This is a genomic window from Saccharothrix sp. NRRL B-16314, assembly GCF_000716595.1.
GTDB lineage: Bacteria > Actinomycetota > Actinomycetes > Mycobacteriales > Pseudonocardiaceae > Actinosynnema.
The window spans coordinates 57,105-112,500 of record NZ_JNXC01000015.1; the positions used below are offsets into that span (position 1 = coordinate 57,105).

Consider the following 55,396-nt stretch of genomic DNA (forward strand, 5'->3'; position numbering starts at 1 on the left):
CAGCGGAGGTTCAACCGGATGTGGGACGGTGACCTGACCGGCGAGGTGGTCGACGGCAGGTACGAGCTGGGCACCCTGTACGGATCGGGCGGCATGGCCGAGGTGTACCGCGCGCTCGACACCCGATTGGACCGGACGGTCGCGATCAAGTTCTTCCAGGGCGAGGCCTCCGGCGAGGACCGCATCCGGCTCGACCGCGAGGCGCAGGTCCTGGGCGCGATGCACTGCCCCGGCCTGGTCGAGGTGTACGGCACCGGCGTGTTCCGCGGTCGGCCCTACTTCGTGATGCAGGCGGTCGAGGGCGGCACGCTGCGGCGCCGGATGCGCGGTGCGATGGCCCCCGAGATCGTGGCCACGGTCGGTGCGCAGATCGCGGGCGTGCTGGCCCACGTGCACGCGCAGGACGTCGTGCACCGGGACGTGAAGCCGTCGAACATCCTGCTCGACACCGAGGGGCGACGCGCCTACCTGGCCGATTTCGGGCTGGCGCTGCAGGGCCAGGTCACCCGGGTCACCCGATCGGGGGTGCTGGTAGGCACCGCCGGCTACCTCGCGCCGGAGCAGGTGCGCGGCGGGGACGTGCTGCCGGCCGCCGACGTCTACGCCTTGGGCCTCGTGCTGCTGGAGTGCCTGACGGGGCGTCCCGAGTACCCGGGCGGTGACACGGAGGCGGCGCTGTCCAGGCTGCACCGCGAGCCGCGCATCCCGGCGAACCTGCCCGAGCAGTGGACCGCCGTGCTGACCGGGATGACCGCGTCGGACCCGGCCAAGCGGCCGGCCGCGGCGGAGTGCGAGCGGCTCCTCGAAGAGGCGGCGCGGGCGAGCGTGGGGCTGCCGCCGTTGGTCGAGGTGGACGTGGTCGACCGAGCCGAGGTCGGCGTGGCCGCGGTGGGTGGGCCGGCGGTCGGCGGCGCAGCGGTGGTGGACGAGCCCAGGAAGGGCAGGAACCGGGCGGTGCTGGTCGGCACCGCGGCGGCTGCCGGCGTCTTGGCCCTGTTGAGCCTGGTGACGCTCGGGGACGCGTTCGCGCCGGGCTCCGGCGAGCAGGCCGGCCGGACCACCACCGCGCCCGCCCCGGTGGCGGAGCAGGCGGCGGAGAGCGGCGTGGCCGACCCGAACTCCCCGCCCGCGCTGACGAACGCGCGGGATGGTGCCCGGGTGGAACCGTCGGGGAGCACCGCGGACGACACCGGCGGCGGCGTCGCCCCCACCAGCGGCACTGGAACCACGACCACGACCACGACCGCGCCGGCGGACGGCGGCGAGGACGACGGGTCCGACCACGCCACCAGCAAGCCGCGCAAGGAGCCGGTCGACCCGCCGACGAACGTGCCGGTCGTCATCACCCCCGTGCCGGTCACACCGACGCAGGTCGGGCCGCCGGCGAGGGAAGGCGCGGTGTCCGGGCGAGGCTGACCAGGACGGCAACGGCCCGCACGACTGATCGTGCGGGCCGTGCCGAATCGCGTGTCAGCGGAGGGCGGGGAGGAGTTCCGCCTTGGCGAAGTCCAGGAACTCGGGCTGGTGGTCGCCGCCGATCTGCACCAGGGCGAGATCGGTGAACCCCGCCTCGCGGAACGCGGCCACCGCGTCCACCACCGGCCCGGCGTCCGGCCCGCACGGGATCTTCGCGGCCACGTCCTCCGGTCGCACGAACTGCGTCGCACCGGCGAACCCTGCCGTGCCCGGCAGTTCCGCGTTGACCTTCCAGCCGCCCGCGAACCACCGGAACTGCTCGTGCGCCCGTTCGACCGCCTTGTCCCGGTCCGGGTCCCAGCAGATCGGCAGCTGACCGATCTTCCGCGACCGACCGCCCTGGAAGACGTCCCACTCCTGGCTCAGCGCCGGGTCCGGCTCGACGGCCACCATCGCGTCGGCCAACGGCGCGAACGTCCGCACCGACTGCCCGCCGGACACCGCGACGGCGATCGGCACCCGCTTCTCGGGCAGGTCCCACAGCTTCGCCGAATCGACCCGGAAGTGCTGACCCGAGTAGTTGACGTACCCGCCGTCGAACAGCTGGGAGATGATCTCCACGGCCTCCCGCAACAGCTCGTGCCGCACGTTCACCGGCGGCCAACCGCGGCCGACCACGTGCTCGTTCAGGTTCTCCCCGGCGCCGATGCCCAACGTGAACCGGTTGCCGGACAGCAGTTGCACGGTCGCCGCCTTCTGCGCCACGACCGCCGGGTGGTAGCGCACCGTCGGGCACGTCACGTAGGTCATCAGCTCGACCCTCTCGGTCGCCTGCGTGACGGCGCCGAGCACGCTCCACGCGTACGGGGCGTGACCCTGCTCGTCCAGCCACGGCGAGTAGTGGTCGCTCATCACCTCGAAGTCGAAACCGGCCTGCTCGGCCCGCGTGGCGTGCTCGACCAACTCGCGTGGGCCGGCCTGCTCGGTCATCAGGGTGTAGCCGATCCGCACGCTTCCTCCTAGGCCATGGGCAGGTCGGTGAGGTCCGCCCGCAACTCGTCGAGTTCCTCGTAGACTGCCGACGCGCCGGCGTCCCGCAACTCGGCTTCGCCGAAACCACCCGTGCGAAGGCACACCGAGGGCAGACCGGCGCGGCGCGCGGCTTCGCAGTCCCAGACGGAGTCGCCGACGACCACCGCGCGACCGCTGCGGTCGGCCCGCCGCAGCGCCACCTCGATCAGGTCCGGCGCGGGTTTGCTCTGCTCGACGTCGTCCGCCGACGTCGACGGGACGCCGGACGCGTCGAGCAGCTTGACGTAGTGGTCCACGTGGTGGCGCTTGCCCGAGCTGGCCAGCACGACGGCGCAGTTCTGCTCCATGGCGGCGGCGATCAGGCGGTGCGCGCCCTCCAACGGCCGGATCTCGGCGAGCATCGGCTCGAACGCGGCTTCCCACGCGGTGCGGATGTCGTCGCCGTGCTCCCGTTCCACGTGGTCGCCCGCGACGGCGGCGACGAGCTTGTCACCGCCCATCCCGATGGAGCGGTGCAGGCGCCAGGTCGGCACGGTGATGTCGAAACGCCGGAACGCGCGGAACCAGGCCACCGCGTGGTGGTAGTTCGTGTCCACCAGCGTGCCGTCCACGTCGAGGACGAGCGTGTTGGTCATGGGGCCTGGTTAACCAGGCCGGACCACCCGCAAACCGGCCGCGGCGAGCGCTCGGCGCGGGGACGCCCGGAGCCGTCCGGTCAGGCGCCGCGAACTTCTCCGCGAACCGTCCGAACCTTCTGCGAACCCGTCCGCAAACCGCTCGGCGAACCCACTGCGAACCCGTCCGCGAACCCACTGCGAACCCGCCCGTGAACCCTCTGCGGACGATCCACCTGGACACCGCGAACTGCGCGTTCCCGGCGGCCCTGCCGACGCGACCGGGCGTGGTCCGGGGTGTCCGGGTGGATCGTCCGGCCGGGCTCACTGGGCCTGGGAGTCCAGGAACTGCTCGATCAGGCGGACCCACTCGGCGGGTGCCTCGATGGCGGGCGCGTGGCCGCTGTCCAACTCGGCCCACTGTGCCCCGGGGATCAGGTCGGCCAGCGCGCGGGTGGTGGACGGGGTGATCAGGCGGTCGTGCTTGGTGCCGATCACGAGGGTGGGGACGGTCAGCGACGGCGCCTCGGCGCGCAGGTCGGCCCGCTGCACGAGGTCGACCTGCTCGGGGGTGCCGGGAGGCACGGTGAGGGCGATGAGCTCCAGGAAGCCCTCGGCCTGCTCGGACGTCATCCGCCGGTGGAACGGCTCGCCCAGCACGATCGACATCAGGTAGCGGGCCAACACCGCGGGGTTGCCGTCCAGCAGCCGACCCCACTTCTGCATCCGCGCCCGGGTCTCGTCGTCGATCCGGGCGAACCCGGCGGTCAGCACCAGCGCCGTCACCCGCTCCGGGTGGCGCTGGGCCGCGCGCATCGCCACCGCGCACCCCATCGAGAAGCCGATGATCGCGAACCGCTCCTCGCCGTCGGCGGCGGCGACCAGCCGGTCGGCCAGGTCGTCCAGCTCCAACGGCGCGGTCGCGCGCGGTGTCGTCCCGGAGCCGGGGAAGTCCACCGCGTGCACTTTGCGCTTGCGCGACAGCTGCGGGATGAGCGGGCTGAAGTTCGCGCGGACGGTGCCACCGGCCCCGTGGGCGAGCAGAAGTGCGGGAGTCACGCGAGCGATTCTGCCGGGACGGGGAGGTGCGGCGCGGCCGATTCGGCACGAAGGCGGGCCACGAGCACCGAGAACGCGCGGTTGAGGGCGGATTGGTGTGCAAGCACACATGGCCGTGGCTTCGGTGCGCCGACGGGGAGCGGGCGGAGCGGGGTCAGCCGACGTACACGCGGATCGTCGTGCCGTTCTCGCGGGTGTGCACGCGGACCAAGTCGCACAGCAGGTTCACGAGCATGACGCCGTAGCCGCCGCGCGCGTTCGCGCCGGGGTTGCGCCTGCCCACCATGGGGTTGGGGATTCGGCCCCGGTCGCGCACCTCGCACACCACCACGCCGCCCTCGCGCCACAGGAACAGCGTCCCGGAGCCGCCCGCGTGCACCACGCTGTTGGTGGTCAGCTCGTTCACCGCGAGCACCAGGTCCTCGACCTGGTCGGCGGACAGCCCCGCCTCGGCGGCGAACCCGGCCACGAGACGTCGGGTGAGGCCCAGCGCGTCGAGGTCGAACCCGCGGGTGAGCGCGTCCGGCGGCGGCGCGGGCAGCGGCCGGTTGAACTCCTCGGCGATCAGGTACGGCTCGCGGTAGTTGCGACTTGGCCGGCGGTGCTCGCCCTCGACCACGACCGGGTGCGTCGCCTCCGCGTCGCGCACCACCTCCGGCGTCAGGTTCGCCGTGTCGTAGGGGCACAGGATCCAGGCCGGGCGGTCCTCGAACGCAGTGTTGATCAGCGCCTCGTGCTGGACGCACGCCGGGTACTCCAGCTCGGTGCGGTCCGGCCACGTCGGCTCGTCGACGATCCGCACCCGCCCGTTCGCCGCCGCCTCGGCCGCGTGGTTCGTGAACGTGGACAGCACGCCGGGGATGATCCGGCCGGGGTTGCGCCCGGCGCGTCTCATGTCCAGGAACTCCACGTGGTCGGCCTGCGCGCCCAGCGCGCCGCGCAGCAGGTCGATACCCCGTTGCGGCACCGCGACCAGCACCGGCTCGCCCGCGGCCAACCCGTCGCGCACGAACGGCACGGTTCCCGCGAGGTACTGCTCGTCGTCGCGGTAGAGGAGTGCCTCGTGCACGAAGTCGACCACCGGGGGAACCTCCGAACGGTTTGCTGGCGGCGAGGTCTGCTGGTTCAGTATTGCGCCCGAACGCCACCGTCGAGTGGTCTGCGCAGGCAAAGGCGCGTCGCCGGGTCGAGTCCGCGCGCGGTTTCGGCCTCGACGACGGCCCGCAGACCCGGCGGAAGGTCCGTCACCTCTTCGAAGCCGAGCCGCCGGTAGTACGGGCCGTTCCACGGGATGTCGCGGAACGTGGTCAAGGTCAGCGCGTCGAGGCGCTGCTCGGCGGCCCACCGCCCGACGTGGTCCAGCAGCGCCGCGCCGATGCCGCGCCGGGCGTGGTCCGGGTGCACGCTGATCTGCTCGACGTGCGCCGCGCCGTCCACCACCTCGGCCGCGACCCAGGCCACCGGGTGCGGGTCGGCGGCCACCCAGACGTGCAGGTGTCGCAGGGTTTCCAGCGGCATCGGGTCGTCGTCGGCGATCTCCGGCATGCCGAAATCGCGGAACGGCTCACCGGATGCCCGTTCGATCCCGGGCAGCAGCGGCAGCTCGTCGGGCCTGGCGGTTCGGATGTCCACACCGCATGATCAGCCGGCGGTGAGGTTCTGCTCAACCTCGTTCCCGAGCGCTTCGAGGAGGCGGGCCGGGAGCTGGTCGTCCGGGCAGCCGTCCATCCGGAGTTCGGCGACACTGCCGGCCGCGCCGGCCAGGGACACGCGGAGAGCGCCGCTGCAGCCGTGGTCGGCCAGCGGTTCCCAGGTGAGCAGGAGCCGGTCGTAGTCCGCGGCCAGCTGCAACTGGCGCGGCTCGTCGTGCCTGCGGATGATCAGCACGTCCTCCGTCCGTCCGACGACCTCGTACGGGGCCGGTAGCCACGCGGCCAGGCGGGCCGGGTCGGCGGCGGCGTTGAAGACGAGGTCGGGCAGGGCAGGCACATCGCGTCTGGCGTGGATGGTCACGGCGTGCGGTTACCCAGTTCGGGCAGGCGCACACCGGGGTAACCAGCGGCCATGACCACAGTCGAGGAACCACCAGAGGAGCCGGTCGACGACCCGGTCGACCCGGACGAGGTCGCCGAGGAGGCGCCCGTCGACCCCACCCCGCAGGAAGTGGACGAGTACCGCCAGTTGATCGGCGACGGAGAGCCGGAGCGTTCCTAGCGCCGTTCCCACAGACGCGTCCACCAGGTCCACCCGCACGCGAATGACGGCCGACGGCCTCTCCGCAGCACCCGTGACCGCGAACTACCCGGAGTCGGATCACCCAATCCGGTTTCACCCGATGTGTTCGCGGGCACCCCGCAGTACCTCACGTGCAGCGGTTGGTGGTGACGTATGTCCGGACGGCCTGGTCAGGTCGGTGTCTTCGGCGTGCGCTCCTCGTCGCTCGACCCGACCGTGCACGGAACCAACCGACTCCGCCCGTCAGGCGTGGAACAGGGTGTGACCGCTGTCCGCACCGCGAGCTTCCACACCGCCCGTGCCTGCATCGCACGTGTCCGCACCGCACGCCGGATCGCCACGTCCGCCGCCCGCCGCACCGGCGCGTTCGGCATCGGCGGCGGTACCGTCGAACTGGCGGACTACCCGGTCTTGGCCCATGCGCAGGTTCTGGCCTGCACCGATCACCGGGCTGGGGGTCACTCGAAGGTGTACCGGCAGTCGGCCTGGCCGGCGGGTCTGCGGCGTCCGCTACCCGAACCGGCCCGGACACCCGCGCCCGGGCGTGCGCGGTCGCCAGGGATCTCCTGGTGGCGTGCGGAGGTGCTGGTGGCGACCGGTCACGACGAGGTGGAGACGTGCCACGGGTCCGCCCGCGAAGGCCTGCCGCCCACCCTGATCAGGGCGGGCGATGACGAGTACTGCCGGGTGGCGTGAAGGGATCGGGATGCTGGCGCTGTCGGTCGAGGCCCACCGGACGGGGTGTGCGGTGGTCGTGGCGACCGGGGAGTTGGACCTGGCGGGCGCGCGCCGGGTGTTGGACCGGATGGACCGGTTGGTGACGGAGGGCCGGGACCGGATCGTGCTCGACATGTCGGGGGTGTCGTTCTGCGGCGCCCAGGCGATGAGCGCGCTGGTGCGGACCAGGGCACGGGCGCAGCGGGCGGGGGGCTGGCTGCGGCTGGCCGCGGTGCCCCCGCACGTGCGGCGGGTGTTCGAGCGGACCGACCTGGACCGCCTGTTCCCGCGTTATCCGGACGTGGCGTCGGCGGCGACGGGCCGTGCCGTGCCGAGCGGTGGCGGGGCCGCGGATGCCGCCGGTGCGACCCGGGAGGGCGCCGGCGGTCGGGTGGCTTCGGCTGGTGACGGGCAGGTGGCGTCGGCCGGTGGTCGGCGGGCGGTGTCGAGGGGCGGTCGGCGTGCGGTGGCCGGTGACGGGATCGCCGGCGCGGCGGGTCACCCCGGTGCGGACGGACGGGCTGTTTCGAGTGGTGAACAGGGGGTAGTCGAGCGGAAACCACCTTCCCAGGCGAGGTGATCCGCATGGCTTCCACGACAAGTCTGCCCCATCCGTTGCGCGGGGCGGCGATGGCGGTTGCGCTCGTGTTCCTGCTGGTGGGCGTGCTCGGGTTCGTGCCGGGCGTGACCACCGACCTCGACCGGATCGCGTTCGCCGGTCCGGAATCGGGAGCGCACCTGCTCGGCGTGTTCCACGTGTCGGTGCTGCACAACCTGGTGCACCTGCTGTTCGGCGTCGTCGGCTTGGCCATGGCGCGCAGCGCGTCGGGCGCCAGGGCCTACCTCCTCGGTGGAGGACTGATCTACCTGGTGCTGTGGCTCTACGGGTTGATCGTGGACAAGGACAGCGCGGCGAACTTCGTGCCCGTCAACGACGCCGACGACTGGCTGCACCTCGGCCTCGGCCTAGGCATGGTCGCGCTGGCCCTGGCGATCAAGCGCAGCCCGACCGCTCGCAGCGCCTGACCTGGGTTGATCCCCCGATCCAGTGACAGGTCCCGGCGCTTCAACGCCGGGGTGCCGGGTAGCCGGAGGTCGTGACGAGCCCGTCGAGGTCCGGAGGCGACCGCCGATGCGAAACGATCCCTCTGCCCGGCGACGGGCGACCGTCTGCCTGGCCACCACAGCCCTGGTGCTGAGCGGTGTCATCCCGGCGACCGCGGTCCCGGCCGGAGGGCCGGTCCTCGGCGCGCACCGCCTGGGCGCGGTGCCGGACAGCTACATCGTCGTGCTGCGCGACATCAGCCCGCAGCAGACCGCGACCACCGCCGCGGCCCTGGTCGGGAAGTACGGCGGCCGGGTCAAGCTCACCTACACCTCGGTCCTGAGCGGCTTCTCGGCCGCGATGACCGAGGCGCAGGCGAGCGCCCTGGCCGCCGACCCGACCGTCGAGTACGTGGAGCAGGACGGGGTCGCGCAAGCCACCGACATCCAGGACGACCCGACCTGGGGCTTGGACCGGATCGACCAGAAGGCCCTGCCGCTCGACGCGAAGTACACCTACGCCACGACGGCGTCCGACGTCACCGCGTACGTCGTCGACACCGGCATCCACAAGGCGCACCCCGACTTCGGCGGTCGGGCCGTCGACGGCTACGACTTCATCGACGACGACGCGGAGGCGCAGGACTGCAACGGCCACGGCACGCACGTCGCCGGCACGATCGGCTCCACCACGTACGGCGTGGCCAAGGGCGTGAAGCTGGTCGGCGTCCGGGTGCTCGACTGCCAGGGAGCAGGCCAGTGGTCGCAGGTCATCGCCGGCGTGGACTGGGTCGTCGGCAACGCGGTCAAGCCGGCCGTGGCCAACATGAGCCTCGGCGGCCGGGCGCAGGTCTCCGTGGACGACGCCGTCCGGAAGGCCATCGCGGCGGGCGTCACCTTCGCCGTCGCCTCGGGCAACGACAACCGCGACGCGTGCAGCACCTCACCCGCCCGCGTCCCGGAGGCGATCACGGTCAACGCGACCGACGCCTCGGACACCCGGTCCACGTTCTCGAACCACGGCCCTTGCACCGACATCTTCGCGCCGGGCACGGACATCACCTCGACGTGGTTCGACGGCGGCACCAAGACGATCAGCGGCACCTCGATGGCCACGCCGCACGTCGCCGGCGCGGCGGCCCTGTACCTGTCCGGCTCCACCGCCGCGAACCGGGCCGACCCCGCCGACGTGGCAGCGGCGCTGACCGGGAACGCCACCGCCGACGTGGTGGGCAACCCGGGCCCCGGTTCGCCGAACCTGTTGCTGTACACGGGGTTCATCGGCGGCGGCGACGACCCGGACCCGTGCGTCGGTGGCTCGAACACGGACGACGTGCCGATCCCGGACGCCGGCGACGCGGTCACGTCGAGCATCGAGGTGACCGGGTGTGAAGGTCCCGGCAGTGCTTCCACCGAGGTGGAGGTGGACATCGTGCACCCGTACACCGCGGACCTGGCGGTCGACCTTGTGGCGCCCAGCGGCGAGGTGTTCGTGCTGCGCGAGCCCGGCGGTGTCGGTGCGCCGGACGACATCCACGAGACGTTCACCGTCGACACGTCGTCGGAGACCAGGAACGGCACGTGGCAGCTGCGGGTGCAGGACGTCTACGACTACGACGTCGGCCACATCGACGGTTGGAGCATCACGTTCTAGGGCGTGAGCCCGAAGGTACTTCAGCCGGGGCTTTCAGCGGAGGGGACGTCGGCCGGCGAAGCCGAGGTCGGCGCGGTGGTACCAGTCGAGGCCGTCGTCCCCTTCCAACCAGCACAACAGCACCGGGACACCGTCCAGATCGGACGGGAAGTCCACCAGGAGGGGAGCGAAGCCCTTCAGCTCCGCGCCGGTCTGCTGCACCGCGGTCATGAGGTCGTCCAGCCTGGCCTGCGCGGCTTTCAGCTCGGGCAGTCCACCGAGGTCGGTCGGCCGGCCGCCCTCCTGCAACGAGGCAGCGAGTTCGGCGGCGTCGGCGCGGATCGCGACGATCTCGGTCAGCACCGGCAGCAGCCTGGCCAACTCTTCTCGTGCCTCGGGCACGCTGAACACCGTCACTCCAAGCCGCCGCGGAACTGTCGGACCCGCACAGGCTACCCAAGGGCGGGGCCGCCCGGACGATCAGGCGGCCCCACCCCGGAGCTCACTTCAGCGGCGGGGAGGCCAGTTTCGCCAGCTCCAGGGCCTGCTCGGGCCACCAACGACCCGCGGCGGGCCCGCCCTGGCACTCGCCGTCCGACTCACCGGGGCGCTTCGTCCACACGAACGCGTCCACCAGCGGGATGCCGGTGTCGGCGGTGGGACGCGCGCCGAGGCCGCGGCCCGGCGGGTTGCACCAGTCGGTCTCATCGGCGCCGGGCGTGTAGTGGCCCTGGCCGTTGCGGCTGGTGTCCAGCACGAAGTGGGTCATCTTCGGCTTGTGCACGTCGATCGCGTCCAGCTCGGCGTCGGCCGGGCAGGTCGCCGCGCCCCGCTCGGTGCGCAGGTAGATGCACTTCGACACGCGCGTGCCGTAGCGGACCAGGTCCTCGGTGAAGCGGTAGTTCGACGTGTTCAGCGCGAACCCGTCCGCCCGCGTGACACCGCCCTGCAACAGGCGGTTGACGATGCCCAACTGCTGGCGCGGCTCGCCGTAGCCCGCGTCGTAGTCGTTGAGCGCCTGCCACGCGGAGTGCCCGGCGTCGAGGTAGACGCGGGTGTGCTTGCCGCGCTTGAGCGCGTCAACGGCGTGGTTGATCTCGCGGAACCGTTGCGGCACCAGCTCTTCGTCCGGGCCGATCGTGCACCACGGCTCGCTGGTCAGCAGCGCCAGGCCGTCCGGCTCGACCACCACGACGGCCTTCTCGTCACCGATGCCGGCGGCGAAGGCGTCGATCCACTCCTTGTACTCCTGCTCGCTGCGCGCGCCGCCCGCGGACCACTGCGAGCAGTCCCGGTAGGGCACGAAGTACGCGACCAGCACGGGAACCTGGTCCTTGGCGCGCGCGGCACGCACCACGTCCGCCACGTCCTCGCGGACCTGCTCGGCGCCCGCGTTGGTGAACCAGATCGCGGTCGGCTGGGCGGCCATCGCCTCCATCAGCGCGGCGTCGGCGACCCGGCCCTCCTGCCGCCACTGCGCGGCCTGGCGCCCGGCGTTGGAGTCCGGCTCGACGTAGAACGACGTGCCCTTGGGCAGGTGCGGCGGTCCGGCCGGTGCCGAAGGCTGCGCCATCGCGCCGACAGCGCCCGCCATCGCGCACGCGACGGTCGCGGCCAGGGCCAGCCCGACGCGTCGTCGTCTCGCTCCGATTTCCACTCGACTGCTCCTCACGTAGTACATCTGGGAGCGCTCCCATAACGAGGGGTCAGCATGCGTCCTCATGAGCTGGATCACAACCCCCTGCCCTGCCTGCGGACACCGATTCGCAATCCGGTCGTTACCCGCACCCCGCGCTCGGCCGCGCGGGACGCGACAATCCGGGCTGGGATGTCCGGAACCGGGTCGCGGCTCCGACCTGGAGGTGAGCGCCCGACGCGGGCGTCGGACGGAGGACCGCGATGAAGTACATGATCATGATGTTCGGTGGTTTCGGCGCCACCCTGGCCGACCGGACCCCCGAGTGGATCACCGGGATGCAGGAGTTCATGGTCGGGCTGGACCACGAGCTGCGCGAGTCCGGCGAGGTGGTCGGCGGCGGCGGGCTGGTCGACCCGGCCAAGGCGAAGACGGTCCGCTTCCGCAACGGCGCACCGGTCGTCACCGACGGGCCGTTCGCCGAGGTCAAGGAGTCGCTGGCGGGCTACTGGGTGATCGAGGCGAGCGAGGAGCGGGTGCTGGAGATCGCGTCCCGGGTGGTCGCGTTCATCGAGTACCCGATCGAGGTGCGGCAGGTCATGCACGAGTCGGCCGACGTGTGACCGGGCGTCCGGTCGGTGACCTGCTGCGCGAACTCGCGCCGCAGGTCACCGCTGTGCTCGTGCGGCGGCACGGCCGGTTCGACGAGTGCGAGGACGCGGTGCAGGAGGCGCTGCTCGCGGCGGCCCTGACCTGGCCCGAGCGCGGGTTCCCGGACCGGCCCCGGTCGTGGCTGCTGACCGTCGCCGAGCGGTCGCTGGTCGACCGGTGGCGCGGCGACAGCGCCCGCCGCCGTCGTGAGCTGGCCGTGGCGGCGCTCGCGCCCGTCGACGCGGAGCCGGTCGACCAGGACGACACCCTGGCGCTGCTGTTCCTGTGCTGCCACCCCGCGTTGTCGCCGCCGTCGCAGCTCGCGCTGACCCTGCGCGCCGTGGGCGGCCTCACGACCGCCGAGGTCGCCGCCGCGTTCCTGGTGCCGGAGTCCGCGATGAAGCGCCGCATCAGCCGGGCCAAGCAGCGCGTGCGCCAGGCGGGCGCCCGCTTCGAGCTGCCCCCGGAGTCGGAACGCGCGCCACGGCTGGGCGTGGTGCTGCACGTGCTCTACCTGATCTTCAACGAGGGCTACACGACCAGCTCGGGGCCGGCGCTGCACCGGGCGGACCTGACCGCCGAGGCGATCCGGCTCACCCGTCTGCTGCACCGCCTGCTGCCCGGCGAGGGCGAGGTGGCCGGGCTGCTCGCGTTGATGCTGCTCACCGACGCGCGCCGGGCGGCGAGGACCGACGCCGACGGGTCGATCGTGCCGCTGGCCGACCAGCGGCGGGACCTCTGGGACGCCGCCGCGATCACCGAGGGCCTGGCGCTGGTCGCCCGCACCCTCGGCACCGGCCCGATCGGCCCCTACCAGGTGCAGGCCGCGATCGCCGCCGTGCACGACGAGGCGCCGACCGCCGCGGACACCGACTGGCCGCAGGTCCTGGCGCTCTACGAGGTGCTGGACCAGGTCGCACCGGGGCCGCTGGTCACGTTGAGCCGGGCGGTCGCGGTGGCCGCCGTGCACGGCCCGAGAGCCGGGCTCGCCGTGCTGGGCACGCTCCACGAGGACGACCGGCTGACCCACACCCACCGCTTGGACGCCGTGCGCGCCCACCTGCTGGAACAGGCCGGTGACACGGCCGCGGCCCGCGAGGCGTACCTGCGCGCGGTGACGATGACCGCGAGCAGGCCCGAACAGCGCTATCTCGCACTGCGGGCAGCACGCCTGCCCCCACCCGACGGCTAGGCGGTGTCCGGCTGGGAAGCCCGGTCGCGCCGCCTGGCGGGATCAGGCGCTGCCGCCCCGCACGACCTCCGTCGGCACGAGCAGGCCGGGCTCGTCGTTCGGGCCGCCCTCGACCTGGCGGAGGCAGCGGGTGACCAGTTCCCGGGCGATGCGCTCCACCGGGATGCGGGCGCACGTGAGGGTCGGCTCGGTCAGCAGGCCCACCGCGCCGCCGTCGAAACCGGTCACCGCGACGTCCGAGCCGACCTTCAACCCCAGCGCGTGCGCCACGTTCACCACCACCGCGGCGACGGAGTCACTGCCGGTGACGATGGCGCTCGGCGGGTTCTTGCCGGTGAGCAGCTGCCGCGCCCGCCGCCGGATCGCGGTGTCCGTGCCCCGGTACACCGACGCCTTGGGCAGCCGCAGGCCGTGCCGGGCGAGGCCCGTCGTGAAGCCGGCCAGGCGCTCGGTCTTCCAGTACTCCTCGCCCTCCGCGCCGAGGTACGCGAACCGCTGGTGGCCCTCTGCCACCAGCAGGTCCACCAGCGGCTGCATGCCGGCCACGTTGTCGACGTCCACCCACTGCTGCGGCAGGTCCGGTGCGAGGCGGCCGAAGCAGGCGAACGGCAGGCCGCTGTCGGCCAGGAACCGGGCGCGCGGGTCGTCGATCCGGGACTCCGACAGGATCACCGCGTCCACCGTGCGCCGGGCGACCAGGTCCTTGAACACGCCGAGCGGGTCGTCCCCGTGGTGGGTGAACACCAGCACCTGGTTGTCGATGTCGGACGCCGCCTTCACCAGCGCCTGGAGGAAGTGCAGGGTGAAGCCCTGCATGCTCTCCAGCTGCTCGCCGAAGATGTGGTAGCCGATCTGCATGGTCCGCCGCGAGCGCAACGTCTGCGCGGCGCGGTTCGGCTGGTAGCCCAGTGCCCGCATCGCGGCCGTGACCCGCTCGAACGTGGACTCCGAGTAGTACGAGTCGCGCCCGTTGATGACGTTGGAGACCGTCTGCCGGGACACGCCCGCCGCCGCGGCCACGTCCACGATGCTGATCCGCCGCGCCTCACCCTTGAACGCCTGTTCTTCTCCTCGCACTTGCACATGATTGACCCACCGTGACGACCTGGACACGTTGAACGGTCAATGTTGCCGACTCGTTACCCGTGCTCCCGTTGACGACGCGGCACCGCGCTGACATTTTGCATGGAACGTTCAATGACATTGAACGGTCAATGTCGCCGCCGGCCGTCAAGCGAGGGAGCCGCCCGTGTCCGCCGACCCACCGGCCGTCGAACCAGCCGATCGGCTCGTCCACCTCAGGGCGGCCGGGGTCGGCCTGGTGCTCCACTGCGCGGGCCACCGCCTGCCACAAGTCCTGCACTGGGGCGCCGACCTCGGTGCCGGCGGCGAGCGGGGCCTGGTCGACACCGCGGCCCCGGCGGTGGTGCCGAACTCGCTGGACGTCCCGACGGCCGTCGCGGTCGTGCCCGAGCACGCGACCGGCTGGGCCGGGCTGCCCGGTGTGCGCGGACATCGTGACGGCGCGGCCTGGTCACCGCTGTTCACGGTGACCGCCGTGACGGAGATCGACGGCGCCTGCCTGGTGCGGGCCGCGGACGCCGAAGCCGGGCTGGCGCTCGACCTGGAGATCGCCCTGACGCCGGCCGGTCTGGTGCGGATGAAGGCAGAGTTGCGCAACACCGCCGAGTCGCCCTACACGCTCGACGGCCTGGTGCTAGCCCTCCCGATCCCGGGCCACGCCACCGAAATCCTCGACCTCACCGGGCGGTGGGGGCGCGAACGCACACCGCAGCGCCGACCGTTCGGAGTGGACGCCCACGTCCGGGACAGCAGGCGGGGCCGGACCGGGTCCGACGCGACGCTGGTGCTGGCGGCGGGCGAAGCCGGGTTCGGTTTCCGGCGCGGCCGGGTGTGGGGCGTGCACGTGGCGTGGAGCGGCAACCACCGCACGTACGCCGAGCGCCTGCCCACCGGTGAAGCCGTGATCGGCGGCGGCGAACTGCTGCTGGCCGGTGAGATCCGGCTGGCGCCGGGGGAGAGCTACACGACCCCGGACGTGTTCGCGGCCTACGGCGACGGGTTGGACGAGCTGTCCGCCCGCTTCCACGACCACCTGCGCGCCCGACCGCACCACCCGACCGGCCCGCGCCGGGTCGTGCTGAACACGTGGGAGGCCGTGTACTTCGACCACGACCTCGACCGCCTCAAGGCACTGGCCGACGCGGGCGCCGAGGCCGGTGCGGAGCTGTTCGTGCTGGACGACGGCTGGTTCCGCGGCCGGCGCGACGACACCGCCGGCCTGGGCGACTGGCACGTGGACGAGGACGTCTGGCCGGCCGGCCTGCACCCGCTGGTCGACCACGTCCGCGGCCTTGGCCTGGAGTTCGGCCTGTGGGTGGAGCCGGAGATGGTCAGCGCCGACTCGGACCTGCTGCGCGCGCACCCCGACTGGATCCTGTCCGCCGGTGGCCGGCGCCCGCCGCTGATCCGCGGCCAGCACGTGCTCGACCTGACTCGCGACGACGTCCACGCGCACCTGCTGGAACGCCTCGACGCGCTGGTCCGCGAATACCGGCTGGCGTTCCTGAAGTGGGACCACAACAGGGATCTGATCGACGCGGGTGACTCCCGCACCGGCACACCGGCCGTGCACGCGCAGACCCACGCCGCCTACCGCCTGTTCGACGACCTGCGCCGCAAGCACCCCGGCCTGGAGATCGAGTCGTGCTCCTCCGGCGGCGCGCGGGTCGACCTCGGCATCCTGGAGCGCACCGACCGGGTGTGGGCGAGCGACTGCATCGACGCGCTGGACCGGCAGGGCATCCAGCGCTGGACCGGCCTGCTGCTGCCGCCGGAGCTGATCGGCACGCACATCGGCGCGGAACGGTCGCACACCACCGGACGGCGGCACGACCTGACGTTCCGCGGCGCGACCGCCGTGTTCGGCCACCTCGGCATCGAGTGGGACCTCATCGCCGCCACCCCCGCAGAACGCGCCGGACTCGCCCGCTGGGTGGCGTTCTACAAGGAGGTCCGCGGCTGGCTGCACACCGGCCGCGTGGTCCGCGCCGACCCGGCCGACCCGGCGATCCTGGTGCACGGCGTCGTGTCGGCGGACGGCGCGCAGGCGCTGTTCTCCGTGGCACGCCTCGCTTCCGGCACCACCACCGCGCCCGGCCGGGTGACGCTGCCGGGCCTGCCGCCGGACACCCGCTTCACCGTCCGCCCGGTCGCGCCCGACGGCCTGCCGCCGTCCACCGCGCTGGTCCAGGTGCCGTGGCTCGCCGGCGGCGCGTGCCTGTCGGGACGGGCGCTCGGCGAGGTCGGCGTGCAGATCCCGCCGCTGCACCCCGAGCAGGCGCTGGTGCTGCACCTGAAGGAGGACTTCGGATGATCGCCCGCCGCGGCGAAGGCCGGGTCGCGCTGCTGTTCCTGCTGCCCGCGGGCTTCGGCTTCGTGCTGTTCTACGCCTGGCCCGCGCTCCAGACGTTCTACCTGAGCTTCACCGACTACAGCCTGCTGGCCACGCCGAACTGGGTGGGCGCGCGGAACTACGCGGAGGCGATGTCGGACCGGAAGTTCTGGAACGCGCTGCTGGTCACCGGCGAGTACGTGCTGATCAACATCAGCGTGCAGACCGCGGTGGCGCTGCTGATCGCCGTGCTGATGCACCGGTTGACGAAGTCCTCGGTGGTGCGCGGCGCACTGCTGCTGCCGTACCTGATCGCGAACGTCGTCGTGGCACTGGTCTGGTACACGATGCTGGACGCGCAGCTCGGCATCGTGAACGCGGCGCTGACGTGGTTCGGGATCGACCCGGTCGCGTTCTTCGGCGAGACGTCCACCGCCATCCCGACCATCGCGCTCGTCAACGTGTGGCGGCACATGGGCTACACCGCTCTGCTGATCTTCGCCGGCCTCCAGGCCATCCCGAAGTCGGTGTACGAGGCGGCGGCGATCGACGGAGCGTCGGAGATCCGCGTGTTCCGCACCGTCACGATGCCGCTGCTGCGGCCGGTGCTCGCGATGGTGCTGGTGCTGACCGTGATCGGGTCGTTCCAGATCTTCGACACGGTCGCGGTGACCACGAAGGGCGGCCCGGTCGACGCCACCCGCGTCATCTACTTCTACATCTACGAGAAGGCGTTCCAGCAGTTCGACTTCGGGTACGCGGCGGCGCTGTGCGTGGTGCTGTTCCTGATCCTCGTCGGCGTCGCGCTGGCACAGCTGAGGTTGCTCCGCGCGGGCAGCTCGGACCTGGACTGAAGGAGCCGGTGATGACTCTCGCGCGCAGTGGAGAACCGCCGTGGTGGCAACGAGTCCGGTGGCAGCGGGCGGCGGGGTGGGTCGTGCTCGGCCTGCTCGTCCTGATCACGCTGTTCCCCTTCTACTGGATGCTGCGCATCTCGTTGTCCGACAACCGGGCGCTGGCCGCGAACGCCGGTTCGATGCTGCCCGCCGACCTCACCCTCGGCGCGTTCGAACGGGTGCTGGGCCTGTCCTCGTTGAGCGAGGCACGGGCGCAGGGAGGTTCGGGCGCGTCCATCGACTTCTGGCGCTACCTGGTGAACTCGGTGGTCACGTCGGCGGTCATCACCGCCGGGCAGGTGCTGTTCAGCGCGATGGCGGCCTACGCGTTCGCCCGGCTGCGGTGGCGTGGCCGGGAGGCGGTGTTCTTCGTCTTCCTCACCGCGCTGATGATCCCGCCGATCTTCACCGCGCTGCCGAACTTCGTGCTGATGCGGGACCTGAACCTGCTCAACACGTACGCCGCGATCATCCTGCCGTTCTTCTTCATGACCCCCTTCGCGGTGTTCTTCCTGCGCCAGTTCATGCTCGGCATCAGCCGCGAGGTCGAAGAAGCGGCCCGCATCGACGGCGCGGGGCACCTGCGGACCTTCTTCCGCATCATCCTCCCGATGAGCCGGGCGCCGCTGATGACGCTCACGCTGCTGGCGTACATCACCGCCTGGAACGAGTACTTCTGGCCGCTGCTGGTCGGCCAGGGTGAGAACGTCCGCGTCCTTACGGTGGCACTGGGCGTGTTCCGCTCCCAGACGCCGCAGGGCAGTCCCGACTGGGCGGGCCTGATGGCCGCCACCCTGCTCGCGGCACTGCCCGTCATCGCCCTGTTCGTCGCCTTCGGCCGGCGGATCGTCGACTCCATCCAGTTCTCCGGCATCAAGTGACGCGTCCGGACACGGGTGGGACAAAGGAGTTCACCGTGAAGTTCCCGAAGTTGGCGGCCATCGCCGCCCTGATCCCGTTGGCCCTGGCGGGCTGCGCGGGCGCGCCCGCGGGCGGCGGCGGTTCGAACGAGGTCACGTACTGGCTGTGGGACGCCAACCAGCTGCCCGCGTACCAGGCGTGCGCCGACGCGTTCCAGGCCGCCAACCCCGACACGAAGGTGAAGATCGAGCAGTTCGGCTGGGCCGACTACTGGAACAAGATCACCACCGGGCTGGTCGCGGGCACCGCGCCGGACGTGTTCACCAACCACCTCAACTACTACCCGACCTACGCCTCGAAGAACCAGCTCGTGCCGCTGGACGAGTTCGTGCAGCGCGACGCCGTGCCGACGGACGTCTACGCCGAGGGCCTGGCCGACCTGTGGGTCGCCCAGGACGGCAAGCGGTACGGCCTGCCCAAGGACTTCGACACGGTCGCGCTGTTCTACAACAAGAAGATGCTCGCCGACGCGGGTGTCGCCGAGGCCGACCTGGCGAAGCTCACGTGGAACCCCCAGGACGGCGGCAGCTACGAGAAGCTGATCGCCCACCTGACCGTGGACGCCAACGGCGTGCGCGGCGACCAGCCCGGTTTCGACAAGTCCAAGGTGGCCGTGCACGGGCTCGGCCTTGACGAGAACAACGGCGCGGGCGTCGGCCAGCAGATGTGGAGCATGTACGCGCTCGCCACCGGCTGGACCTACACGGACAAGAACCCGTGGGGCAGCAAGTTCAACTACGACGACCCCAGGTTCCAGCAGGCGCTGGGCTGGTTCCGCGGCCTGATCGAGAAGGGCTACCTGCCCAGCCTCGCCACCGCGCGCTCCGGCACCAGCGTCAACGACGGCTTCGGCGCGGGCAAGTACGCGTTGAGCACCAACGGTTCCTGGATGATCGGCAGCTACTTCGGCTACGACGGCGTCGAAGCCGGCGTCGCGCCCACGCCCGTCGGGCCGTCCGGCAAGCGCGCCACCATCTTCAACGGCCTGGCCGACTCCATCTACACCGGCACCGACAACCGCGACGGCGCGTGGAAGTGGGTCAAGTACCTGGCCTCCGCCGAGTGCCAGAAGAAGGTCGGCGAGCAGGCCGTCGTGTTCCCGGCGATCCCCGAGGCACTGGCCGTCGCCAAGGAGGAGTTCGCCGCCAAGGGCGTGGACATCACCGCGTTCACCGGCGCGGTCGAGGACGGCGCGACCCACCTGTACCCGATCACCGACCACGCGCCCGAGATCGCCGCGCTGGTCGGGCCGGCGGTGGACGCCGTGCTGTCGTTCCAGGCCGACCCCTCGTCGTTGACCGAGATCAACGAGCAGGTCAACGCGCTGTTCCGGTAACCGTTCAAGACGCTCGAAGAGGAGTTCCCTTGCGATACCGATCATTGGCGAGTGCGGTGGTGGCTGCCACACTCGTGCTCGTGCCACTGCAGTCGACCGGAGCGTCAGCCGCGCCGGTGGAGACCCTGCGCGTCGACCTGTCCGACTCCACCGGCGCCTTCTACGGCGGTGCCACCGGCATCCTGTACGGCCTCGGTGATCAAGGCGTGCCGTCCCGCGACCTGATCGCCGGCATGCGCCCGCGCACCGTCGCCCAGAAGCCGCCGGACGGCGAGCAGCACCCCAGCGGTGACGCGCTCGTGACGGCGGACGAGTTCTTCTCCTCCGGCGGCACCGACATCTACATCAACTCGCAGGACATCTACAGCCGCTGGCCGTACCAGGACCTCGGCATCGACGACTACATCTCGCGGTTGCGGCCCCAGCTGGAGAAGGTCGCCGCGCGACCGGACCGCGACCGCTTCGTGTGGACGATCTTCAACGAGCCGGACTGGATCTGGTACGGGGACTGGGCGACGAAGAAGGACAAGTTCCTCGCCGACTGGACGAAGGTCTACCGGACGGTCAAGTCCGTGCTGCCGAACGCGCGGATCGACGGTCCCGGTGAGGCCAACTACAACCCCGGCCGGCTGCGGGACTTCCTCGCCTACGCCGCCGCGAACGACGTGCTGCCGGACATCGTGACCTGGCACGAGCTCAGCCCGGACTCGCTGAACCACTACCGGGCCCACTTCGCGGACTACCGGGAGCTGGAGCGGTCGCTCGGCATCGGGCCGCTGCCGGTGAACATCACCGAGTACTCCAACCGGCGCGACACGTCCGTGCCCGGCCAGATGATCCAGTGGATCACCATGCTGGAGGACACCAAGGTCGACGCGCAGATGGCGTACTGGACCGTCGCCGGCAACCTGAGCGACCACTCCGCGCGCACCGCCCGTCCCAACGGCGGCTGGTGGCTGGCCAAGTGGTACGCCGACCTGTCCGGCGACACGGTCCGCGTCACGCCGCCGCGTCCGAGCACCAGGGACTCGTTGCAGGGCCTGGCGACGCTCGACCGCGACGACGCCAAGGCCACCGTCCTGCTCGGCGGCACGGCCAGTGAGGTCGAGGTCGCGGTGTCGGGCCTGGCGGAGTCCACCTTCGGCCGCTCGGTCGACGTGCGGGTCTCCAAGGCCACCTGGTCCGGTTACGAGGGCGACGCCCAGCAGCCGCCGGTCGTGGCGGCGTCCCGGGTCGACGTGGTGGACGGCGTGGTGACGGTCGACGTGCCCGGTGGCGACCCGCTCGCCGCGTACCAGGTGCTGATCACGCCGGCCGGCCACGGTGCGGCGCCGGTGGCCAACGCGCCCTGGTCCGCGCAGTACGAGGCGGAGGCCGGCTTGGTGGAGAACGCGCGGGTCGTCTCGCAGCACGACCAGTCGGGCTGGAAGTACACCACTTCGGGTGGCAGCGACGTCGGCTACATGAACAACGCCGGCTCCCGCGTGACGGTGGACGTGGACGTGCCGCGCTCCGGCACGTACGAGCTGGGGGTGCTGTACGGCAATGGCGGGTTCGTCGGGCAGCAGGCCCTGTACGTCGACGACGCGCACGTGCGGACGCTGACGTACCCGGCGGTGCTGAACTGGACGTACCGGGGCCGGCTCGACGTGCCGATCACGTTGACCGCCGGCAAGCACCGCCTGTCGTTGCGCACCAGCGGACCGAACGGGCACCTGGGCGCGGCGGGCGACAACACGCTGGACCGGATCGACCTCACCGAGGTCACCGGGCCGGAGACGGCGGCGTACCCGCTGGCCGACGCGCGTCGTTCCGACGGTGCCGTGATCGAGCGGGGTGTGCGTGACGCGGCCGTTCTGGCGCCCACGGCCGTTGCGCTCGGCGCGACCGACTCCGTGACCGCGTACGTGTCGGCCAAGCAGGACGGCTACTACACGCTGTCGACGACGTGGACGGGTGCTGGGCCGAGCAGGATCGGCGTGACGACGTCCGGGCGGCGGGTGGCCGGTGGCGACCTGGTGACCGACCGGGCGGGTGTGTGGGACGGCAGCGTCACCGTGCACCTGAAGGCCGGTGTCACGGCGGTCGGGCTGACCAACGAATCGCGGGGGAGGGTCGTGCTCGGCGCACTCACCCAGGTGCGGGCCGGTGACGCGGACGCGCGGGCGGCGGTCGTCGAGGCCGAGTCCGGGCGGTTGGGCGGCGGCGCGGTCGTGCAGGCAGGGGTCTGGGCGTCCGGCGGTTCGTACGTCGGCCAGCTGGGCAATGGCGGCACGGTGACCGTTCCGCGTGCGGAGGCGGTGCGCGCGGCCGGGCAGTACAACCTGACCGTCGGGTACGCGCAGGCGGAGAAGAACACCGGCCACGCGTACAACACGGACACGATCACCCGGTTCCTCGAGACGACGGAGGCGGGTGGCGGCACGACCCGTGCGCCGTACCGGCACAACTACACGTGGGACGGCTTCTGGCCCGAGACGTCACCGCTCGACCTGACCACGGAGGGCGGTGAGCTCACGTTCGGCAACGCCACCGGGTGGGGTCCGAACGTCGACTGGATCTCCCTCGCCCCGCTGGTCGTGGCTAAGTCGGTGACTCCCCGGTAGCGAACCTCAGGTCTGGGTAGTGAACTCCAGGCAGTGAACGCACCACCGGTGACGAGCCGGCATCCCGACCCAGGGGTGCCGGCTCGTCCCGCTCGGACGGGTGTGACCAATCCACGCTGGTCGTGCAGTAATTCGCCGAACACGACCGTGCGCCGACACGCGCGGGGGGTTTGAGGACTTCGTGCGCAAATCGCCCGACTGTGATCGAGGTGAACTGAACCTCGCAGCCTTGTCCCAGCCGGCTCTCTCGATGCGCAGCCGAGGGCTGCGCATCTGCAGTCCATGACCTGGACCGGGCGGTTGGCGGCGGGTGGCTTCTGGGCGGGTGCTGTCCGGGCGCGGTGAGGGCGCGGGCTTGTCAGCCCACTGGTTCGGGATCGACCCGCGCCTCTGTCCGCTGAGCCGGGATCTCGTCCAACGGCGTGTGCAGCAACGGATCGGCTTCCGCCAGCAGTTGCCGGGCGCTGCGCAGGCCGGCGGCGATGTGGTCACGACGTGCCCGCAGTTCGTCCACGCGCCGCAGGGCTTCGGCCATGATGCGCTGGGCGTGCTCGGTCGCCGCACGCACCACCTGCTCGGCCCGTGCCTTCGCCGCGGCCTCCACCTCCGCTACCGCGGCCATCGCCTCGGCCCGACGGGCGCTCATGGCCAACTCGAAGTCGACCCGGACCTCCTCCCGCAACGCCGCCGCCCGCTCGTCCAGCTCACGCCGCCGCAGCTCGGCCCGCAGGGTCTCCGCCGCGATCCGCTCACCGGCCCGCCGCATCAGGTCCCGGTGCTCCGCCTCCGCCTCCCGCCGACGGGCGTCCAGTTCGTCGACCAGCCGGTCGGAGCGCTCGCGCAACCGCGTCGCGGCGCGTTCCGCGGTGGCCCAGTGGTGCTCGGCGACGGCCTGCGCCCGGGTCGTGATCTCGGTGGCCTCCTCGTGCGCGAGCTCCGCCATCCGCCGCAGGCGTTCGGTGAGCGCGTCCGGCTCGATCGGCGTGCGGCTGATCCGGTCCACGCGGTCGCGCAGGTCGCGGATCTCCGACCGGGCGCTCTCCAGCTGCCGGGCCAGGTCGTCCGCCCGCGCCACGGCCGCGTCACGGTCGACCGCGAGCACCCGCAGCTCGGCTTCGGCGCCCTCCACGTACCGCCGCACCTGGCGTTTGTCGTACCCGCGCCACACCACGTCGAAGTCGGCCCGCAACGGCACCAGGTCCACGTCAACCGCCATCACCGCAAGATCCCCTCCTCGTCGTGTCGTTCCGTGATCGGCGTCGGGTTCGTTCTGACGGACAGCGCGCACACCATGATCTTTGTTAGCACTCCGGGGTGAAGGGGGACAACAGTGGACTCCGCGCTCGACCGCGTCTATGAACGAACTGTCGACGAAGGAACCGCCCGCACCCCTCGGGAGACCGCGCGTGACCGCAGACCTGCCGCCGGAGCCCTTCAACGCGGGCGAACCGGCCTCCACCGGTGACGTCGGCGGCACGACGACGCTGGTCGAGGGCAGCACGTTCTGCCTGTCCGGCAGCACCGGCGACATCGAGCCCGGCACACCGCACGGCCTGTTCTTCCGCGACGCCCGGGTGTTGTCGCGCTGGCAGCTGAGGCTGGACGGCCGCCCACCGCGCGCCCTGTCCGTATCGCACCCCGAAGCGTTCGCTGCGCGGTTCGTGACGCGCCGGCCACCGGCCGCCGGCTCCGCCGACAGCACCCTGCTGCTGGTGCGCGAACGGTTGGTCGGCGACGGCATGCGGGAGACGATCACGGTCGACAACCTGGGCCGCGAGGCCACCGCCGTGCGGCTGGAACTGCACGTGGACACCGACTTCGCGGACCTGTTCGCGGTCAAGGAAGGACGGGCGGTGCACGGCGGTTCCGACGCGGTGGCCGCCGGACCGGAACTGCTGCTGCACGACCGCCGCGGCGGTTCGCGCGGAGTGTCCGTCACCGCTACCGCCGAGCCCGTGGTGGTCCCCGGCGCGTTGAGCTGGCAGGTGGTGGTGCCGGCGGGCGGGCGGTGGTCGACCGAGGTCGTCGTGCAGCCGACCGCGGGCGGACGGGCGGTGCGGCCCCAGTTCGACCGGGGCGAGCGGATCGAGAGCACCGGTCCGGCGCGCAAGATCCGGGCGTGGCGCGCGGCCAGCACGCTCGTCACCGCGTCCGACCCGGTGCTCACGGGGGTGCTGCGCCGCACCGAAGGCGACCTGGGCGCGCTCCTGATCCACGACCCGGCGCGCGGCGGCCGGCCGTTCGTCGCCGCCGGCGCGCCGTGGTTCATGACGCTGTTCGGCCGGGACAGCCTGCTGACCGCGTGGATGGCGCTGCCGCTGGACGTCGGGCTGGCGCTGGGCACGTTGCAGACCCTCGCCGAGACCCAGGGCAAGGTGGTCGACCCGCTGACCGAGGAGGAACCGGGCCGGGTGCTGCACGAGCTGCGCCTCGGCCCGGACAGCACGACCGTGTTGGGCGGCAACCACTACTACGGCACGGTCGACGCCACGCCGCTGTTCGTGATGCTCCTGGCCGAGTGCTGGCGGTGGGGCGCGGACCAGGACGTGGTGCGCTCGTTGCTGCCCGCCGCCGACGCCGCGCTCGCGTGGGTCGACCGGTACGGCGACCGCGACGGCGACGGGTTCGTGGAGTACCGCCGCGCCACCGACCGCGGCCTGGTCAACCAGGGCTGGAAGGACAGCTCGGACGGCGTCAACGACCTCTCCGGCCGCCCTGCCGTCCCGTCGATCGCGCTGTGCGAGGTCCAGGGTTACGTCTACGCGGCGTGGCTGGCGCGGGCGGAGCTGGCCGAGGGGTTCGGCGACGAGGCGACCGCGGCACGTCTCCGCGAACGTGCGGCGGACCTGCGGCAACGGTTCGCGGAGGCGTTCTGGCTGCCCGACCGCGGCTGGTACGCCGTCGCGCTCGACGGGCACAAGCAGCAGGTGGACGCGCTGACCAGCAACACCGCGCACTGCCTGTGGGCCGGTATCGCGACCGACGAGCACGCCGCCGTGCTGATCCGGCGGCTGGCCGAGCCGGACATGGACAGCGGGCACGGCCTGCGCACGCTCGCCTCGTCCATGGGCGCGTACAACCCGATGAGCTACCACAACGGCTCGGTGTGGCCGCACGACACGGCCATCGCGGTGGCCGGGTTGCTCCGCTACGCCCACCTGCCCGGCGCCGTCGACCTCGCGCACCGGCTCGCGGACGGGCTCCTCGACGCCGCGGCGGCGTTCGGCGGACGGCTGCCGGAGCTGTTCTGCGGCTTCTCCCGGGACGACTTCCACCCGCCCGTGCCGTACCCGACGTCCTGCTCGCCGCAGGCGTGGGCCAGCGCGTCACCGCTGCTGCTGGTCCGCGCGTTCCTCGGCTTGGAGCCGCACGTGCCGCGACGCACCCTGTCCACCAGGCCGAACCTGCCCGCGCGGTGGGGCGAGCTGACGCTGTCCGAGCTCAAGCTGGGCGCGGAGACCGCGCGGATCACGGCGAGCGGCGACCAGGCCGCGGTGTCCGGCCTGCCCGGCGACTGGACCACCACTTGACCTCGCGCACCACGGGCGGGTTCGCTCGATGGTGTGGCAATCCGTTCCCGGCGTCGCATCCTCCTGCACCCGGCCGTCGCGGAGTTCATCCTAATGGGCATGGAGAAGCCGTGGAACGACGTGGCCGACCAGCTGCGCACCGTCGAGCCCGAGGCGGAGGCCGGCGCGGTGGACGAGGAGGCCGCGGTCGGCCGGTCGGAACCCGCTCCCGAGCCGCTGGAGGTCTCGGAGGCGGACCCGGCGGACGTCGCCGACCAGCGCCGGGTCGTGCCGCTGCCGGACGACGGGCCGGTGTCGGGCGACGGGCCGGTGCCGGACGGCTGGTAGTCCGTCCACCGCAGGTCACGGTGGCGCGAGGTCGGTGATCGCGTCGACCAGTTCCGGCCCGTCCAGCAGCACCCGGTCGTTGTGGTCGGCACCGGGGACCTCGACGACGGTCGCGCCCGCCGCCGTCGCCACCGCCCGGCTCTGGTCCGGCGGGACGATCGAGTCGGACGTGCCGTAGACGACGGTGACGGGCGCCTCGACCCTGGTCACGTGCTCGGCGGTCGGGAACCGGTCCAGCAACAGCCACCGCACCGGCAGGAACGGGTAGTGCCGCGCGCCGACCGAGGCGAGGTCGGTGAACGGCGACCGCAGCACCAGCCCGGCCGGCGGGTGCTCGGCGGCGAGTTCCGCGACGACCGCCGAGCCGAGGCTCTCGCCGAAGTACAGCAGCCGCTCGGCCGGCACACCGGCGTCGTGCAGCAGGAACTCGCGGGCCGCGCGGACGTCCAGCGCCAGCCCGTCCTCCGCCGGGTCACCGGGATTCCCGCCGTACCCCCGGTAGTCGAGCAGCAGCACCGACAGACCGCGCGCGGTGAGCGCACGGGCCAGCGGGACGCGCACGTGCCTGTTCCCCGCGTTGCCCGGCGCGACCAGCACGGTGGCGCGCGCCGAGTCGACCGGGAAGTGCCAGGCCGCCAGCCGCAGGCCGTCCGCCGTCACCAGCGTGACGTCCCGACCACCGTCCAGGACGTCCGCCGCACTCGGCAGCGGCCCACCGGACGGCAGGTAGATGAGCTTGCGCTGGAACGCGAAGGCGCCACCGAACACCACAGCAACGATAGTGACGACCACCGCCGCCACCGCCACCACCCGCCGGCGCGTCACCCCGTCATCCGGGCCGGGTGTCGCGTGGCCGGCGTCGGCACGGTCGGGGCGGGTGAGGTGGTGGCGGAGGAGGAGGAAGTCGTCGGGTCCGGGCGCTGGGTGAGGGTCGGCGTGGGCAGGGGGTTGGCGGTCGAGGTGACCAGCGGCCTCGGGTCGTCCTCGGTGGTCACGCCGCACGACGTGAGGAGGGCGAGGCCGACGAGCACGGCGGCGGTCCTCATCCGTCCGCCTCGGGGATCTCGACCACGAAGCGGGCGCCGCCACCCGGGCGGTCTTCCACCCGCACGGTGCCGCCGTGCCGCTGGACGTGCTGCGCGACCAGCGCCAGGCCCAGGCCGCTGCCGGTGTCCGCACCGCGACTGCCCGCCCGCGCACCCCGGTCGAAGCGGTCGAAGATGCGGTCGCGCAGCTCGGGCGGCACACCGGGACCGGCGTCGTCCACCTCGATCCTGGCCTGCCCCTCGCAGCTGAACACGGTGACGCGCAGGACGCCGCCCGCGTGGCGCTCGGCGTTGTCGAGCAGGTTGCTCACCGCGCGGTCCAGGCGTCGCCGGTCGCCGAGCACCTGCGGCGACGGGTCCTGGGCGTGCACGGGGGCCTGCTCGCCCGGACGGGCCGCGACCACGTTGCGGACCAGCGACCCCAGGTCGATCGTCTCCAGCGTCGGGTCCTCGGCCTGCTGGTCGGCCCGCGAGATCTCCAGCAGGTCCACCACCATCCGCGCGAAGCGGTCCACTTCGGACGTCAGCAGGTCGAGCGCCCGCCCCGCCGTGCCGGGCACCTCGACGCGCCGGCGGCGCAGCACCTCGGCGGCGTTGACCATGGTGGTCAGGGGTGACCGCAGCTCGTGGCTCACGTCGCCGGCGAACCGCGCGTCACGCCGGACTCGCTGCTCCAGCGCGTCGGCGGTCGAGTTGAACGTGGCCGCCAACGGGGTCAGGTCGGGGTCGGTCTGGGCCGGCAACCGCGCCCGCAGGTCGCCTCCCGCGATCCGCGACGCGGCCTTCGTCAACTCCGTCAACGGCCGCAGCGCCCGTCTGCTCGCCCACGACCCCAGCACCACGCCGAGCAGGCCGCTGATCACCGTGACCGCCACCAGCAGGCCGCTGAGGAACCGGAACGTCCGGTCCAGCTGCACGAGCGGCGCCAGCTCGACGTAGGCGCCGTCGGTCGACTCGATCGGCAGCGTCACGGCCAGCACCGGGATGCCGTCCACCACGAGCCGCTGCGAGGCGGGCGTGCCCGCCCGGCCCAGGTCGACCAGCCGGCGGGGCAGCACCTGCGCGTCCACCTGCCGGCCGCTGGTGAGCACCTGCCCGCCCTGGAACAGCAGGACGGTGGAGTCGGGACCGGTGGTGAGGCCGGTGAGCAGCTCGTTCAGCCCGTCCGAGTCGTTGCGCAGCGCCTCGGCCACCAGCCGGACGTTGACCTCGGCCTGCCGCACCGCGCTCTGCTCGCGCTGCCGCAGCATGTAGCCGGACGTCAGGTTCCAGATCGCCACCGCCACGGCGCTGGTCAGCAGCACCGAACCCAGCCCGAGGGCCAGCGCGACGCGCCAGCGCAGCGAGAACCGCCCCATCAGACGTCCATCCGATAGCCCGCCCCGCGCACCGTCACCACCAGCGTCGGCTCGTCCGGGTTCTCCTCGACCTTGCGCCGCAGCCGGCGGATGTGCACGTCGAGCAGCCGGGTGTCGCCGAAGTAGTCGTAGCCCCAGACGCGCTGCAGGAGCTGTTCGCGGGTGACGATCCGGCCGCCGGCCGACGCCAGCTCCACCAGGAGCCGGAACTCCGTCCGCGTCACGTGCACCTCGCTGCCCGACCGGTGCACCGTGCCGACGTCGGGCCGGATCTCCAGCTGCCCGATCCGGATCACCTCGTCCTGCCGGCCGCCGCCGCGCCGCCGCAGCAGTGCCCGGATGCGTGCCGCCAGCACGCTCGCGACCAGCGGCTTGGTCACGTAGTCGTCCGCACCCGCCTCCAGCCCGGCGATCACGTCGGCGGCGTCGGCCCGCGCGGTCACGATGATGATCGGCAGGTCGCCGCGCGCCCGCAGCAGGCGGCACACCTCCAGACCGTCCACCCCGGGCAGCATCAGGTCGAGCAGCACCACGTCGAACGTGGCCGTGCCCAGCAGGGCGAGGGCCTCCTCACCGGACACCGCGTCGTGGACGGCGAAGCCCTCGTCGTCCAGCGCCAGCCCCAGCGCCTGCCGGATGTGCTCGTCGTCCTCGACCAGCAGCACAGAGAATTCCATCTACCCCGGTCCTCACCTTCGGTCGGCCCCAGACTGTCGCACGGAGACTCGTCCCACCGCGATCGCAAGCCGATCGCAAGGTTCACCCCGGCGGTTCTCGGCCAAGGTGGTACGAGGCTCCCGAGCAATCACTGGGTGCACAACCAGGTGTCGGCCGCAAGGACGCGGCCGACACCTGCCCCGCGCCCGACGAGAAGGTCGATACCGGCACTGTGACCGCGATTCCCGGTGACGAAGACGAGTCCGCGCTCATCCTCATCTGCGACCACTGCGGACGCACCCACAACCGCGTCGACCAGGTCGTCCGCGACTGGCGATTACTCTGGGACCAGGCGTTCACGGCGGGGTGGCGCGGCCACCCCGTTCCGGCCGGGCCCCACCGCTGCTTCCGCTGCGCCGACTGAACCGCCAGGGTCAGAGCTTGGGGTAGACGCCGAAGTGGAACCGGCCGTCGTCGTCGGTGCGCACATCTAAGACCTTCTCCGAGAGCACTTCCGCGGCCCGCGGCTCCAGGAACACCAGCACGCCGTCCGCGGACGTCACCACCTCGTCGTCACCGCCCGGCCGCGCCGCGATCGACAGATCGAACCCCAGGTCCGGGGTCCGCGCGATCCGCAGCCCGCCCCGAGGCCCCACGCCCGCGGCGACGGTCAACTCCTTGATGGCACTGGTCGCGGTGTCGTCGATGTCCAGCAACGTCCGTCCCTCCGGTGCGCGACGTGCGGTCACGCCGAGCGTAGGTCGGCCGCGGACGTCGGACCACGGCCGGTGCCGCACCGCAAGGAGAACGTCAGGCCAGCGTGCCGAGCGGCGTCCAGTTGTCCGGCACCACCGGCTCGCCGCCCGCGTCGGCGAACGCCACCAGCGCGTCGACCAGCCCGACCCTCGTCCCGGCCGGCATCCGCGACACGATCTTGCGGATCTCGGCCCGCCGCCGCCGGGTCGCCGTCTGCACCACCCGCTTGCCGTCGGCCGACAGGGCCAGCACGAGCTCACGTCTGGACATCGGGCTGGCCTGTCTGACCACCAGGCCGTTCGCGGCGAGGCGGTCCACCATCCGGGTCGCGGTGGACGGGTTGACCGACAGGTGCTCGGCCAGCGACGTCAGCTTGACCGGGCCGCGGCTGTCCAGCACGACGAGCATCCGGAACTGGGCCAGGGTGATCGACTCGTCCACCGCGGCGATGGATCGGGCCGACACCGCGACCAGGAGCCGTGACGCGGTGAGCACCGCGTCGGTGAGTGCGTCGACGTCCCCGCTGGAGACCTTGGCCCGGTTCATGGGGAAGTTGTACCGCCAAGCGGCGGGCGCCGGAAGCTTGGTCGACTCGCGGTGCGCGGAGCACCGCGAGTCGCGGCACCATCATGGCGCAACCGGCGCCCGTCGAACCTGAAGAACAGCTGACGAACAGTCGACGAGTCCGCCTCAGCCCAAAGGCGTGAAGTCGCGCGAGGCGACGAAGTCCGGGCGCGGCCGATTCGCCGCGAACGGCTCCACCAGCGCGTTCTCCACGCTGTTGAACACGAGGAAGATGTTCGACCGGGCGAACGGGGTGATGTTGCTGCCCGAGCCGTGCATGCTGTTGGAGTCGAACATGAGCGCCGACCCGGCCGGACCGGTGAACTGCTCGATGCCGTGCGCGTCCGCCAACGCGGTGAGGTTCGCCCGGCTCGGCACGCCGATCTCCTGCTCCTTCAACGACTCCCGGTAGTGGTCGTCCGGTGTGGCGCCCGCGCAGGGCACGAACGTCCGGTGCGCGCCCGGCATCAGCATCAGGCCGCCGTTGAACGGGTAGTTGTCGGTGAGCGCGATCGACGCGCTGACCGCCCGCATCAGCGGCATGCCGTCCTCGGCGTGCCAGGTCTCGAAGTCCGAGTGCCAGTAGAAGCCCTTGCCGGTGAAGCCGGGCATGAAGTTCACCCGGCTCTGGTGCACGTAGACGTCCGAGCCGAGGATCTGGCGTGCGCGGTCGAGCAGCCTCGGGTCGGCGGCGAGGCGTCCGACCAGCTCGCTGATCCGGTGCACCTCGAAGATGGAGCGCACGTCGTCGGACTGCTTCTCCACGACGGTGCGCTCGTCGGCCCGCACGGCGGGGTCGGTGCGCAACCGGTCGACCTCGGCCCGGAACACCGCGACCTCGTCGGGGGTCAGCAGGCCGTCGACGGTCAGGAAACCCTTGGCGTCGTACGAGGACGCGGTCTCGGCGTCGAGCGGTCCGGAGGCCGCCCCGTGCCAGAGGACGGGCTCGGTGCGGGTGATCGGCGCGGTCTCGCCCGCGGTGCGGGTCGGGTACCGGTCTGCGGTCGTGGTCGCGGTCATACGCGGGTCTCCTCGTCGGACGGCCGGTCGGCGGTGCCCTCGTCCGGGCCGTTTTCCAGGTCTGCCAAGCGGATCAGGGGGTACGCGCCGGTCTCGTCGTGCACTTCCCGCCCGGTCACCGGCGGGTTGAACACGCAGATCGCGCGGATGTCGGTCACCGGGCGCACCTGGTGCCGCTCGTGCCCGTCGAGCAGGTAGAGCGTGCCCGGCCGCAGCGCGTGCACCTCACCGGTCTCCTGGTCGACCAACTCGCCGTGGCCTTCCACGCACAGCACCGCTTCGACGTGGTTGGCGTACCAGAAGTCGTTGACGGTGCCCGCTTTCAGCACCGTCTCGTGCATCGAGAACCCGACCCGGTCACCGGCCAGGATGATGCGCTTGCTGCGCCAGTTCGGCGTGACGACATCGCGGTCGGTGCCGTCGAGGTCGTGCAGGGAACGGACGATCATGGTGCCTCCCTCGTCAGGCGGGCGCGCACTCGCGCACGGAGTCCGTGAACAGGGCCAGCCCCTGGTCGAGTTCGTCGTCGGTGACGGTCAGCGGCGGCATCAGCTTGACCACCTCGTCCTCCGGCCCGGACGTCTCGACCAGCAGCCCGCGCCGGAACGCCGCGCCGGCCACCCGGCCCGCCAGCCCCGCCTGCTCGAACGCCAGGCCACGCGCGAGCCCGCGCCCCTTGGCCCGGGTGCCGGGCACGGTCGCGCAGACCTCCTGGAGCACTCGCTCCACCTGCTCGCCCTTGGCCAGCGTGCTCTTCTCCAGCCGGTCGTCGGTCCAGTACGCGCGCAGCGCCGCGGTGGCCGTGACGAACGCCGGGTTGTGCCCACGGAACGTGCCGTTGTGCTCGCCCGGCTCCCACACGTCCAGGTCACGGCGCACGAGCGTGAGCGCCATGGGCAGCCCGTACCCGCCGATCGACTTGGACAGGCAGACGATGTCCGGCACGATCCCGGCGCCCTCGAAGCTGAAGAACGGGCCGGTGCGACCGCAGCCCATCTGCACGTCGTCCACGATCAGGAGGATCCCGTGCGCGCGGCACAGGGCGGCGAGACCGGTCAGCCACTCGAACCGGGCCACGTTGATGCCGCCCTCACCCTGCACGGTCTCCACGATCACGGCGGCCGGCGCGTTGAGCCCGCTGCTCGCGTCGCCCAGCAGCCGCTCGAAGTACAGGAAATCGGGGTACTGGCCGTCGAAGTAGTTGTCGTACGGCATCGGCGTGGCGTGCACGAGCGGGATGCCCGCGCCGCCGCGCTTCATCGAGTCGCCGGTCACCGACAGCGCGCCCAGCGTCATGCCGTGGAACGCGTTGGTGAAGTTGACGACGGATTCCCGCCCGGTGACCTTGCGCGCCAGCTTGAGCGCGGCCTCCACCGCGTTCGTGCCGGTCGGGCCGGGGAACTGGACCTTGAAGTCGAGGCCGCGCGGCTGGAGCACCACCTCGTCGAAGGTCTCCAGGAAGTCGCGCTTGGCGGCCGTGTGCATGTCCAGCGAATGCGTGATCCGGTCCTCGGCCAGGTACTCGACCAGGGCTTTCTTGAGGACGGGGTTGTTGTGCCCGTAGTTGAGCGCGCCCGCGCCCGCGAAGAAGTCCAGGTAACCCCGGCCGTCCTCGTCGTAGAGGTGCGCGCCGACCGCCCGGTCGAACACCACCGGCCAACTGCGGCAGTAGCTGCGGACCTCGGATTCGAGGCTGGCGAAGATGCTCACGTCACTCCAGGTGTTCGGGTGCGGTGCGGCCACGGGCCGAGCCGGTGCAGTTCCTCGGCTTCGTGCCGGTCGGGGAACAGGTCGGCGGTGAACAGCGGCTCGCGGGTGTGCGGGACGCCGTGGTCCCGCGCCACCGCGCCGAACAGCCGGATCGAGGCCTCGTTGGTCGCGGTGACCGTCGTCTCGAGGAACCGCGGTCCGCGGGCCACCAGGTCGTCCAGCATGGCGCGCGCGACGCCGCGCCCGCGGTGCCGCTCGTCCACGCCGACCTGCCAGACGAACAGCGTGTCCGGCGCGTCCGGACGGGTGTAGCCGCTGACGAAGCCGACCACGTCGCCGTGGTGCCGCGCGACCACCGAGGTGGCCGCGAAATCCCTGGTCCACAGCAGGTAGGCGTACGAGGAGTTGACGTCGAGCACCCCGGTTCCCCGGGCCAGCCGCCAGAGCGCGCCCCCGTCCACCGGGCTCGGCCGGTCGAGCTGGAGCCCCGGCCCCGGATCGACGTCGGCCGCGCCGTGTTTCGTCGGTTTGGCGAACATGCTGCTGGAACGTAACAGTCGGGCGGAACGGGCGAACGGGGGTTGTGACAGCTGTCACGAAACCGCAAGGTTGACCGTCCACTGTGGATTATTGCGCTGTGCAAGAACAATTTTCTCGTTGCTGTGCAAGGTGAATCGGCGTGATTGTTCCTAACGCGACGTCGTGGTGTGTTGACGGTCCGGTGACCGGTCTCTAGGGTCGCCACGTCCGCCCCGCTTGATCACGGTGCGGCGGGCCGTCCTGTCGTCGAAGTTGGGAATCCCGCTTCGTGTCCACTCCACAGTTGTCCCGTCGCCTGTTCCTGATGGCCGGCCTGGGCGCCGGGCTCACCGCGACGGGGTGCAGCGCCGTCGACCTCTCCGCCGAGCGTGACGGCGGCAACCTGCTGGAACGCCTGCGCGCGACCGGCGAGGTGCGGATGGGCTTCGCCAACGAAGCCCCGTACGGCTACGTCGACGCCGACGGCGAGCTGACCGGCGAGGCGCCCGAGGTCGCCAAGGCCGTGTTCCGCAGGCTCGGGGTGACCGGCTTCGTGCCCGCGCTGTCCGACTTCGGCGCGTTGATCCCCGGCCTGCGCGCCGGGCTGTTCGACGTCATCGCCGCGGGCATGTTCATCACGCCGCCCAGGTGCGAGCAGATCCTGTTCTCCGATCCGGACTACAACGCGCCCGAGGCCCTGTTGGTGCGCCGCGAGGACGTCGGGCGGTTCCGGGCGCTGGAGGACTTCGTCCGCGACGGCACGGCGAAGCTCGGCGTGCTGCTGGGCAGCTTCGAGGTGGACATCGCCGCCGGGTACGGGGTGCCCGCCGACCGGACGGTCACCTTCGCCACCCAGGCGGGCGGGATCGACGGGCTGCTGGCCGGCCGCGCGGACGGCTTCCTGCTCACCGCGATCTCGCTGCGCGACGCGATGGCCCGCAGACCGGACGCGGCGGTGGAGCTGACCGAGCCGTTCGTGCCGGTGCTGGACGGCGTCGAGCAGTACGGCGCGGGAGGGTTCGGCTTCCGCCCGGACCAGCGACGGCTGCGCGACGCGTTCAACGCCGAGCTGACCGGGCTCAAGCGCAGCGGTGAACTGCTGGAGATCGTCCGGCCGTTCGGGTTCACCGAGTCCGAGATGACCGACCTCACCGCGGACCGGCTCTGCCGGGCCGACCCGGCCTGAGGGGGAGGGCCACCATGTCCACAGGTCTGTGGCTGCGCCTGCTCGACGGGCTGCTCGTCACCCTGGAACTGACCGTGTTCGGCGCGGCGATCGGCCTGGTGTTCGCGTTCGCCGCCGGCCTCGCCCGACTGTCGCCGAACCGGGTGCTGCGCGGAGTCGCCCTGGCCTACACCGAGGGCTTCCGCGGTCTGCCCGCGCTCGTCGTGCTGTTCTGGCTCGTGTTCGCCCTGCCCGGTCTCGGCCTCCAGCTGGAGCCGCTGTTCGCCGGTGTGCTGGCGCTGTCGCTCAACATCGGCGCGTACGGGGCGGAGGTGGTGCGCGGAGCGGTCGTGTCCGTGCCGACCGCTCAGCTGGAAGCGGCCACCGCGCTCAACTTCACGCCGTGGCAGCGGATGCGGCTCGTGGTGCTGCCGCAGGCGCTCGTGGCGATGGTGCCGCCGTTCGGCAACCTGCTGGTCGAGCTGCTGAAGGCCACCGCGCTGGTGTCCCTGGTCTACCTCCAGGACCTGACGTTCCAGGGGCAGATCGTGCGGGCCGCGACCGGTGACACCGCCGCCACGTTCGCGGGCCTGCTCGTCGGCTACGGCGTGATCGCCCTGGTGCTCACCCGGCTGGTGAAGCTGGTCGAACGGCGGGCGGCGGCGTCGCTGGGCCACACCACCCGGCCGCGGGCCGTCGAGGGGGCACGATGACGTTCGACTGGCAGGCCGCGTGGGGCGCGGCGCCGGCACTCCTGCGCGGTCTGGCGACCGCGCTCCAGGCCGCCGCGCTCGGCTACGTGATCGCGTTGGTGCTCGGTCTCGGTTTCGCGCTGCTGCGGCGCAGCGGTCGGCGCTGGGTCCGGCTGCCGGTGGCGTTCTTCGTGGAGTTCGTCCGCTCCACGCCGTTGCTGGTGCAGCTGTTCTTCCTGTTCTTCGTGCTGCCCACGGTCGGCATCGAGCTGTCCGCGATGGCGACCGGCGCGATCGGCCTCGGCGTGCACTACGCCACCTACACCTCGGAGGTGTACCGCGCGGGCATCGACGGGGTGCCGGCCGGGCAGTGGGAGGCGGCCAAGGCGCTCAGCCTGTCCCGTGGCCGCACGTGGACCAGGGTCGTCCTGCCGCAGGCCGTGCCGCGGGTGGTGCCCGCGCTGGGCAACTACGCGATCGCGCTGTTTAAGGACACGCCCCAGCTCACCGTCATCACCATCGCCGAGGTGCTCAGCGTGGTGAAGGCGGTCGGCTCGCAGAACTTCCAGTACCTGGAGCTGATCACCGTGGCCGGGGTGCTGTACCTGATCACCGCCCTCGTCATCGCGTGGCCGGTGCGGGTCCTGGAACGTCGGTACCGAAGGGAAAGCGCATGACCGCGGAGTTGATCGCGTTCGACCGGGTCGGCAAGCGGTTCGGGGACGCCGTCGTGCTCGACGACCTGTCCTTCGGCGTCGGCGCGGGGGAGCGGGTGACCCTGATCGGGCCCAGCGGCTCCGGCAAGACGACCATCCTGCGGATGCTGATGACGCTCACCCGGCCCGACAGCGGCACGATCACCGTCGCCGGTGAGCCGCTGTTCCACGAGAAGCGCGGTGACGCGCTGGTGCCGGCCGGTGAACAGCACCTGCGGGCCATGCGCCGGCACACCACGATGGTGTTCCAGCAGTACAACCTGTTCCCCAACATGCGCGTGCTGCGCAACGTCACCGAAGCGCCCGTCCACGTGCTGGGGCTCTCCGCGGACGAAGCCGAGGAGCGCGCACGGGGGCTGCTGGACATGGTCGGGCTGGCGGACAGGCTCGACGCCTACCCGTCGCAGCTGTCCGGCGGCCAGCAGCAGCGGGTCGCGATCGCCCGCGCGCTGGCCATGCGGCCGGACGTGCTGCTGCTGGACGAGGTGACGTCCGCGCTCGACCCGGAACTGGCCGCGGAGGTGCTCGACGTGCTGCGTGACGTCGCACGCACGTTCGACGTGACGATGCTGTGCGTGACGCACGCGATGAAGTTCGCCCGCGACGTGTCGGACCGCGTGCTCATGTTCAACGAAGGTCGGATCATCGAGTCGGCACCGCCGGACGAGCTGTTCGACGCGCCCAAGCACGACCGGACCAGGCAATTCCTGCGATCGGTGATCGAAGAGTCCTGACGGCGGGGATCGTCAGGTTCTCGTCAGGTGCGATCCGGGCCGGTGATGGGACGCTGGTGCGGTGACGGCCGGTGACGACGCGGTTGTCCTGGTCGTCCAGGACGAGGACTCGACCTCACCCGAGGACGTCGCCTTCTGGCTGCTGGAGCGCCTCCAAGGCTGGTCCGAGCTCGACGTGCAGCTGGTCGCCGTCGTGGTGGGCGAGCTGTTCGACAACGCCTGGAACCACGGCGGACCGCCGTTCGTGGTCGAGCTCGTGCTCGACCGGTGGCGTGAGTCCCTGACCGTCAGCGTCCGGGACCGCGCGGACCGGTGGGTCGGGCCGTGGCGCCCTTCGGCCGGCCTGCTGCTGGTCGACGCGCTGTCCGCGCGCTGGGGCGTGCTGACGCAGGACCGGACCACCACCGTGTGGGCCGAGCTGGTCTTCGAGGACTAGCGGCCCGTTCAGGCCGCGTCCTCCCCCTTGTGCGCCGAAGGCGTCACCTCGCCCATCGGGTGTGGACGGAACCCCGGTAGGGTATCCCCTGGAACGGCAGTCCGTGACGGTGCTCACTCCTGGCCCGCTGTCGAGTTGACTCGGATACCCCCTGGGGGTATAAATTCCCCTGTAGGGCGACCCGCCGGGACGACGCGGCGGGAGGCCGGAGGGAGTGGGACATGCGGGGTTACACAGCGGACAAGGATGCCGTCCTCAAGCGCTTGCGCCGAGTGGAGGGGCAGGTCCGCGGGTTGCAGCGGATGGTCGAGGGCGACGAGTACTGCATCGACGTCCTGACCCAGGTCGCAGCGGCGACCAAGGCCCTCCAGGCCGTCTCCCTCGGCCTGCTCGACGAGCACTTGAAGCACTGCGTCGCCGACGCGCTGGCGCAGGGCGGCGAAGGCGCCGAAGACAAGGTCCGCGAGGCCAGCGAGGCGATCGCCCGCCTGGTCCGGTCCTGAACCGAAACGATTACGAGGAGCACCCGATGGCCGAGTCCACTTACACCGTCACCGGCATGACCTGCGGCCACTGCGTGGCGTCCGTGACCGAGGAGGTCACCAAGATCGACGGCGTGACCGACGTGGCCGTCGACCTGCCGTCCGGCGCGGTCAAGGTCACCAGCGCCGCCCCGGTCGCGGAGGCGGACGTGCGCGCCGCGGTCGAGGAAGCGGGCTACGCGCTCGCCGGCTGAACGACCTGACCGGTTCCGACCGGTGAAGACGGGCACGAACGGCACAACGGCCGATCCGGAGCCCGCCCGTGCGGCGGGCTCCACCAGTCTGAGGACCTGAGCACATGAACACAGCAGCGAAGCTCTCCGCCTACGGTGCGGTACTCGCCCTGGTCGCCGGTGGCGCCTGGGCGGCCGGAAGCGCTGTCGGTCCCCTTTCCGTCGACGCCGCCCCGCGCGGTGTCGACGGGACGTCCGGTGCTGAGGGCACCGGCCACGGGGACGACCACAGCGGCACCGTCGCGGAGGCCGCGAACGACCAGCCCGGCGGGCTGGCGTCGTCCAGGGGCGGTTACACCCTCACGCCCACCGACACGACGCTGACCACGGGGAACAACTCCTTCGACTTCCGCATCCTCGGTCCCGGCGGCGCGGCGGTCACCGCCTTCGACGTCGAGCACGACAAGCGGATGCACCTGATCGTGGTCCGGCGCGACACGTCCGGCTACCGGCACGTCCACCCCGAGATGGCGGCGGACGGCACGTGGACCGTGCCGCTGGACATCACCGAGGCGGGCTCCTACCGGGTGTTCGCCGACTTCAAGCCGACGGGCGCGGAAGCGACTACGCTGGGTGTCGACGTCGCCGCGGCCGGGGTGTTCGAGCCCAAGGCCCACGCGCCCTCGCGGGTGGCCGAAGTGGACGGCTACCAGGTGCGCCTGGACGGTGACCTGGTGGCGGGCAAGTCCTCCCCGGTGCGGCTGACCGTCAGCAAAGACGGCGCGCCGGTCACCGACCTCCAGCCCTACCTGGCGGCTTACGGGCACCTGGTCGCCCTGCGCCAGGGTGACCTGGCTTACCTCCACGTGCATCCGGAGGGCACTCCGGGTGACGGCAAGACGGCGGCGGGCCCGGAGATCGCGTTCGTCGCGCAGGTCCCGTCGGCCGGTGGCTACCGGTTGTTCCTGGACTTCCAGCACAACGGGGTCGTGCGCACCGCCGAGTTCACGGTGGACACCACCGGCAACCCCGCCGGCAGCCCGACCACCGGCAGTCCGACCACCGGCACCTTGCAGGCGCCGGTCGAGGAAGAGGAGGGACACGGTCATGGCTGAGTCGCAGATCGAGCTGGCGATCACCGGCATGACGTGCGCCTCCTGCGCGGCCCGGATCGAGCGCAAGCTGAACAAGCTGGACGGCGTGACCGCGACGGTCAACTACGCCACCGAGAAGGCCCGCGTCACGTTCCCCTCCGACGTCGACCCGTCGACGCTGGTGGAGCAGGTCGAGGCCGCCGGGTACCAGGCCGCGCTGCCGGTCGCCGAGACCTCGGCCGAGGCCGACGCTCCGGCCGAGGTGGACCCGACGGCGGCGTTGCGGCAGCGGCTCGTCGTGTCGACGGTGCTCTCCGTGCCGGTGGTGCTGCTGGCCATGGTCCCGGCGCTGCAGTTCACGTTCTGGCAGTGGATCTCGCTGACGCTGGCCGCCCCGGTGCTGGTGTGGGCCGCGTGGCCGTTCCACCGTGCCGCGTGGACGAACCTGCGGCACGGCGCGGCCACGATGGACACGTTGATCTCGATGGGCACGATCGCGGCGTTCGCCTGGTCGCTGTACGCGCTGCTGTTCGGCACGGCGGGGACGCCGGGCATGACGCACCCGTTCGAGTTCACCATCTCGCGCGGTGACGGCGCGGGGGCGATCTACCTGGAGGTCGCGGCCGGGGTGACCACGTTCATCCTGGCGGGCCGGTACTTCGAGGCGCGGTCCAAGCGGCGGGCGGGTGCGGCGCTGCGGGCGTTGCTGGAGCTCGGCGCGAAGGACGTCGCCGTGCTGCGGGACGGCCGCGAGGTGCGCGTGCCGATCGCGGAGCTGGCGGTCGGCGACCGGTTCGTGGTGCGTCCGGGGGAGAAGATCGCCACCGACGGCGTGGTGGCCGAGGGCAGTTCGGCGGTCGACGCGAGCATGCTGACCGGCGAGTCCGTGCCGGTCGAGGTCGGCCCCGGTGACGCGGTCGTCGGCGCGACGGTCAACGCAGGCGGTCGGCTGGTCGTGCGGGCCACGCGGGTCGGGTCGGACACGCAGCTGGCGCAGATGGCGAAGCTGGTCGAGGACGCGCAGAACGGCAAGGCCGAGGCGCAGCGGCTGGCGGACCGGATCTCGGCGGTGTTCGTGCCGATCGTGATCGCGCTGTCGGTCGGGACGCTGGCGTTCTGGCTCGGCGCCGGTGGCGACGTGTCGGCGGCGTTCACGGCGGCGGTCGCGGTGCTGATCATCGCCTGCCCGTGCGCCCTGGGGCTGGCCACGCCGACGGCGTTGCTGGTCGGCACGGGGCGAGGCGCGCAGCTGGGCATCATCATCAAGGGCCCCGAGGTGCTCGAGTCGACCCGTCGGGTGGACACGGTGGTGCTGGACAAGACCGGCACCGTCACCGCGGGTCGGATGAGCCTGGTGGCCGTGCACACCGGTCCGGGAGTGGACGAGGACGAGGTGCTGCGGCTGGCCGGTGCGTTGGAGCACGCCTCCGAGCACCCGATCGCCAAGGCCATCGCGGTCGGCGCGGCGGAACGGGTCGGTGACCTGCCGTCCGTCGAGGGCTTCCAGAACCTCGAAGGGCTCGGGGTGCAGGGCGTGGTCGACGGTCACGCGGTGATCGTCGGGCGGGAGCGGTTGCTGGCCGAGTGGAGCGTCCACCTGGACGGTGCGCTCGCCGAGGCGAAGCAGGCGGCCGAGCAGCAGGGTCGCACCGCGGTCATCGTGGCCTGGGACGGCACGGCACGCGCGGTCCTGGTCGTCGCGGACACCGTGAAGCCGACGTCCGCCGAGGCCATCCGGCAGTTGCGCGCGCTCGGCCTGACCCCGGTGCTGCTGACCGGCGACAACGAGGCCGCCGCGCGTGCGGTCGCGGCCGAGGTGGGCATCGACGAGGTCATCGCCGAGGTCATGCCCGCGGACAAGGTCGACGTCGTCGCCCGGCTCCAGTCCGAGGGCAGGGTCGTGGCGATGGTCGGTGACGGTGTCAACGACGCCGCCGCGCTCGCCAAGGCCGACCTGGGCCTCGCCATGGGCACCGGCACGGACGCGGCGATCGAGGCCGGTGACCTGACCCTCGTTCGCGGTGACCTGCTGGCGGCGGTCGACGCGATCAGGCTCTCGCGCCGCACCCTGGCCACGATCAAGGGCAACCTGTTCTGGGCGTTCGCCTACAACGTGGCCGCCCTGCCGCTGGCCGCGGCCGGCCTGCTGAACCCGATGATCGCCGGCGCCGCCATGGCGTTCTCCTCGGTCTTCGTGGTGTCGAACAGCCTCCGCTTGCGCGGCTTCCGCAGCACGACCACCTCCACCCCGCTCCCCACCCCCCGCGTGAGTCCTACCTCCAACCCCCGTGAGTCCTACGTTCAGAACGCGTGAGTCCTACGTTCGGAACCCCTGAGTCCTACGTTCCGGTACCCCGAGTTCAACGCTCAGGAGCGCTAGCCGCTTCTGAGCGTTGAATTCGGCTGTTCCGAGCGTTGAACTCGGGGATTCTGAACGTAGGACTCACGCGACGTGAACGTAGGACTCACGGGGTTTTGGGGGTGATCCAGGTTACGTTGATACCCCATGGGGGTATGCTAACGTCCGTCCTGTGGATACCCCATGGGGGTATCAATGGACAACAGGGAAGGTCTGTCATGAACCCCGATCCCCGGCGCTGGTGGGCACTGGTCGTGCTCGCCGCGGCGCAGTTCATGGTCATCATGGACACCTCGATCATCGCCGTGGCGTTGCCGGACATGCAGCACGAGCTGGGTTTCACGCCCGGCGGGCTCCAGTGGGTGTTCAACGCCTACGCGGTGGCACTGGGCGGACTCCTCCTGCTCGGCGGCCGACTGGCCGACCTCTGGGGCGCACGCCGCGTGTTCGCCGTCGGCTGGACGACCCTCATCGTCGGTTCCGTGGTCGCGGCGGCGGCCACCGGCGCCGGTGCGGAGGTCGTCGGCCGGGCCGTGCAGGGCGTCGGCGCAGCCCTCATCGCACCGGCCGCCATGACGCTGCTCATGGTGCTGTTCGCCGGTCAACCGAACGAACTTCCCAAGGCGATGGCCTTCTACGGCGCGGCGGCACCGGCCGGCGGCACGGCGGGCGTGTTCCTCGGCGGCGTGATCACCGAGTGGCTGAGCTGGCCGTGGGTGTTCATCATCTACATCCCGATCGGCGTCCTGACCCTCGCCCTCACGCCGAAGCTGCTGCCCGCCGTCCCCGGCCGACGCGGTGGCCTGGACGTCGGGGGAGCGGTCGCGGTCACCGGCGGGCTGGCGCTGGCCGTCTACGCCGTCGTGCAGGCGCCCGAACTCGGCTGGACGTCGACCGCCACGCTCGTGCGGCTCGGCGCGGCGACGGTCCTGCTGGTCGCGTTCCTGCTGGTGCAGCGGGCGGCGAAGAACCCGTTGATGCCGTTGAAGGTCTGGCGCACGCCCGACCTCACGGCGGCGAACGTGGCGATGGCGCTGCTGGGCGCGGCGTGGATCCCGATGTGGTACTTCCTCAACCTCTACGTCCAGCAGGTGCTCGGCTTCGACTCGTTCGCCAGCGGCGCGGCGCTGCTGCCGATGACCGTGTTGATGACGGTGCTGATGACGACGGTGACCGGTCGCCTGATCGGCCGCTTCGGCACCAAGCCGCTGATCGTCGCGGGGCTGGCGGTGCTGGCCGCCGGGCTGGGCCTGCTGGCCACCGCCGACCCGGGCGGCAGCTTCGTCGCCGACGTGCTGCCCGGTTCGCTGATCTCGGCGATCGGCATGGCGCTGGTCTTCATCCCGGCCACGCTGACCGCGATCGGCGGCGTCACGCCGGAGCAGGGCGGGCTCGCCTCGGGCATCGTCAACACCACCTACCAGATCGGCTCGGCGCTCGGCCTGGCCGCGATGACGGCGGTGGCGACGTCGCGCGGCGGGGACCAGCTGGGTGACGCGGTCGCGTTGACCGACGGCTACTCGGCGGCGTTCACGGGTGCCGCGCTGGTCGCGCTGGTCGGCGCGCTGCTGGCGGCGGTCACGTTGCGCGGCCGGGTCTCGGACGAGGTGCCGGCTCCGGCCGAGGTGTGATCCGATCGGTCTGCCCGGCACCCGGTGCCGGGCAGACTGCTGTCACCGGCGCAGACCGTCCAGGGTGACGGTCACCAGGCGGCGGACCGCGTCGTCGGACGGCAGGTCGGCCGCCGCGCCCAGCGCGTGCAGGCAGTAGCCCGCGAGTTCGGCGGGGTCCACGTCGTCGCGCAGTTCACCGGCTTCGGCGCCTTCGACCAGCAGGTCGCGGAGGAACGCGCGGAGGTGGGCGTGCGCCCTGGTCACGTGCTCACCGCGGTGCAGGACGGCGGCGATGTCGGGGCTGTGGTTCCCCTTGGCCCGGGACATGGACGCGTAGGCGTGCAACACGGCGCGGAGTCGTTCCGCCGGGCTGCCGGCCTGGTCGCGGGCGGCGGTGAGGTGGTCGAGGTGGGTGGCGACCTGGCGCTCGTGCCACGCCATCAGGACGGCTTCGACGTCCGGGAAGTACTTGTAGAGCGTGGCACGCCCGATGCCCGCCTTCTCCGCGATCCGCGACATCGTCACCGACGTCAGGCCCTGCTCGGCGACCAGTGCGGCGGTCGCGTCGAGGGTCGCGTCCCGCACCGCACGGCGGTGCGCGTCGATCGTGTCGTTCCACAACCTGGGCACGCCGTCACTGTACGGGACGACGCGCTCTCGACATGGTGCCCATAACCGTGACACAGTGTCTCGATAAATCGGAGACAGTGAGGTGGCACATGGGTGAACCGTCGGTCGGCATGCCGCGTTGGGTGAAGGTCTGGGGTCTGGTGGCCTTGATCGCGTTCGTGGCGTTCGCGGTCCTGCACCTCACCGGCAACAGCCCTAGCGGCCACTGATGACGTCGTTGATGAGGCCGGGGGCGCGCAAGCTCGCGCTCACCGCCCACGTCCTGTCGTCGGTCGGCTGGCTCGGCGCGGTCGCGAGCTTCCTCGCGCTCGCGGTCGTGGGCCTGACCACCCGGGACGACGGGCTGGCGCGGGCCGCGTACCTGGCGATGGAGCCGACCACGTGGTACGTGATCGTGCCGTTGAGCGTGGCTTCCCTGGTCACCGGGGTGATCCAGGGCCTCGGCACGCAGTGGGGCCTGGTCCGGCACTACTGGGTGGTGGTGAAACTGGTGCTCACCGCCCTGGCGACGGTCGTGCTGCTGGTGCACACGAACCCGATCGGCCACATGGCGTCGGCGGCGGCCACGTCGTCGCTCGGCGCGGACCTCGACGGGTTGCGGGTCCAACTCCTGGTCGACGCCGTGGCCGCGATGGCCGTGCTGATCGCCGCGACAGCCCTGAGCGTGTACAAGCCCCAGGGCGTCACGGCGTTCGCGTCCCGGCTCAGCCGACGGTCTTGAGCAGGCCTTCCATCTCGGTGATCTCCGCCTGCTGAGCCGAGATGATCTGCTCGGCCAGCTTCTTGGCGTCCGCGTTGCGGCCCGAACCCAGCAGCGTGGTGGACATGTCCACCGCGCCCTGGTGGTGCTCGATCATGAGTTCCAGGAACGCCCGGTCGAAGTCGGCGCCCTTGGCCGCCTCCAGCCTGGCGGTGTCCTCGTCGCTCATGCCGGGCATGGACGAGCCGTGGCCGTCATGGCCGTCGTGGCTGCCGCCCTGCTCGGCGCTCGTGCCCCAGGCGTTCAGCCACGCCGTCATGGTCTTGATCTCCGGGTCCTGCGCCTTCTCGATCCGTGACGCGAGGTCGAGGATCTGGGCGTTGGAGGTGCGGCTCGGCGCGAGCCGCGCCATCACGATCGCGCCCTCGTGGTGCGGGATCATGCCTTGCGCGAAGGTGATGTCCGCGTCGTTGTGCTCACCCGACGGCGCGGCGACCGGGGCCGTCGTCGACTGCGCGCTGCTGGTGCTGGTGCTGGCGTTCGTGCTCGTGCCGTGATCGGTGCCGTGGTCCGTGTCCCCGCCGCATGCGGTGAGGACGGTGGTCATGACGGCAAGCGCCGCCACGACCAGGTGGTTCCTGGTCATGGTGTGGTGTTCCCTCTGTTCGTGCGGACTCGGCGGTGTGGTGGCAACGCGCGTCGAGTCCTTTGTGGACGGACGACGCGCGACCTGTCACAGCCGCAGCACGCAGAGGGAGGCCAGCACGGCGGGCACGCCGCGTGGCGGGGGAAGTGGTGGACGTCGCCCGACCGTCCTGATGACGAACGCGCCGACGAGGTCGCAGACCGGGCTACGGCGCAGGGCGCGCAGCAGCACCCCCAGTCCCAGCGCGGCGACGAGCACGGCCAGGCACAGGTGCAACAGGTCGTGTCCGGACGGCTCGGGCATCGAGGGCGTCAAGTCCGCCATCGGCATCGCGGACGCAGTGGACATGGCCGGCAGCGGCTCGGTCATGCCCACGTGGTCGGCACAGCACTCGACCGCGACGGGCTCGACGGCGACAACCGCGGTCATCCCGGCGGAATGGCCGGCGTCGTGACCGCTCAGGTGGTGCATCCCCACGACCGCGATCGCGAGCGCGGACACCAGCAGCCACTGGAGCGCGCGGACACGGATCGGGGCGACCACGCCGCCAACGATACCCAACGGGCGCGGCGCGACGACCCCTGAGGTCTCGGGGTGGTCTACGGGTGGATCAACCGATCGGTTGATGCGACGTCTGGCCCGCCGAGTGATCCGGACGGGCGGCGGCGCGACGACGCTGGTGGCATGGCAATCATCGAGGTGGTCGACCTCGTCAAGAGGTACGACCGGAAAGTCGCGGTGGACGGTGTGTCGTTCACCGTCGACGAGGGGGAGATCTTCGGGATCCTCGGCCCGAACGGGGCGGGGAAGACCACGACCGTCGAGTGCGTCGAGGGGTTGCGCACGCCGGACGGCGGCACGATCCGCGTCGACGGGCTCGACCCGCGACGCGACCGGGCGGAACTGCGCACCCGGCTCGGCGTGCAGTTGCAGCAGAGCGAACTGCCCGACCGCATCCGGGTCGGCGAGGCGCTGGACCTCTACGCCTCCTTCTACCGCGACCCGGCCGACTGGCGCGACCTGCTCGACCGCCTCGGCCTGGCGGACCGGGCCGGGACTGAGTACCGCAAGCTCTCCGGCGGCCAGAAGCAACGCGTCTCCATCGCGCTGGCGCTGATCGGCAAGCCGAAGATCGCCGTGCTGGACGAGCTGACCACCGGCCTCGACCCGCAGGCCCGCCGCGACACCTGGAGCCTCGTCGAGCAGGTCCGCGACTCCGGCGTCACGGTCGTCCTGGTCACCCACTTCATGGAGGAAGCGGAACGGCTGTGCGACCGGATCGCCCTGATCGACGAGGGCAAGCTGGTCGCGGTGGACACACCGGCCGGGCTGGTGTCCAGGGTGGACGGTGAGCAGCGGGTCCGGTTCCGGCCCACCGCGCCGCTCGACGTGAAGCTGCTCGAAGAGCTGCCCGAGGTCTCCCAGGTCGAGAAGCACGGGCCGCAGCTCGTCGTGACGGGCACCGGCAACCTGCTGCACGCCGTCACGTCGGTGCTCGCCCGCAACCACATCGTCGCCGCCGACCTGCGCATCGAGCAGGCGGGACTGGACGACGCCTTCATCCGCCTCACCGGCCGAGCGCTCACGGAGTAGCCGCAATGTTGAAGATCGTCACCACCGAGTGGAAGCTGTTCCTGCGCGACCCGAGCATGGTCGTGTTCGCCGTCCTCTTCCCCACCATCCTGCTGCTGGTGCTCGGCGCGATCCCCGCGTTGCGCACCCCCGACCCGAACTTCGGCAACCAGCGGTTCGTCGACGCCTACATGTCCAGCCTCGTGGTGGTCACGCTCGCGTTCCTCGGCCTCAACAAGCTGCCGACGACCGTCGCCACCTACCGCGAGAAGGGCGTCCTGCGCCGCTTCTCCACCACGCCCGTCCACCCGGCACGCCTGCTGGTGGCGCAGGTGGTCGTCAACGTGATCGCGGGCGTGATCTCGATCGTGCTGCTCATGGTGGCGGCCCGGCTGGTGTTCGACATCGACCTGCCGCACCACCCGCTCGGGTTCCTGCTGACGTTCCTGCTCGGCATGCTGTCGCTGTCCGCCATCGGTCTGCTGGTGGCTGCCTGGGCGCCGACCGCGCGGTCCGCCGGCGGGTGGGCGACCGTGGTGTTCATGCTGGTCATGTTCTTCGGCGGCGTGTACCTGCCCCGGTTCCTGCTGCCGGACTTCCTCACCGTCATCGGCGACTACCTGCCGCCGGGCGTGGGCGCGTTGCAGGAGTCGTGGCTGGGCGGCTCGCCGGATCCCGTGCACCTCGGCGTGCTGGCGCTGGTCACGGCGGTGGCGGGTACCGTCGCGGCGAAGTCGTTCCGCTGGGAGTAGGGGTGCGCGCGATGGACGTGCTGGACGTGTGGGAACGGCGGCTGACCGTTGCCGGGTACGCCATCCCGTACTTCGTGCTCGTGCTGACGACCGCCATGTACCTGGTGACCGGAGCGGACCCCGCGCCCACCACGGCGGTCAACGTGGGCATCGCGGCGGCGACCGGCCTGTGGATGCTGTGGTGGTTCACCCTGCACCCGGGCTGGCGGTCCAGGCCCGGCCTGATGGCGGTGTTCTTCGTCGGCATCCTGGTGGCGTACGCGCTGCTGGGGCTGCGCGACCCGATGTTCGGGTTCTTCTCCTTCGCCGGGTACGTCTACGCCATCGAGGTGCTGCCCGGCCGGTGGAAGCTCGCCGGTGTGTCGGCGACCGGTGTGCTGGCGGCGACGTCGCTGTACGGCGGTTTCCCGCCGGCGGAGTTCGGGCCCGTCGTGGTGTACCTGAGCATCGTCGTGTTCATCGTGGTCATCGCCTGCACGTTCACCACGTTCGGCCACATCACCTCCGAGCAGTCCCGGCGCCGCAAGGAGATGGTGGTCGAGATGGCGGCGATGATGGAGGAGAACGCGGGCCTGCACGCCCAGCTGCTCAGCCAGGCGCGGGAGGCGGGCGTGCTGGACGAGCGGCAGCGCCTGGCGCGGGAGATCCACGACACCCTCGCCCAGGGGTTCACCGGCATCATCACGCAGCTCCAGGCGGACGAGGACCCGCCGCGGCACGTCGAGACGGCGTTGCGGCTGGCGCGGGAGAACCTGGCCGAGGCCCGTCGCTCGGTGCACGCCCTCAGCCCGCCCGCGCTGGTGGACGCGAACCTGCCGGACGCGCTGGCCGAGGTCGTGGCGGGGTGGACGGACCAGACGGGGGTGGCCGCGTCCGTGCACACGACGGGTGCGGCGCGCGCTCTGCACCCGGAGGTCGAGGTGACGTTGCTGCGTGCCGCGCAGGAGGCGTTGACCAACGTGGCCAAGCACGCCGCCGCTTCCCGCGTCGGGTTGACGTTGTCGTACATGGAGGACGTGGTGACGCTGGACGTGCGTGACGACGGCTCGGGGTTCGACCCGGAGGTGCGCACGGGCGGTTTCGGGCTGGTCGGCATGCGGCAGCGGGTGTCGCGCCTGGCGGGCGCGCTGGTGGTGGAGTCGGAGCCGGGCGGCGGCACGGCCGTGTCGGCGTCGGTGCCCGCCATCCCGGCGGAGGTCGTCGCGTGATCCGGGTGGTGATCGTGGACGACCACCCGGTGGTGCGGGACGGGCTGCGCGGGATGCTCGCGGGCGCGGGTGACGTCGAGGTGGTGGGTGAGGCGGCGGACGGCGCGGAGGCGGTGGCCGTGGTGCGGGCCGTGGCGCCGGACGTCGTGCTGATGGACCTGCGGATGCCCGGTGTGGACGGCGTCACCGCGATCGAGCGGCTGCGCGGCTTCCCGACCCGCGTCCTGGTGCTGACGACGTACGACACGGACAGCGACGTCCTGCCCGCGATCAAGGCCGGCGCCACGGGGTACCTGTTGAAGGACACGCCGCGCGACGAGCTGTTCCGGGCGGTGCGCTCGGCGGCCAGGGGTGAGGCGGTGCTGTCGCCGTCGGTGGCGACCCGGCTGGTCGGCCAGGTCCGCACGCCCGCCGCGGAGCCGTTGAGCGACCGTGAGGTGGAGGTGCTGGGGCTGATCGCGCGGGGCTGCACGAACCGTGAGGCGGCGGCGAAGCTCTTCATCAGCGAGGCGACGGTGAAGACGCACTTGGTGCACGTGTACACGAAGCTCGGCGTGAAGGACCGCGCCGCCGCCGTCGCGGTCGCCTACGAGCGGGGCCTGCTGGGCGCGTAGTGGCCGGCGCCTCCCCGGTCGACGTCACAAGCCGTCAGGTGACAGCTTTGGCGTCGACAAATGCCGATTTTCGTCCTTTCAGGTCGAAATCGGGCTCCTGATGACGTCGATGCGCGCAGGCAGAGGTACTGTGCTACCTGTGTTGATCCGCTTCGAGGCGGCGAACTACCGCTCCGTCGCCGAACCCGTCGAGCTGTCGATGGTCGCTGTCGACCTCGACCGCCCGGAGGCGCGTGAGCAGCCTCTGCTGGCAACGAGCCTGGTGCCCGTCGCGGCCGTCTACGGGCCCAACGCCTCGGGCAAGTCGAACATCGTGGCGTCGTTGGCCTGGCTCCGCGAAGCGGTACAGGTTTCACTGCGAGCCTGGGACGACGAGATCCCGGTGGAGCCGTTCGCGTTCGGCGACTGGTCGTCCAAACCCACCGAGTTCGTCGTCGAGTGCACCGTCGACGGAGTGCGGTTCGAGTACCTGTTGGAGCTGGATCGCACTCGAGTGCGCTATGAAGCGCTGTTCCACTACCCGGAGAAGAAGCGCCGGCGGGTCTTCGAGCGCGAAGACGACTCGATCCGGTTCCAACGTGGACTGCACGGAACCGCGGGCACCCGTGAGCTGTTGACCCCGCGTGTCCTGGTCCTGTCGATCGCCCGCCGCTTCGACGAGCCGCTGATCAACCGCTTCGCCGGGCAACTGCTCGACATCGAGATATCGGGGTTCGACGCGCGCCGCTTCGGGCTGGTGGATCTGGCCCACACCAGGATGGGCACTGCCGGGATGCGTCGCGCGATCCGCTGGTTCGAAGGTGGCGACCAGCCCTCGCTGTTCGACGAAGAGGAAGAGTCCGGCGTCGGCGGCAGCGACCACCGGCGGGCTCTGGCGTTGCTTCGCCTCGCGGACCTGGGCATCGACGACGTTCTCATCGAACGCGCGATGGCCGGGGAACGGGGCGCGCCCCGCGTGCGGCTGCTGCACCGGACACCGGACGGCGTCGCGCCTTTGGACTTCGTCGCCGAATCCGAGGGCACCCGAACCTGGTTCGGACTCATCGGACCGGTGCTCACCGCTCTGCGCCGAGGATCACTGCTGCTGTTCGACGAACTCGACGCCAGCCTGCACCCCACCCTGTCGGCCCAGCTCATCCGGTTGTTCGAGGACTCGGCGACCAACCCCCTCGGCGCGCAGCTGGTGTTCACCACGCACGACACCAGCCTGCTCAACCACCTCAACCGCGATGAGGTGTGGCTGACCGAGAAGCGCGCCGACGGCTCGACGCGCCTCGGTGCGCTGGCCGAGTTCGCGGGCGAACGCGTCCGCAAGTCCAGCAACCTCGAGAGCGCCTACCTGCACGGTCGCTTCGGCGCCCTGCCGAAGATCGACCAAGCGGAGTTGCTGCGTGCGCTCGGATTGATCGGCTGAGGGCCGGTGTCGGCACGTGAACGTGGAGGCCGCCGGCTGGATCGGACGGTGGGAACACGACGCGAGCTGCGCACGGTCGTGATCTTCACCGAAGGCCGCAACTCTGAACCGGACTACCTCAACGGCCTCCGGCGCCTACCGCACATCGCGGGCGACGTAGCCCTCAACGTGGAACTGCGTCCCGAGCACTCCGTTCCCCTGCAACTCGTCGAACAGGCCGTGAAGCGTGCGCGGGATCCAGAAGTCGACGAGTGCTGGTGCGTGTTCGACGTCGAATGGCCGCGGAACCACCCGAATCTGGTCGAGGCGGTGGACTTGGCCCAGCGCCACGACGTCCGGCTCGCGATCTCCAACCCCTGCTTCGAGGTGTGGCTGATCCTGCACCACCGCGACCACACCGCCTTCCTCGACACGGCCGGCGCCGACAAGCTCAGCCGGCGACTCGACGGACGTCCGGGTAAGAGCATCGATGCCTCGGTGTACATGCCGCTTCGCGCGGAGGCGGCCCGACGGGCGCGACTGCTGCAACGGCGTCACGAACGCGACGGCACGAAAATCCCGCACGACAACCCGTCCTCCGGGATGCATGAGTTGATGGCTTCACTCGACAGCGCCGACACCGGGCACTGATCGTCCGGTCAGTAGTCGACGCGGTCCGTTCGGGAGAGCCAGGCGGTGAACGGGGCGTTGTCGTCGCCCGTCGAGATCCGCTCCACCGGCAGGCTCCACGTGTCGCGGGGGCGGGTGAACAGGTCGTGGAACTCGCGGTCGTCGAAGCCGGCTGCCGCGGCGTCGTCCCGGTCCGCGGCGTAGACGACCCGGTCCACCCGTGCCCACAGGGCGGCGGACAGGCACAGCGGGCAGGGCTCGCACGACGACACCAGCACGCAGCCGGTGAGCTTGAAGTCGCCGACGGCCTGGCACGCCGCGCGGATGGCCACGACCTCGGCGTGCGCGGTCGGGTCGAGGGTCGGGGTCACCTGGTTGGTGCCGGTCGCGATCACCTCGCCGGCCCGGACGACCACCGCGCCGAACGGGCCGCCACCAGCGGCGACGTTGTGGGTGGCCAGCTCGATCGACGCGCGCAGCCAGGCGTGGTCGGGTGAGACGGACATGGTCAAGGGTGCTCCTCGGGGCATGACCCACAGCGGTGGGGACGTCAGGTGCCGGTGATGTGTTCGGGCCGCACGGGCACGCGGGTCAGGGCGAGGCCGGTGGCGGCGCGGATGGCCGCCACGATGGCCGGGGTGGACGAGATGGTGGGCGGCTCTCCGACGCCGCGCACACCGTACGGCGCGTGCGGGTCGGCCAGTTCCAGCACGTCGATGCTCATCGGCGGCATGTCGAGCACCGTCGGGATGAGGTAGTCGGTGAACGACGGGTTGCGCACCTTGCCGTCCGCGAGCTGGATCTCCTCCATCACCGCGAGCCCCAGACCCTGCGCCGAACCGCCCTGGATCTGGCCCAGCACGGCCTGCGGGTTCAACGCCTTGCCGACGTCCTGCGCGCAGTCCAGCTCGACCACCTTCACCAGGCCCAGCTCCACGTCCACGTCCACCACGGCGCGGTGCGCGGCGAACCCGTACTGCACGTGCGCGTTGCCCTGCCCGGTCACCGGGTCGATCCGCTCGGTGGCCCGGTGCCGCCACTCCACCGTCTCGTCGATCACGTCGTCGCCCAGCAGGTCGACGAGGTCCACCGGGGCACGACCGCCGGCGAGCTTGACCAGCTTCTCCCGCACGGCCGCGCAGGCGGCCCTCACCGCGCCACCCGTCACGTAGGTCTGCCGCGACGCGGACGTCGAGCCGCCGTTGCCGATACCGGTGTCCATGGGCAGGATCGTCACCCGCTCCACGCCCAGTTCGGTGCGCACGATCTGCTGCATGATCGTCACCAGGCCCTGCCCGACCTCGGCCGCCGCCGTGTGCGCCGACGCCGCCGGCTCGCCGTTGATGACCTGCAACCGGACCCGCGCGGTGGAGTAGTCGTCGAAGCCCTCGGAGAAGCAGATGTTCTTGATGCCCACGGCATAGCCGACGCCGCGGACCACACCTTCGCCGTGCGTGGTGTTCGACACGCCACCGGGCATGTCCCGCAGGTCGACGGCAGCCGGCAGCGGCGGCATCGGCTTGTCCTTGACCAATTTCAGCAGTTGCGCCACGGGAGCGGCCGAGTCGACCACCTGACCGGTCGGCATGACCGAGCCCTCGCTCATCGCGTTGACGATCCGCACGTCCACCGGGTCCATGCCCAGCGCCTCGGCCAGTCTGTCCATTTGGGACTCGTAGGCGAAAGCCGCTTGCACCGCACCGAATCCGCGCATCGCACCGCACGGCGGGTTGTTCGTGTACACGCCCCAGCAGTCGACGGTCACGTTGTCCACGTCGTAAGGCCCGACGCCGAGCGTCGCCGCGTTCGCCACCACCGCCGACGTGCTGGACGCGTACGCGCCGCCGTCGAGGAAGATCCGGGCCTTGACGTAGACGAGCCTGCCCGTGCGGTCCGCGCCGTGCTCGTAGTACAGCACCGCCGGGTGCCGGTGCACGTGCCCGTAGAACGACTCCTCGCGGTTGTAGACCATCTTGGTCGGCTTGCCGGTGCGCAACGCCAGCAGGCACGCGTGGACCTGCATGGACAGGTCCTCGCGCCCGCCGAAAGCACCGCCGACACCGGACAGCGTCAGCCGCACCCGCTCCAGCGGCAGGCCGAGCGCCACCGCCACCTGCGCCTGGTCGACGTGCAGCCACTGGGTGGCGATGTAGAGGTCGACACCACCCTCCTCGTCGGGCACGGCCAGCCCGGACTCGGGACCGAGGAACGCCTGGTCCTGCATGCCGACCTCGTACCGCCCGGTGACCACGACCTCGGCTTCCGCGCGCTGGTCGCCACGCCGGATCGGCACGTGCCGCACGACGTTGCCGGCGGGGTGCAGCGGCCTCTCGTCGGCCGCCGTCTCCATGTCCACGACGGGCGTGAGCACGTCGTACTCGACCTTGATGCGCTTCAGGGCGCGCAGCGCGGTCTCCGGGTGGTCCGCGCCGACGAGGGCGACCGGTTCACCTTGGTAGCGCACGACGTCCTCGGCGAGCACCGGCTGGTCCCGGTGCTCCAGCCCGTACCGGTTCTGCCCCGGCACGTCCTCGTGCGTGAGCACCGCGTGGACACCGGGCACCTTCAGCGCCTCGGTCAGGTCGACCGACACGATCCGCGCGTACGGGTGCGGGCTGCGCAGGGTCGCGCCCCAGATCATGTCCTCGTGCCACAGGTCCGAGGCGTAGGCGAACTCGCCGCGCACCTTGAGGTTCCCGTCCGGCCGCTGCGGGCTGGCGCCGATGCCACCGGCCACGGCGGAGGTCAGGTCGGCGGGGGTGAGGCTCATCGCGTCCCCTTCAGTCGCTCGGCGGCGGCACGCAGGTCGCGCGCGAGGTCGGTTTCGGCGGCGGTGCGCAGCTCGCCGTCGTCCACCACGGTCCGGCCGCCCACCACCAAGAGCTTCAGGCGGGGCTGCGGTCCGAGGACCAGGGCGGCCACCGGGTCGTCGATGCCCGCGTGGTCGAGGCCGTCGAGCCGCCACACGGCCAGGTCGGCGAGCTTGCCGGGTTCGATCGAGCCGATCTCCTGATCACGCCCGAGGCACCGGGCGCCGCCCATGGTGCCCAGCCACAGCGCTTCACGGGCGCTCAACGCCTTGGGGCCGCCGCGCTGGCGGGCTTGCAGCAGCGCCTGGTGCAGCTCCTCGACCATCCCGCCGGACTCGTTGGACGCCGCGCCGTCCACGCCCAGACCCACGGACGCGCCCGCGTCGAGCAGGTCGCGGACCGGGGCGATGCCGGTGCCCAGCCGACCGTTCGACGTGGGGCAGTGCGCGCTGCCGGTACCGGTCGCACCCAGCCGCTTCACCGCTTCGGGTGACAGGTGCACGGTGTGCGCGAGCCACACGTCGTCACCGAGCCAGCCGAGGCGTTCGGCGTACTCGGTGGGCGTGCAGCCGAACTCGGCCTGGCACTGCTCCTCCTCGTCCACGGTCTCGGCGAGGTGGGTGTGCAGCCGGACGCCCTTGGCGCGGCCGAGTTCCGCGGCTCCGCTCATCAGCTCGGGGCTGACCGAGAACGGTGAGCACGGCCCGACCGCCACCCTGACCAGCGCGTCCGGCAGGGGGTCGTGGTGGTCGTTGACGGCCTGTTCGGTGGCGATGAGCGCGCCTTCGGTGTCCTCCACCAGGTTGTCCGGCGGGAGGCCGCCGTGCGACCGGCCGCGGTCCATCGAGCCGCGGATGGCGTGCAGGCGGATGCCGATGCGCTTCCCGGCGCTGACCAAGGCCTCGAACTGGTCGCCGCCCTCGCGCGGGTGGACGTAGTGGTGGTCGGCGGCGGTCGTGCAGCCGGTGGTCGCGAGCCGCGCCAGCCCCGCGGACGCCGCCGCGTGCGTGATCTCGGCGTCCAGGCC

At 71.6% G+C, this 55,396-nt stretch carries 59 protein-coding genes (1 of these 59 running past the window's edge); 33 read left to right on the top strand and 26 right to left on the bottom strand.

What is annotated here, in order from left to right; all coding sequences use genetic code 11:
- Window positions 1–18 precede the first annotated feature (18 nt).
- Entirely contained in the window at window positions 19–1,416 is a 1,398-nt protein-coding gene (locus OQ02_RS21745) for a serine/threonine-protein kinase (RefSeq protein ID WP_051772627.1), read from the top strand.
- Between the two features lie 54 nt (window positions 1,417–1,470).
- Here the strand turns inward: OQ02_RS21745 and OQ02_RS21750 are convergent, their stop codons facing one another.
- The 6 genes from OQ02_RS21750 to OQ02_RS21775 all read right to left on the bottom strand — a co-directional run bounded on the left by OQ02_RS21750 (window position 1,471) and on the right by OQ02_RS21775 (window position 6,134).
- Entirely contained in the window at window positions 1,471–2,427 is a 957-nt protein-coding gene (locus OQ02_RS21750) for a TIGR03557 family F420-dependent LLM class oxidoreductase (protein WP_033440362.1), read from the bottom strand.
- Window positions 2,428–2,435: 8 nt separating this feature from the next.
- Window positions 2,436–3,083, bottom strand: coding sequence for an HAD family hydrolase (locus OQ02_RS21755; protein ID WP_033440363.1), 648 nt, complete (start codon window positions 3,081–3,083; stop codon window positions 2,436–2,438).
- Between the two features lie 303 nt (window positions 3,084–3,386).
- A complete protein-coding gene (locus OQ02_RS21760; RefSeq protein ID WP_231500154.1) occupies window positions 3,387–4,121 on the bottom strand; it encodes an alpha/beta fold hydrolase in 735 nt (244 codons plus the stop codon).
- Window positions 4,122–4,275: 154 nt separating this feature from the next.
- Window positions 4,276–5,202: a sensor histidine kinase gene (locus tag OQ02_RS21765; protein WP_033440364.1), complete on the bottom strand. Its 927-nt coding sequence runs from the start codon at window positions 5,200–5,202 to the stop codon at window positions 4,276–4,278.
- 44 nt (window positions 5,203–5,246) lie between these two features.
- Entirely contained in the window at window positions 5,247–5,753 is a 507-nt protein-coding gene (locus OQ02_RS21770) for a GNAT family N-acetyltransferase (RefSeq protein ID WP_033440365.1), read from the bottom strand.
- A 9-nt stretch (window positions 5,754–5,762) separates the two neighbouring features.
- On the bottom strand, window positions 5,763–6,134 hold the full coding sequence (locus tag OQ02_RS21775; protein ID WP_156077198.1) for a hypothetical protein: 372 nt from the start codon (window positions 6,132–6,134) through the stop codon (window positions 5,763–5,765).
- Window positions 6,135–6,185: 51 nt separating this feature from the next.
- Here OQ02_RS21775 and OQ02_RS44885 point away from each other — a divergent pair, with 51 nt between their 5' ends.
- The 5 genes from OQ02_RS44885 to OQ02_RS21795 all read left to right on the top strand — a co-directional run bounded on the left by OQ02_RS44885 (window position 6,186) and on the right by OQ02_RS21795 (window position 9,771).
- Window positions 6,186–6,335 (top strand): hypothetical protein, encoded by a 150-nt coding sequence (locus OQ02_RS44885; RefSeq protein WP_197043436.1) that lies wholly within the window; start codon window positions 6,186–6,188, stop codon window positions 6,333–6,335.
- A 282-nt stretch (window positions 6,336–6,617) separates the two neighbouring features.
- On the top strand, window positions 6,618–7,052 hold the full coding sequence (locus OQ02_RS21780) for a hypothetical protein (protein WP_156077199.1): 435 nt from the start codon (window positions 6,618–6,620) through the stop codon (window positions 7,050–7,052).
- Entirely contained in the window at window positions 7,027–7,653 is a 627-nt protein-coding gene (locus tag OQ02_RS45945) for an STAS domain-containing protein (protein ID WP_231500155.1), read from the top strand. The genes OQ02_RS21780 and OQ02_RS45945 overlap by 26 nt, the downstream gene beginning before the upstream one ends.
- Before the next feature lie 5 nt (window positions 7,654–7,658).
- Window positions 7,659–8,099 (top strand): DUF4383 domain-containing protein, encoded by a 441-nt coding sequence (locus OQ02_RS21790; RefSeq protein ID WP_033440440.1) that lies wholly within the window; start codon window positions 7,659–7,661, stop codon window positions 8,097–8,099.
- A gap of 106 nt (window positions 8,100–8,205) precedes the next feature.
- Window positions 8,206–9,771, top strand: a complete 1,566-nt coding sequence (locus OQ02_RS21795) for a S8 family peptidase (protein WP_033440368.1) — start codon at window positions 8,206–8,208, stop codon at window positions 9,769–9,771.
- A 33-nt stretch (window positions 9,772–9,804) separates the two neighbouring features.
- Here the strand turns inward: OQ02_RS21795 and OQ02_RS21800 are convergent, their stop codons facing one another.
- A complete protein-coding gene (locus tag OQ02_RS21800) occupies window positions 9,805–10,161 on the bottom strand; it encodes a DUF2203 domain-containing protein (protein ID WP_442973667.1) in 357 nt (118 codons plus the stop codon).
- 91 nt (window positions 10,162–10,252) lie between these two features.
- Window positions 10,253–11,407 carry a glycoside hydrolase family 6 protein gene (locus OQ02_RS21805; RefSeq protein WP_051772628.1) on the bottom strand — a complete coding sequence of 385 codons (1,155 nt, stop codon included), beginning with the start codon at window positions 11,405–11,407 and terminating at the stop codon, window positions 10,253–10,255.
- A 242-nt stretch (window positions 11,408–11,649) separates the two neighbouring features.
- On the opposite strand from OQ02_RS21805, the gene OQ02_RS21810 reads away from it, so the two are divergent.
- Together OQ02_RS21810 and OQ02_RS21815 are read left to right on the top strand one after the other, a co-directional pair.
- The gene (locus OQ02_RS21810; RefSeq protein WP_033440370.1) at window positions 11,650–12,009 is read left to right on the top strand and encodes a YciI family protein; all 360 of its coding nucleotides are present in this window, start codon (window positions 11,650–11,652) and stop codon (window positions 12,007–12,009) included.
- Window positions 12,006–13,229, top strand: a complete 1,224-nt coding sequence (locus tag OQ02_RS21815; protein ID WP_033440371.1) for an RNA polymerase sigma factor — start codon at window positions 12,006–12,008, stop codon at window positions 13,227–13,229. The genes OQ02_RS21810 and OQ02_RS21815 overlap by 4 nt, the downstream gene beginning before the upstream one ends.
- 42 nt (window positions 13,230–13,271) lie before the next feature.
- On the opposite strand, the gene OQ02_RS21820 is transcribed toward OQ02_RS21815, so the two are convergent.
- Window positions 13,272–14,306: a LacI family DNA-binding transcriptional regulator gene (locus OQ02_RS21820; RefSeq protein WP_033440372.1), complete on the bottom strand. Its 1,035-nt coding sequence runs from the start codon at window positions 14,304–14,306 to the stop codon at window positions 13,272–13,274.
- A gap of 172 nt (window positions 14,307–14,478) precedes the next feature.
- Between OQ02_RS21820 and OQ02_RS21825 the strand changes: the two genes are divergently transcribed.
- The 5 genes from OQ02_RS21825 to OQ02_RS21845 all read left to right on the top strand — a co-directional run bounded on the left by OQ02_RS21825 (window position 14,479) and on the right by OQ02_RS21845 (window position 22,403).
- Window positions 14,479–16,626, top strand: coding sequence for an alpha-galactosidase (locus OQ02_RS21825; protein WP_033440373.1), 2,148 nt, complete (start codon window positions 14,479–14,481; stop codon window positions 16,624–16,626).
- Window positions 16,623–17,498: a carbohydrate ABC transporter permease gene (locus OQ02_RS21830; RefSeq protein WP_033440374.1), complete on the top strand. Its 876-nt coding sequence runs from the start codon at window positions 16,623–16,625 to the stop codon at window positions 17,496–17,498. The genes OQ02_RS21825 and OQ02_RS21830 overlap by 4 nt, the downstream gene beginning before the upstream one ends.
- An 11-nt stretch (window positions 17,499–17,509) precedes the next feature.
- Entirely contained in the window at window positions 17,510–18,421 is a 912-nt protein-coding gene (locus tag OQ02_RS21835; RefSeq protein WP_033440375.1) for a carbohydrate ABC transporter permease, read from the top strand.
- A gap of 35 nt (window positions 18,422–18,456) precedes the next feature.
- Window positions 18,457–19,797, top strand: a complete 1,341-nt coding sequence (locus OQ02_RS21840) for an ABC transporter substrate-binding protein (RefSeq protein WP_033440442.1) — start codon at window positions 18,457–18,459, stop codon at window positions 19,795–19,797.
- A gap of 80 nt (window positions 19,798–19,877) precedes the next feature.
- On the top strand, window positions 19,878–22,403 hold the full coding sequence (locus OQ02_RS21845; protein ID WP_156077200.1) for a cellulosome protein: 2,526 nt from the start codon (window positions 19,878–19,880) through the stop codon (window positions 22,401–22,403).
- A gap of 358 nt (window positions 22,404–22,761) precedes the next feature.
- Here the strand turns inward: OQ02_RS21845 and OQ02_RS21850 are convergent, their stop codons facing one another.
- A complete protein-coding gene (locus tag OQ02_RS21850) occupies window positions 22,762–23,619 on the bottom strand; it encodes a hypothetical protein (protein ID WP_051772630.1) in 858 nt (285 codons plus the stop codon).
- Between the two features lie 202 nt (window positions 23,620–23,821).
- On the opposite strand from OQ02_RS21850, the gene OQ02_RS21855 reads away from it, so the two are divergent.
- A complete protein-coding gene (locus OQ02_RS21855; protein ID WP_033440445.1) occupies window positions 23,822–25,933 on the top strand; it encodes a glycogen debranching N-terminal domain-containing protein in 2,112 nt (703 codons plus the stop codon).
- A 33-nt stretch (window positions 25,934–25,966) separates the two neighbouring features.
- A complete protein-coding gene (locus OQ02_RS21860) occupies window positions 25,967–26,260 on the top strand; it encodes a hypothetical protein (RefSeq protein WP_231500157.1) in 294 nt (97 codons plus the stop codon).
- A 15-nt stretch (window positions 26,261–26,275) separates the two neighbouring features.
- Here the strand turns inward: OQ02_RS21860 and OQ02_RS21865 are convergent, their stop codons facing one another.
- The 4 genes from OQ02_RS21865 to OQ02_RS21880 are packed head-to-tail and all read right to left on the bottom strand — an operon-like array spanning window position 26,276 to window position 29,341.
- Window positions 26,276–27,028 carry an alpha/beta hydrolase gene (locus OQ02_RS21865; protein WP_331281545.1) on the bottom strand — a complete coding sequence of 251 codons (753 nt, stop codon included), beginning with the start codon at window positions 27,026–27,028 and terminating at the stop codon, window positions 26,276–26,278.
- A 53-nt stretch (window positions 27,029–27,081) separates the two neighbouring features.
- Window positions 27,082–27,306, bottom strand: a complete 225-nt coding sequence (locus tag OQ02_RS21870; RefSeq protein WP_033440378.1) for a hypothetical protein — start codon at window positions 27,304–27,306, stop codon at window positions 27,082–27,084.
- The gene (locus OQ02_RS21875; RefSeq protein WP_156077201.1) at window positions 27,303–28,664 is read right to left on the bottom strand and encodes a sensor histidine kinase; all 1,362 of its coding nucleotides are present in this window, start codon (window positions 28,662–28,664) and stop codon (window positions 27,303–27,305) included. The genes OQ02_RS21870 and OQ02_RS21875 overlap by 4 nt, the downstream gene beginning before the upstream one ends.
- Window positions 28,664–29,341: a response regulator transcription factor gene (locus OQ02_RS21880; protein WP_033440379.1), complete on the bottom strand. Its 678-nt coding sequence runs from the start codon at window positions 29,339–29,341 to the stop codon at window positions 28,664–28,666. The genes OQ02_RS21875 and OQ02_RS21880 overlap by 1 nt, the downstream gene beginning before the upstream one ends.
- Window positions 29,342–29,553: 212 nt before the next feature.
- Between OQ02_RS21880 and OQ02_RS21885 the strand changes: the two genes are divergently transcribed.
- Complete coding sequence (locus OQ02_RS21885; RefSeq protein WP_033440380.1) at window positions 29,554–29,745, top strand: hypothetical protein; 192 nt, start codon at window positions 29,554–29,556, stop codon at window positions 29,743–29,745.
- Window positions 29,746–29,755: 10 nt separating this feature from the next.
- Here the strand turns inward: OQ02_RS21885 and OQ02_RS21890 are convergent, their stop codons facing one another.
- The 6 genes from OQ02_RS21890 to ectA all read right to left on the bottom strand — a co-directional run bounded on the left by OQ02_RS21890 (window position 29,756) and on the right by ectA (window position 33,910).
- Entirely contained in the window at window positions 29,756–30,070 is a 315-nt protein-coding gene (locus tag OQ02_RS21890) for an adhesin (RefSeq protein WP_156077202.1), read from the bottom strand.
- 61 nt (window positions 30,071–30,131) lie between these two features.
- The gene (locus OQ02_RS21895; RefSeq protein WP_033440381.1) at window positions 30,132–30,623 is read right to left on the bottom strand and encodes a MarR family winged helix-turn-helix transcriptional regulator; all 492 of its coding nucleotides are present in this window, start codon (window positions 30,621–30,623) and stop codon (window positions 30,132–30,134) included.
- A 144-nt stretch (window positions 30,624–30,767) separates the two neighbouring features.
- Entirely contained in the window at window positions 30,768–31,661 is an 894-nt protein-coding gene (thpD, locus tag OQ02_RS21900) for an ectoine hydroxylase (protein ID WP_033440382.1), read from the bottom strand.
- A complete protein-coding gene (locus OQ02_RS21905) occupies window positions 31,658–32,110 on the bottom strand; it encodes an ectoine synthase (RefSeq protein ID WP_033440383.1) in 453 nt (150 codons plus the stop codon). The genes thpD and OQ02_RS21905 overlap by 4 nt, the downstream gene beginning before the upstream one ends.
- A gap of 13 nt (window positions 32,111–32,123) precedes the next feature.
- Window positions 32,124–33,371: a diaminobutyrate--2-oxoglutarate transaminase gene (gene ectB / locus OQ02_RS21910; RefSeq protein ID WP_033440448.1), complete on the bottom strand. Its 1,248-nt coding sequence runs from the start codon at window positions 33,369–33,371 to the stop codon at window positions 32,124–32,126.
- Window positions 33,368–33,910 (bottom strand): diaminobutyrate acetyltransferase, encoded by a 543-nt coding sequence (gene ectA, locus OQ02_RS21915; RefSeq protein WP_051772632.1) that lies wholly within the window; start codon window positions 33,908–33,910, stop codon window positions 33,368–33,370. The genes ectB and ectA overlap by 4 nt, the downstream gene beginning before the upstream one ends.
- Window positions 33,911–34,194: 284 nt before the next feature.
- Between ectA and ehuB the strand changes: the two genes are divergently transcribed.
- The 10 genes from ehuB to OQ02_RS21965 all read left to right on the top strand — a co-directional run bounded on the left by ehuB (window position 34,195) and on the right by OQ02_RS21965 (window position 43,432).
- A complete protein-coding gene (gene ehuB, locus OQ02_RS21920) occupies window positions 34,195–35,076 on the top strand; it encodes an ectoine/hydroxyectoine ABC transporter substrate-binding protein EhuB (protein WP_231500159.1) in 882 nt (293 codons plus the stop codon).
- Between the two features lie 14 nt (window positions 35,077–35,090).
- On the top strand, window positions 35,091–35,768 hold the full coding sequence (gene ehuC, locus OQ02_RS21925; protein ID WP_033440384.1) for an ectoine/hydroxyectoine ABC transporter permease subunit EhuC: 678 nt from the start codon (window positions 35,091–35,093) through the stop codon (window positions 35,766–35,768).
- A complete protein-coding gene (gene ehuD, locus OQ02_RS21930) occupies window positions 35,765–36,424 on the top strand; it encodes an ectoine/hydroxyectoine ABC transporter permease subunit EhuD (protein ID WP_033440385.1) in 660 nt (219 codons plus the stop codon). Before ehuC ends, ehuD begins: the two co-directional genes overlap by 4 nt.
- 8 nt (window positions 36,425–36,432) lie before the next feature.
- On the top strand, window positions 36,433–37,197 hold the full coding sequence (ehuA, locus tag OQ02_RS21935; protein ID WP_269321635.1) for an ectoine/hydroxyectoine ABC transporter ATP-binding protein EhuA: 765 nt from the start codon (window positions 36,433–36,435) through the stop codon (window positions 37,195–37,197).
- 61 nt (window positions 37,198–37,258) lie between these two features.
- Window positions 37,259–37,633, top strand: a complete 375-nt coding sequence (locus OQ02_RS21940) for an ATP-binding protein (protein WP_051772633.1) — start codon at window positions 37,259–37,261, stop codon at window positions 37,631–37,633.
- A 221-nt stretch (window positions 37,634–37,854) separates the two neighbouring features.
- Window positions 37,855–38,136 carry a metal-sensitive transcriptional regulator gene (locus tag OQ02_RS21945; RefSeq protein WP_033440387.1) on the top strand — a complete coding sequence of 94 codons (282 nt, stop codon included), beginning with the start codon at window positions 37,855–37,857 and terminating at the stop codon, window positions 38,134–38,136.
- Between the two features lie 26 nt (window positions 38,137–38,162).
- The gene (locus OQ02_RS21950; RefSeq protein WP_033440388.1) at window positions 38,163–38,369 is read left to right on the top strand and encodes a heavy-metal-associated domain-containing protein; all 207 of its coding nucleotides are present in this window, start codon (window positions 38,163–38,165) and stop codon (window positions 38,367–38,369) included.
- A 104-nt stretch (window positions 38,370–38,473) separates the two neighbouring features.
- Window positions 38,474–39,463, top strand: coding sequence for a hypothetical protein (locus OQ02_RS21955; protein WP_033440389.1), 990 nt, complete (start codon window positions 38,474–38,476; stop codon window positions 39,461–39,463).
- Window positions 39,456–41,756, top strand: coding sequence for a heavy metal translocating P-type ATPase (locus OQ02_RS21960; protein ID WP_051772634.1), 2,301 nt, complete (start codon window positions 39,456–39,458; stop codon window positions 41,754–41,756). Before OQ02_RS21955 ends, OQ02_RS21960 begins: the two co-directional genes overlap by 8 nt.
- Before the next feature lie 263 nt (window positions 41,757–42,019).
- Complete coding sequence (locus tag OQ02_RS21965; RefSeq protein ID WP_033440390.1) at window positions 42,020–43,432, top strand: MFS transporter; 1,413 nt, start codon at window positions 42,020–42,022, stop codon at window positions 43,430–43,432.
- A 42-nt stretch (window positions 43,433–43,474) separates the two neighbouring features.
- On the opposite strand, the gene OQ02_RS21970 is transcribed toward OQ02_RS21965, so the two are convergent.
- A complete protein-coding gene (locus OQ02_RS21970) occupies window positions 43,475–44,044 on the bottom strand; it encodes a TetR/AcrR family transcriptional regulator (protein WP_033440391.1) in 570 nt (189 codons plus the stop codon).
- A 208-nt stretch (window positions 44,045–44,252) separates the two neighbouring features.
- Between OQ02_RS21970 and OQ02_RS21975 the strand changes: the two genes are divergently transcribed.
- Window positions 44,253–44,765, top strand: coding sequence for a DUF2269 domain-containing protein (locus OQ02_RS21975; RefSeq protein WP_231500160.1), 513 nt, complete (start codon window positions 44,253–44,255; stop codon window positions 44,763–44,765).
- Here the strand turns inward: OQ02_RS21975 and OQ02_RS21980 are convergent.
- Complete coding sequence (locus tag OQ02_RS21980) at window positions 44,749–45,390, bottom strand: DUF305 domain-containing protein (protein WP_033440393.1); 642 nt, start codon at window positions 45,388–45,390, stop codon at window positions 44,749–44,751. The two genes, OQ02_RS21975 and OQ02_RS21980, sit on opposite strands and share 17 nt — an antisense overlap.
- Window positions 45,391–45,477: 87 nt before the next feature.
- Complete coding sequence (locus tag OQ02_RS41145) at window positions 45,478–45,933, bottom strand: lipase chaperone (protein ID WP_051772635.1); 456 nt, start codon at window positions 45,931–45,933, stop codon at window positions 45,478–45,480.
- Window positions 45,934–46,074: 141 nt separating this feature from the next.
- Here OQ02_RS41145 and OQ02_RS21990 point away from each other — a divergent pair, with 141 nt between their 5' ends.
- The 6 genes from OQ02_RS21990 (at window position 46,075) to OQ02_RS22015 (ending at window position 51,580) form a co-directional block, all read left to right on the top strand.
- Entirely contained in the window at window positions 46,075–46,983 is a 909-nt protein-coding gene (locus OQ02_RS21990) for an ABC transporter ATP-binding protein (protein WP_033440394.1), read from the top strand.
- Between the two features lie 5 nt (window positions 46,984–46,988).
- Window positions 46,989–47,714 (top strand): ABC transporter permease, encoded by a 726-nt coding sequence (locus tag OQ02_RS21995; protein WP_033440395.1) that lies wholly within the window; start codon window positions 46,989–46,991, stop codon window positions 47,712–47,714.
- 11 nt (window positions 47,715–47,725) lie between these two features.
- Window positions 47,726–48,922: a sensor histidine kinase gene (locus OQ02_RS22000; RefSeq protein WP_033440454.1), complete on the top strand. Its 1,197-nt coding sequence runs from the start codon at window positions 47,726–47,728 to the stop codon at window positions 48,920–48,922.
- Window positions 48,919–49,536 carry a response regulator gene (locus OQ02_RS22005; RefSeq protein ID WP_033440396.1) on the top strand — a complete coding sequence of 206 codons (618 nt, stop codon included), beginning with the start codon at window positions 48,919–48,921 and terminating at the stop codon, window positions 49,534–49,536. The genes OQ02_RS22000 and OQ02_RS22005 overlap by 4 nt, the downstream gene beginning before the upstream one ends.
- A 139-nt stretch (window positions 49,537–49,675) precedes the next feature.
- Window positions 49,676–50,950, top strand: a complete 1,275-nt coding sequence (locus OQ02_RS22010) for an AAA family ATPase (RefSeq protein ID WP_033440397.1) — start codon at window positions 49,676–49,678, stop codon at window positions 50,948–50,950.
- A gap of 78 nt (window positions 50,951–51,028) precedes the next feature.
- Window positions 51,029–51,580, top strand: coding sequence for an RloB family protein (locus OQ02_RS22015; protein ID WP_231500161.1), 552 nt, complete (start codon window positions 51,029–51,031; stop codon window positions 51,578–51,580).
- Window positions 51,581–51,588: 8 nt separating this feature from the next.
- On the opposite strand, the gene OQ02_RS22020 is transcribed toward OQ02_RS22015, so the two are convergent.
- The 3 genes in view from OQ02_RS22020 to OQ02_RS22030 are tightly spaced (at most 44 nt apart) and all read right to left on the bottom strand, a layout consistent with a single transcriptional unit that may run on beyond the window.
- Window positions 51,589–52,065: a nucleoside deaminase gene (locus tag OQ02_RS22020; protein ID WP_442973668.1), complete on the bottom strand. Its 477-nt coding sequence runs from the start codon at window positions 52,063–52,065 to the stop codon at window positions 51,589–51,591.
- Between the two features lie 44 nt (window positions 52,066–52,109).
- A complete protein-coding gene (locus OQ02_RS22025; RefSeq protein ID WP_033440400.1) occupies window positions 52,110–54,329 on the bottom strand; it encodes a xanthine dehydrogenase family protein molybdopterin-binding subunit in 2,220 nt (739 codons plus the stop codon).
- On the bottom strand, window positions 54,326–55,396 hold the 3' portion of the coding sequence (locus OQ02_RS22030; RefSeq protein WP_033440401.1) for an 8-oxoguanine deaminase. It continues 285 nt past the right edge of the window; 1,071 of the gene's 1,356 nt are visible here — the last part of the coding sequence; its start codon lies beyond the right edge, outside the window; it ends in the stop codon at window positions 54,326–54,328. The genes OQ02_RS22025 and OQ02_RS22030 overlap by 4 nt, the downstream gene beginning before the upstream one ends.

What these genes read in the sequence shown, in the direction of transcription:
- OQ02_RS21745 (WP_051772627.1), top strand. Translation starts at nt 19, where the DNA reads ATGTGGGACGGTGACCTGACCGGCGAGGTGGTCGACGGCAGGTACGAG.
- OQ02_RS21755 (WP_033440363.1), bottom strand. Translation starts at nt 3,083, where the DNA reads ATGACCAACACGCTCGTCCTCGACGTGGACGGCACGCTGGTGGACACG.
- OQ02_RS44885 (WP_197043436.1), top strand. Translation starts at nt 6,186, where the DNA reads ATGACCACAGTCGAGGAACCACCAGAGGAGCCGGTCGACGACCCGGTC.
- OQ02_RS45945 (WP_231500155.1), top strand. Translation starts at nt 7,027, where the DNA reads ATGACGAGTACTGCCGGGTGGCGTGAAGGGATCGGGATGCTGGCGCTG.
- OQ02_RS21790 (WP_033440440.1), top strand. Translation starts at nt 7,659, where the DNA reads ATGGCTTCCACGACAAGTCTGCCCCATCCGTTGCGCGGGGCGGCGATG.
- OQ02_RS21795 (WP_033440368.1), top strand. Translation starts at nt 8,206, where the DNA reads ATGCGAAACGATCCCTCTGCCCGGCGACGGGCGACCGTCTGCCTGGCC.
- OQ02_RS21810 (WP_033440370.1), top strand. Translation starts at nt 11,650, where the DNA reads ATGAAGTACATGATCATGATGTTCGGTGGTTTCGGCGCCACCCTGGCC.
- OQ02_RS21830 (WP_033440374.1), top strand. Translation starts at nt 16,623, where the DNA reads ATGATCGCCCGCCGCGGCGAAGGCCGGGTCGCGCTGCTGTTCCTGCTG.
- OQ02_RS21835 (WP_033440375.1), top strand. Translation starts at nt 17,510, where the DNA reads ATGACTCTCGCGCGCAGTGGAGAACCGCCGTGGTGGCAACGAGTCCGG.
- OQ02_RS21850 (WP_051772630.1), bottom strand. Translation starts at nt 23,619, where the DNA reads ATGGCGGTTGACGTGGACCTGGTGCCGTTGCGGGCCGACTTCGACGTG.
- OQ02_RS21870 (WP_033440378.1), bottom strand. Translation starts at nt 27,306, where the DNA reads ATGAGGACCGCCGCCGTGCTCGTCGGCCTCGCCCTCCTCACGTCGTGC.
- OQ02_RS21875 (WP_156077201.1), bottom strand. Translation starts at nt 28,664, where the DNA reads ATGGGGCGGTTCTCGCTGCGCTGGCGCGTCGCGCTGGCCCTCGGGCTG.
- OQ02_RS21880 (WP_033440379.1), bottom strand. Translation starts at nt 29,341, where the DNA reads ATGGAATTCTCTGTGCTGCTGGTCGAGGACGACGAGCACATCCGGCAG.
- OQ02_RS21895 (WP_033440381.1), bottom strand. Translation starts at nt 30,623, where the DNA reads ATGAACCGGGCCAAGGTCTCCAGCGGGGACGTCGACGCACTCACCGAC.
- thpD (WP_033440382.1), bottom strand. Translation starts at nt 31,661, where the DNA reads ATGACCGCGACCACGACCGCAGACCGGTACCCGACCCGCACCGCGGGC.
- OQ02_RS21905 (WP_033440383.1), bottom strand. Translation starts at nt 32,110, where the DNA reads ATGATCGTCCGTTCCCTGCACGACCTCGACGGCACCGACCGCGATGTC.
- ectA (WP_051772632.1), bottom strand. Translation starts at nt 33,910, where the DNA reads ATGTTCGCCAAACCGACGAAACACGGCGCGGCCGACGTCGATCCGGGG.
- ehuC (WP_033440384.1), top strand. Translation starts at nt 35,091, where the DNA reads ATGTCCACAGGTCTGTGGCTGCGCCTGCTCGACGGGCTGCTCGTCACC.
- ehuD (WP_033440385.1), top strand. Translation starts at nt 35,765, where the DNA reads ATGACGTTCGACTGGCAGGCCGCGTGGGGCGCGGCGCCGGCACTCCTG.
- OQ02_RS21945 (WP_033440387.1), top strand. Translation starts at nt 37,855, where the DNA reads ATGCGGGGTTACACAGCGGACAAGGATGCCGTCCTCAAGCGCTTGCGC.
- OQ02_RS21950 (WP_033440388.1), top strand. Translation starts at nt 38,163, where the DNA reads ATGGCCGAGTCCACTTACACCGTCACCGGCATGACCTGCGGCCACTGC.
- OQ02_RS21955 (WP_033440389.1), top strand. Translation starts at nt 38,474, where the DNA reads ATGAACACAGCAGCGAAGCTCTCCGCCTACGGTGCGGTACTCGCCCTG.
- OQ02_RS21960 (WP_051772634.1), top strand. Translation starts at nt 39,456, where the DNA reads ATGGCTGAGTCGCAGATCGAGCTGGCGATCACCGGCATGACGTGCGCC.
- OQ02_RS21965 (WP_033440390.1), top strand. Translation starts at nt 42,020, where the DNA reads ATGAACCCCGATCCCCGGCGCTGGTGGGCACTGGTCGTGCTCGCCGCG.
- OQ02_RS21975 (WP_231500160.1), top strand. Translation starts at nt 44,253, where the DNA reads ATGACGTCGTTGATGAGGCCGGGGGCGCGCAAGCTCGCGCTCACCGCC.
- OQ02_RS21980 (WP_033440393.1), bottom strand. Translation starts at nt 45,390, where the DNA reads ATGACCAGGAACCACCTGGTCGTGGCGGCGCTTGCCGTCATGACCACC.
- OQ02_RS21990 (WP_033440394.1), top strand. Translation starts at nt 46,075, where the DNA reads ATGGCAATCATCGAGGTGGTCGACCTCGTCAAGAGGTACGACCGGAAA.
- OQ02_RS21995 (WP_033440395.1), top strand. Translation starts at nt 46,989, where the DNA reads ATGTTGAAGATCGTCACCACCGAGTGGAAGCTGTTCCTGCGCGACCCG.
- OQ02_RS22000 (WP_033440454.1), top strand. Translation starts at nt 47,726, where the DNA reads ATGGACGTGCTGGACGTGTGGGAACGGCGGCTGACCGTTGCCGGGTAC.
- OQ02_RS22020 (WP_442973668.1), bottom strand. Translation starts at nt 52,065, where the DNA reads ATGTCCGTCTCACCCGACCACGCCTGGCTGCGCGCGTCGATCGAGCTG.
- OQ02_RS22025 (WP_033440400.1), bottom strand. Translation starts at nt 54,329, where the DNA reads ATGAGCCTCACCCCCGCCGACCTGACCTCCGCCGTGGCCGGTGGCATC.